Here is a 57,671-nt window from a genome sequence, read left to right on the forward strand (position 1 = left end):
GCTTGTCCTGTAAAGAAAAACGATAAGAATGCTATAAATAACAAAACACCAAGAATGATTAGTAAACTACCAAAAATCAATTTCTGCTGACTTGATAATTTAAAACTTGGTTTTTGTGTTTTGGGCGTGGTCTTAGCTTTACTTTTAGTCTTGGTTTTTTTCTTCGCCATTAAAGGATTCTTAGTATAAAACAAAAATACAAATTACTAACGTTTATCCTAACTTAAAAGTATTTAAACCGATTAGATATTAACGGACTTATGAACCTTAGAAAATTTTTGGAAAATAAATAATCATGGCGGCAATGGTTGCAGAAACCGCAGCAATAAAAACAGCTCCAGCAGCAATGTCTTTAATCCTGCCAATACTATCATGCCTGTCAGGATGTATGAAATCTGAAAGGTACTCGATTGCTGTGTTCATACCTTCTAAACTCATTACCAAACCTATAAATGAAATTTGAACTAGCCATTCGGTTTTAGATATGTTAAAATAAAAACCAGCAATAGTCACTGTTATAGCAATAAAAACTTGAATCTTTATACTTGACTCAGTTTTAACTAAATAAATGGCACCTTTAAAAGCATAGCCTACGCTTTTTAACCGGTTCACTAAAAAAGAATCTTTTTTATGCGTCATGCCAATTGCTTTTAAAGGTGCGTTTTTGAAAATTTACAACGTATTTAACGCTAGTTTGTAATTGAGTTGAGTTTTATTTCAAAGCTTCTAAAGCTGCTTTGTAATTGAGTTGAGTTTTATTTCAAAGCTTCTAAAGCTGCTTTGTAATTCGGCTCATCAGCAATTTCACTAACTTGTTCGGTGTGTATCACTTTACCTTCAGCATCAATAACAATTATACATCTTGATAACAACGTTTCAAAAGCGCCATCAGTAAAGTCAAGGCCATAAGAAGTACCAAAACTCCCATGCTTATAATCTGTTAAACTCACAACATTATCTAAGCCTTCTGCGCCACAAAAGCGAGCCATTGCAAATGGTAAATCTTTCGAGATGCAAAGTACTTTTGTGTTTTTTAGTTCGCTTGCTTCTTTGTTAAATGTTCTAACAGATTGCGCACAAGTTCCTGTGTCAACGCTGGGAAAAACGTTTAATACTAAGTTGTGACCTAAAAAATCACCTAATGATTTTGTGGACAAATCAATTGCTGTTAATTTAAAATCTGGAGCTTGTGATCCAACTTTAGGGAGTGTTCCTGATGTATGTACGGTGTCTCCACCTAATGTAACGGTTGCCATATTTATTTCGTTTTAATGAATGTTAAAATTAAGTATTATTTAAATCTTATGGTCTAAGCGCGTATAATATTTTGCAATAGTTTAACAGAAAGACTTTTCTTTTCTAATAGAATGAATTACTATTTCTTCATTTGTAGAATTATCATAATTATAATTTTAGATATTCATTTTTACGAATCTCATAAATTTTAAAGGTAATCTTAATTTGTTTGGTTATTTATTAAAGTCATTTTATAAATTTGATTCAAATAGACTTTATTTATGGGAAGAAAACTAAATTTTATTGTCCTAGTCGCATTAGTTCTTATTGCGCTATTTTGTGGTACAGAATATCAAATTTTAGATGCCGTAGATACTATCGATTCTGGTGATACTGCATGGATGATTGTAGCTTCTGCTTTGGTATTTTTAATGACACCTGGATTGGCTTTCTTTTATGGAGGAATGGTCAATAAAAGAAATGTGATTTCAACGATGCTTCAAAGTTTTGTCGCTTTGGGTGTGATAAGTGTTTTATGGGTAATTATTGGATTTAGTTTGGCTTTTGGAGAAAGCATTGGTGGTGTTATAGGTAATCCGATGACGTTCTTTTGTTTTAAAAATGTATCCGTATCGCCTAATCCAGATTTTGCCGGAACTATTCCATTTTTGCTTTTTGCACTTTTTCAATTAAAATTTGCCATAATCACACCAGCTTTAATCACAGGAAGTTTTGCAGAACGCATTCGATTTAGAAGTTATATCTTTTTTATGGTCTTGTTTTCTATTTTTATTTATTCGCCTTTAGCACACATGACATGGCATCCAGATGGATTACTAAGAAACTGGGATGTTTTAGATTTTGCTGGTGGAACAGTCGTTCACATGTCTGCTGGTCTTGCCGCTTTAGCAGCTGCTATATATTTAGGGAAGCGTAAGCATGCTATAGAACAACCAGCTAATATTCCGTTTGTAATATTAGGTACCGGTTTGCTTTGGTTTGGCTGGTTCGGATTTAATTCTGGTTCAGCACTTGGAGCAAATACAGATGCTGTGATTGCTTTTGCTAATACTAACATCGCTTCTGCAACGAGTATGATTACATGGTTGTTTTTCGAACGTTTTTACAACAGGAAAATGTCGTCACTGGGAGCATGTATAGGTGCTATAGTAGGTTTGGTGGCTATTACTCCCGCTGCAGGTTTTGTGACTATGGGACAAAGTATTTTTATAGGATTTATCGCTGCAATTGTTAGTAATATCGCAATTCAATTAAATAAAAAATCAAAAATTGATGACACCTTAGAAGTGTTTCCAAGTCATGGAGTGGGTGGTATTGTGGGTATGATATTGACTGGAGTATTAGCTAAAGATGTTGGTTTAGTGTATGGTGAAACAACCACATTTACACATCATATGATTGCTTTAGTTGGTGTTGCTGTTTTTACCTTCTTCGGAAGTTTAGTATTGCTAAAAATTGTAGATCTTGTTTTACCACTTCGCGTCCGATCTGATCAAGAAGAACGAGGACTCGACTTGTCTCAACATGGAGAAAATATCGAATAAATTAATAGCAGATTGATTGATAGTAGTAAACAAGCCTTTTCAAACTGAAAAGGCTTTTTTGATATAATGTGTAAACATGGTGAAAATATAGATAATTCGCTCAAATGTTAAATTACCCGATATCAGGTAGGTAATTACATATAATTAAAAGTAACTTTAAATCTTTAATAACCAACCTTTTAATTATGAAAAATTTTTTAAGATTTTATTTAGTTTTTAGTCTCATTGTAGTATCATTTTCATGTTCTGAAGATGATAATGATGATTCGCAATCGAATGACCCCGTTAATGTTCAATTTATTAGATTTGGAGATAACCTTGTTCCCAGTGCAGTAGTCCCAAGAACAACGTATTGGGATACTAACTCTAATCGGCAGGTCACAACTTATTTTAATACAGATTTAAGTGGAAACATATCGAGCTTGTCTAAACTAGTAGGTGACGATGGAACTGGTTTGTCGACAGTAATATCATTTGATCAAAATGGAATAATTAATCTTTTGTATCATCAAGATCCAATAACTGGTGAAATATCAAATAGAGTTTATGTGTTGGAAGATGAAGAAACAGGTAATGTATATTTTGGTAATGATGAAGGAGTTCAGGAGATTTTAGGTAGTGCATCATTAGACAACTTTGGAAATTTCTTAAGTACTGAAGATGATTTATTGCTTTCAAGTACTCTTAATACTAGCAAGAACATTATTGATAAACTTATTTTTTATACCAATAATGGTAATACAAATCGATCAGGATTAAATTTAGGTGCTATAGTTATTGGAGCTTTTGCTTTATATGCCCTTTTGATGTTAACAGGAAGTGCAGTTATTGTCGATAATGTAGGAGAGTCGATTACCTGTGATTATGATAATTCTTGTAATGATGAAGGACAGCGAAACACTAATGATGGTAACAATTTTTGTGCGTTGCCTCATTCAGATTTTGTGTGTTCGGAAGTAGTAGATCTTAACGATAATCCATGTGAAAATTCTGATTTGGAAGTGATAATTGTTGTTGATCCAGGAAACGTATTGGTAGCAATCGTTAATGGAGATTCTGTTGATTATAATTTTTATTGGTCAACAGGAGAAATAAATACAGGACTAATTAGTGACTCTATTGTAGCTCCAGAAGATGGTAACTACTATGTGATAGTTGAAGATGATAATGGATGTGTCGCTTTTGCTTCAACAAACATAAGTTCTGAAACTGTAGATGCTCAATTTTTACTAGCGAAATGGTATCTTGTTGGTGAAACTGAAAACGATGTAAGCACATTTGATGTTAACGCTTGTAATATTACTGTTCAGTTTACTGAAACACAATTGATAGCTACTGAGTTTTATGGTGATTCTTGTGAGTTTTCTGATGAGATTATTAGCAATTATGAATTGAATGGTAATATAATTACTGAAACTGCAGATGGAGATACTTCTATAATCACAATCTTAGAATTGACACCTTTTAAGATGGTATTACAAGAAATTGATGGTGATTTTACTTATGTGGAAACATATTCAAATATTTTTGGAGATTGGACTATAACCGCAACTGAATGTGGTGGTCCAGATATTGATTACACTGGATCTATAACATTAAATAGTGATTATACAGTTACTCAAGAAGACGACTCGGGTGGTAACTACATCATTAATTATTTTTCTTTCGAAAATTATGAATTATTCATAAAAACTGAATATATGGATCCTGTTTGTGATGGAACAGATTCTAGATTTCAATCGGATACAGTTATACTAAATTATGATAGTATAACCGATTCGTTTTCTGGAACAGGAAATACAGTTAAAGACGAAATTGATGTGACAGGTTGTCAATTACCTCCCTATAATTGTAACTATAATGTAGTTCTGTCTCGATAAAAATAAAAAAAGCCTTTTCAAACTGAAAAGGCTTTTTTTTATTATCTCAACTCAGCACCAAGCTGTTTCTCAAAATTAGTCTGAAGTTTATTCATGATTTTATCAATCTGTTTGTCTGTCAAAGTTTTCTTTTCATCTTGAATCGTAAAACTCACAGCATAACTCTTTTTGCCTTTTGGAAGATTTTTACCTTGATATACATCAAATAAATCGACATCTTTTAGTAATTGCTTTTCAGTTTGCATTGCAATTTTATCAATATCTTCAAAAGAAACATGTTCATCTAACAATAAAGCAAAGTCGCGACGCACTTCTGGGTATTTCGGGATATCCTTAAATTTAATATCCTGATGTTTTGTCACTTCTACAATATTATCCCAGTCGAATTCAGCAAATATTACTTCTTGTGAAATGCCAAAATGCTTCAATACTTTCTTATTAACGATACCAAAATCGACTAGTTTCGTTTTTCCTAAAGACAGGCTAATACCTTCACTAAACACGTCGTTTGCGATTGGAGAAACCTTATGTTTAGAAATACCTAGTCGTTCTAAAGTGCTATTGATAATTCCTTTCAGATAAAAGAAATCGCTTTTTTGAACTGGCGAATTCCAGCGTAGGTTATTCTTATTACCTGTTAAGAAAATGGATAGACGCTTGTATTCTTCACGATTTCCATTGTAATTGTGATAGGTTTTTCCAAACTCATATAACTTCAAGTTATCTCGCTTTCTGTTGATATTATAACTTACGGCTTCCAATCCTGAAAACAGTAAACTTTGACGCATTACGCTTAAATCATTACTTAACGGATTTAGCATTTCTACGTTGTGTTCTGCCTTTAGCTGCTCACTTAAATTAATATATTTTGGTGTGGTCAATGAATTTGATAAGATTTCGAAATAACCTTGAGCAGCCAATTGGTTTCCTATGATATTTTGAAGTTTATAATCTTCAAATTTAGTTGTATTAGAAATTGAAGCGTTTAGCTTTTCGGTCGTTATAATGTTGTTGTAACCATACACACGTAAAATTTCTTCAATGATATCGGCTTCACGCTGCACATCATTTCGATAAGCAGGAACGGTTAATCCTAATCCGGTTTCTGTAACGTTATTTACTTTGATATCAAGTGACGATAAGATTCTTTTTATAGTTTCTTTCGGGATTTCCTGACCAATTAATTTCTTAGCGTTATCAAAACTTAGTCTCACTTGGAAGGCTTCAATTTTCTTCGGATAAAAGTCCATTAAATCACTCGTAATATCTCCTCCTGCGATTTCTTGAATTAATAATGCGGCGCGTTTTAAAGCATAGTCTGTAATATTAGGATCGATGCCTCTCTCAAATCTAAACGATGCATCAGTATTCATTGCGTGGCGTTTGGCTGTTTTTCTGATGCTCACCGGATTAAAATAAGCACTTTCTAAGAAAATACTTGTGGTGGTTTCAGTAACACCAGAATTTAAACCTCCAAAGACACCTGCGATGCACATAGGTTTTTCGGCATCACATATCATAAGGTCTTCTTCGTGTAATTCGCGTTCCACATCATCCAGGGTTGTAAATTTAGTGCCTTTCGGAAGTGTTTTTACAATAACCTTATTCCCAGTGATTTTAGCGGCATCAAACGCATGAAGAGGTTGACCTAATTCGTGCAATACATAATTAGTGATGTCAACCACATTGTTTTTAGGAGTTAAGCCAATAGCTTTCAATCTGTTTTGAAGCCATAGAGGAGATTCTTCGACCTTAAGTCCAGAAATCGTTACACCACAGTAACGTGGTGCTAAGGTTTTATCTTTGACATCTATATCTATTTTAAGCGTTCTGTTTTCAACGTGAAATGAACTCACTGAAGGTGTGATTAATTCAGTGTTGATTTCTTTTTGAAGCAAACCTGCTTTTAAATCGCGAGCAACACCAAAATGACTCATAGCATCAGCACGATTGGGTGTTAAGCCAATTTCAAAAACCTGATCATTTTCAACTTTAAATAGTTCTGAAGCAAGTGTGCCGACTTTGGTGTCAGGATCTAGAACCATAATGCCATCGTGGGATGAGCCTAATCCTAATTCATCTTCAGCACAAATCATCCCATGACTTTCTTCGCCTCTAATTTTTCCTTTTTTAATCGTCCACGCTTCACCTTCTGCAGTATATAAAGTCGTGCCAATTGTTGCAACAGGAACTTTCTGTCCTTTAGCTACATTTGGTGCGCCACATACAATTTGTAATGGAGTCTTATCACCAATATTAACCGTTGTAACTTTTAAGCGATCTGCATTTGGGTGCTGTTCACATGTAAGCACTTCGCCAACCACAATGCCTTGTAATCCACCTTTAACCGATTGAAATGTCTCAATGCCTTCAATCTCTAAACCTAAATCAGTAAGAAGTTCACCAGTTTGTTCAGCTGGCCAGTTAATCTTCAAAAACTGCTGTAACCAATTATAAGAAATCTTCATTTTTGTACTTTAATCAAGCCACAAAGATAATAATACTATGTAGTTATAATAATCGATAATTGTGTTTTATTTGTAAGTATTATAAATTTGTTTAGACTTACAGTCCATGAATCTCCATAATATGAAACATTTGTTTACCTTATTTCTTATTTTTCTTACGTTTTTCTCTTGTAGAACAAATGATGAAAATGAATTAAAACTAGGGATTTGGAGAGCTGAATTACAAGTAAGTCCAAATGAAACTTTACCTTTTATTTTTGAAGTAACCTCTCCACAATCTTTGAAGATTTTTAATGCCGATGAAGTGATTTTGGTAGATGATATTACCTATTCAAACGATACAATTGTATTTAGAACTCCAGTGTTTGAAGGTTATATTGAAGCTATTGCCAATGAAGGGATTTTAAAAGGAAATTTTATAAAAGAGAGTTTAGATCGTGTGGTTCCGTTTTCTGCTGAATTTGGTAAAAAAGAACGATTTACTTCGGAAACAAATAAAGCTCTTCAAGATGTGTCTGGAAACTGGGAAGTTGTATTTAGTCCAGATGCTGAAGAAGATCGTTACATTGCTAAAGGAGTTTTTGAACAATATGGAGACAAACTAACTGGGACGTTCAGAACTACTACAGGTGATTACAGATTTTTAGAAGGCATAATGGATGGTAACATGATGAAGTTATCTACGTTTGATGGAGCACACGCATTTTTATTCACAGCAGAAGTGAAAGATGATGTAATGCATGGTATGTTTTATTCTGGAAACCATTGGAAAGAACCATTCACAGCCAAAAGAAATGAAGCGTTTGAATTGCCAGATGCAAATGATCTCACATTTTTAAAGGATGGTTATGAAACTTTTGAATTTTCGTTTCCTGATGCTGAAGGAGATATGGTGTCATTGAATGATAAGCGATTTGAAAACAAAGTCGTTGTTGTTCAAATTATGGGAACTTGGTGCCCGAACTGTTTAGATGAAAGTAAATACTATTCAGAATACTATAATATCAAGGAAAATAACAATGTAGAGTTTGTGGCTTTGGCATTTGAATATGCTAAAACTGAAGACAAAGCATTCCAAAGCATTAAACGTTTAAAGGAAAGTCTTGGCATTAGTTATCCTGTTTTATTAGCACAATATGGTACTTCAGATAAGGCTAAAGCTCAGGAAAAATTACCAATGTTAAATCATATATTATCGTATCCAACGTCTATATTTATAGATAAACACGGTAAAGTTCGTAAAATTCATACTGGTTTTAACGGACCAGCAACTGGTGAAAAATATACTGAATTTAAGGAAGAGTTTACTGGTTTTGTTGATGAGTTGGTAAATGAAAACTAGTGTTTCATACTTCTTAAAAAACGTTAATTAACAGTCTGTCAGTGCTTTTTAACGAAACCCTAACAACTGCGATTTACATTCCTGTTTAACTTGGTGACTATAAAACTTACAGTCAATCAATAAATGAACAGTTAAGTAATTAAGCTTAGTCGAAAGATTGAGCTTTTTTATATGTTTAATTAATACGATGACCTTGAGTAACAAACGATAAACCTTGTTGTCCCATAGTAGAATTCATAATGCCCTCAAATAAAGGTTCCGGACAATTTTTAGGTGTGTTCCATTCAAAAATAAAATTAGAACCTGTGCCTCCAGATATATCTTTTTCATTAATAATAATCTCAGTAGTTTCTAAAGGTGCTAAATATATAGGTTCATCAAAATAGGTTCTTACAGATTTTCCGTGCGTATCAAAATATTCAGCTTTTAATAAGTATATAGTATCTTTAATACTTGTGTTTCTAAGGCTCACCATTGCAGTAAGGTTATGCGTTTTGTGCTCAGATTGACTGTAAATTTGAGAGTAAACTGAAAGGTAAGTTGTTCCAGAAACTAAACTATCTGATTTGTTGATTTTTATAGCTCGTTTTGCCAGGTTCTCAGGATTAATAGAGCTTATATTTGTTGTTCGTTCTTCGCAACTCAGTGTTAATGCAATTAATGATAAACATAAAATTAAATGTGATTTCATAATATTTGAATTGTGTGGTTCGTTTAGGCGTTTATTTTTTATCAGAAACTATATAATATATAAACATTAATAAATCTATTGCTGTTAATTGGCTTTATTGTTTATCATTATGGTAAAAATAATCAAACTCCTGAGATTTTAAGATGAACAGATTGCTAAATCATGTTAAAATTTAGCAATTGCCTTTAAATAGACTATCTTATCAAATCGTAATTTATAAAACACATAACAACCTGATAAGATAGCTTTTATAAATTAAACTTTATTTTAAAATTTCGCGGATTTTATGTTCCCATTTTCGAACGATTTCTAGTTCTCCGTTTAACTGAAAATCTTCAGTTTGATTATAGATTTCAATCGATTGATTGTCGCTTGAATTTACAGTAGAATTAAAGACCAATTCTATTCGTACAATATCACCACTAGAATTTTTATGATTTGGCTTTCTGGAACTTGAAACACCGCAACTTTTAATGTTATTGAGGTTAATTCGCTGAAAGGTTTCATTAGTCGAATGCGATTTATAAAAGAATAAATAATTGTTTTGGTTATCTAATCCAATAGCAAAATTTTTAAATATGTCATATTCAGTTATTGAAGAATGATGTTGACTTGCTAAAGATTTTAGTGCTTTTAAAAGTTTGCGTTCTTTATTTTTTTGCTGCTGCTGCATAAGTACAACAGGTGCTACAACTAACAGTACTAAAACTGTTGATGTAATAGTTATTCCTAAATTCATTTTTAAATTTTAAGTTAAGGTATAATGATATAAACATTGTGTCATTACAATGTTTGCTGTCTTGTCATAAAAATGACACTTAAAAGTCTAATAAATTACCAGAATGTATGATGTGGAAAAATAATATCAGTACTTAAGAAATTTAGAATTAAATTCCTTGAGTATTGCTGATATTTACTACGCTTAATTAAGGTTTGATGCTTACTGATAACCGATTTTATATCGTCATCAGAATGCTTTTTCAAGTATTGAGGTGAAAACGTATTATGATAATGTGTAATTACTCTTTCCGAATACCCATTGGCATGTAAATTACTGACAGACTTTACAGAAGATTGTTCACTATTAGCCTCAAAAACCTCAAATGATACATTTAAATTTAACTCAATAGTAGTGCTTGGATAGGCTGTAAAAAAACAGAATCCCAAGAGCAGGTATAAAAGTGTAAAAGTTAATTTTTGTTTCACAAAGTAAAACTACTGTTTTTGAATAAGGTTGATGTTTAAAAAATGTTAAAAGGATTAATGATTGAAAAAATAATCGTGTTCATTATCCATGAATACTTTCTGATTTGCCATAGCTTTTAATGAGTTCACCTTCAAACTTTACGAGGTCTTTCCATCTCTGGTCAACGTCAATGTCTTTGCCATATTTTCTGGCAAAAGTTATAAAAGTGGTGTAATGACCAGCTTCACTGACCATTAAATCATAATAAAATTTTGACAGTTTAGGATCTTTGATGCGTTGCGATAATAATTTAAAACGCTCACAGCTTCTAGCTTCTATCATTGCTGAAAATAACAAGCGATCTACCATACTTTGTAAATGGTTTCCGCCTTTATTCATGAATTTATACAACTCGTTAACATAGCTGTCTTTCCGTTCTCTTCCTAATGTGTAGCCACGTTCTTTAATGATATTGTGTACCATTTGAAAGTGTTCAAGCTCTTCTTTTGCAAGTTCTAATAAATCGGTTACTAAATCTTCATATTGCGGATTATGAGTGATGATTGTAATGGCATTCGTAGCGGCTTTTTGTTCACACCAAGCATGGTCTGTAAGGATTTCCTCAATATGTTCTTCGGCAATAGTTGCCCATCGTGGATCTGTTTCTAGTTTGAGGTGAAGCATGCTCATAGGTTGGGTTTAAAATTATGCTGTTATATTAACTTTTGCTCAGTACGCCTTCGTTTAAGCGTTCTGGAACAACATTTTTTAACTTTGCAAACTGAAGCGATAATGTACCTTCGCGAATATCATCTAGAAGCCATTTGCCTTCAGTGTATTCCATAATCCATATCTTTTCTTCATTAGAATAGCCTTTTTTACCTTCAACAGTTTTTCGTGTGTCTCTGTCTATCAAATAATCTTCAATATCAGCACAAATACTGAAAGCAATTTTTGAGCCCTCAAAATTTTCATTTTCAGAAATTTCAAGATATAGAGGTTTGATGTTGGTAATACCTTTCAGGTTACAAATGTTTTTTAGGTTTTCGGCTTTCCATCTATTTAAATGAACCGCTTGCTGATTTTGCCAATACCAGTGGTTTACATATTCTGAAACTTCTTTCATGTCCTCCTTGCTCCAGGCGTGATGAACTCGAGTAAATACATTGGTTACATGCTTTTCAACATTCAACCATGAAAAGTCTTTATTTATCATTCCTATTTTAAACAGTTCTTTTTTAGCATTTCTTACAGCAAAAAACTCAATGGTTTTGATGTAAATGATTAATGGAAGAAATATAATAGTCAATAATGCTAATATCGTTTTTCCCCACCATGTTTTGAAAAAAGCTTTAGCGACTGTGCCTCCAGGACCAGCATAAACTGGGTCTGCGTAGAATAAAATGGCAATAAAAATGATTGTAAATAGTAGTTGTTTTTGTTTTGGTGTCATTCTTATATGTTTGTTTAAGTAGGTCTGAAAGCTTATCTGAAGCTACTAATATAAAAATAATATGTATTTAATAGCTGTTGATTTTTAAATAATTAGCTAATGTAATTCCACATGTTCTTGTATTTACTTAATTGTCTGTAGGTTGATAAAATCACTTTATGATCTGGTGAGCCTAATGAAGGATCACTGTTTAAAATACGTTCGGCATAAAAACGTGCACTTTGCAAAATGTCTTTATCTTTAATGATGTTCGCAATTTTTAAATTTAAAACACCACTTTGTTGTGTTCCCATGATGTCTCCAGGTCCTCGAAGTCTTAAATCGACTTCAGCAATTTCAAAACCATCACTGGTTCTGGTCATGGTTTCTAATCGAACTTTACTGTCCTGACTCAGTTTGTGTCCTGTCATTAAAATACAGAAACTTTGTTCGGCACCACGACCTACGCGACCTCTAAGCTGGTGTAGTTGTGATAAACCAAAACGTTCTGCACTTTCAATAATCATAACTGAAGCATTTGGAACGTTAACACCAACCTCAATAACCGTTGTAGCTACCATTATTTGAGTTTCTCCTTTGACAAAACGCTGCATTTCGTAATCTTTATCTACAGGTTTCATTTTTCCGTGAACTATGGAAATTTGATATTTTGGCTGTGGAAAATCTCTAACAATACTCTCATAACCATCCATTAAATCTTTATAATCTAAGGTTTCGCTTTCCTGAATTAACGGATAAACAATATACACTTGTCTGCCTTTGTCAATTTCATCACGAATAAATCGCAATACTTTAAGTCGGTTTTTATCATATCTGTGTACCGTTTTTATGGCCTGTCTTCCAGGTGGTAATTCGTCTATAATAGAGATGTCTAAATCACCATAAACAGACATGGCTAAAGTTCTCGGAATTGGTGTTGCAGTCATCACCAAAATGTGTGGAGGAGAGGTGTTTTTTTTCCATAATTTTGAACGTTGTGCAACTCCAAATCGGTGTTGTTCGTCAATTATTGCAAGTCCTAAATTCTTGAATTTAACCTTGTCTTCGAGAAGAGCATGAGTTCCAATTAATATCTGTAATTCGCCATTTTCGAGAGATTCATGAATTTTTCGTCTTTCTAAAGTAGTGCTTGAACCAGTAAGTAGTGAAATGCTGATATTCAATTTATTAGATAATTCACTTAAACCTTGATAGTGCTGGACTGACAAAATTTCAGTTGGAGCCATTAAACAGGCCTGAAAACCGTTGTCAAGTGCCATGAGCATTGACATAAAGGCAACTATGGTTTTTCCAGAGCCAACATCGCCTTGTAATAATCGGTTCATTTGTGCATTGCTCCCTAAATCGTGTCTTATTTCTTTTAAAACACGTTTTTGTGCATTGGTTAAATCGAAGGGTAAATGGTCTTTATAAAAGGAATTGAAATAGTTGCCAACCGATTCAAAAGGAAACCCTTTTATTTTAGATTTATGTATGAGATTTTTAAGAATTAATTGCAATTGAATGTAGAATAATTCTTCAAATTTTAATCGAAATTCAGAGCGTGCTAATAGCTCTTGGTTTTTTGGAAAATGGATGTTAAAAAGCGCCTCACTTTTTGATAACAATCCGAGTTCAGAAATTAAACTTTCAGGAAGTGTTTCTTGAAAGCGACCTTTAGTTTCAAGAAATAAACTTTGCATTATTTTTGTCATCACGCGATTTGTGATGCCTTTGTTTGATAGTTTTTCAGTTGAAGGGTAAATAGATTGCATTGATGAACGAAGGTTTTTTTCATGCTCGCTCAGTAATTCTAATTCTGGATGAGGCATACTGAAAACACCATTAAACCAGTTGATTTTTCCGAAAATAACATAGGGCATATTGGTTTTAATGCTATCTCTTATCCATTTTTGACCTCGAAACCAAACCAGCTCCATTCGTCCTGTATCGTCTTCAAAAGTTCCGACAAGGCGTTTGCCACGTTTTTGAGCAACTTCTTTAAAGCCGGTTATTTTTCCTGTAATTTGAACTTCTGCACTATTCCTCTGTAAATCACTTATGTTGTAGTATTTAGTTCGGTCTAAATAACGGTTTGGAAACAAATTAATTAAATCCTGATAGGTATGAATACCTAATTCACTCCGTAGCAATTCTGCACGATTAGGACCAACGTTTTTAAGGTAGTCAATTGGAGTTTGAAGATTTGTGCTCATTCATTCAAAATTATCATTTTTTTCTAAAGTTTTGGTGTGTATTTGATGATTTCAGAAATATTATCATTAATAATTTTTATATTGTGAAAAAACCAATCAATTTATGAAAGCAAGTCATTTAAAAAAGGGAATAGGAATTGTTGTATTTCTTTTAGGTTTACTGTTTATTGTCAATTGTAGTAGTGACGATTCTTCAAATGGAGGTACTCAGCAATCAACGATTACTGTAACTGGTAATATTGTGTCATTTGGTGAGATTAGTGTAGGAAGTAGTTCTGCTTCTCAAAGTGTTACTCTAAGAGGATCTGGATTGACTTCAGATGTGTCAATTTCTGTATCTGAGAATTTTGAAATATCTTTAGACGACATCAACTATTCGAATCAGTTAAGTATCAGTAAAACTGAAGCTAATGGGGAAAATCAAACCTTATATGTGAGATTCTCACCTTCGTTAAGTGCTATCGGGCCTGTTGCTGGAACAGTTACTATTGAAAGTAATTCGGCAGCAACAAGAACCTTGAATTTGAATGGTGTTGGATTGAGCATTGCGCCTTTGATTACGGTGAATACGACAAGTATTATTTTTAATGACACTCAGTTGTCTTCTAATTCAGCTTCTTCAACGCTGTTTGTTAATGGAGATAATTTAACTTCTGTTATAGATGTAACTGTTACTGAAGGTTTTGAAGTGTCTTTAGACGGCACAGTTTTTACTGGTGCCATACAAATTCCTTCTGAATCTGTAAATGACCAAACGACAGTTTTTGTTAGGTTTTCTCCGATAGCTATTGGAAGCGCGACAGGAACCATTAGTATTTCTAATACTGAAGCAGATGATGTAGAAGTTTCATTATCAGGCACTGGTGTGCCAATTGTGTATAATTATACAACGTTTAGTGATGAGCCTTTGGCATTTGGAACAGGTTTTAGTCAATCAGCAGTGCAGACGTTTACACTGCATTCAGATTTATCTAATATTTCACAAATAAAAATGTTTTTACAAATTGATTGTCCTGCAACGGGTTGCGATGATTGGGATAGGTATGCTAATATAATGGTTAAAGATCCTGATTCGGGAGATTGGTACGAAATAGGACGCTATATAACACCTTACTGGGTTGGGACGCAATTGTTGCCAAGAGGTTTGGAATTTGATGTTACAGACTTTAAATCGCTTTTATCTGGTAGTGTAGAGTTAAGAGTTTATATTGAAAACTGGACGACTAAGGCCGATTTAATTTCAATTGATTTTGATTATATTGAAGGAACACCAGATTACGAATACTATGCTGTCACCGAGGTGATGCAGTATAATGCCAATTCCTTGGAAGGCGTTCCTTATGGCGTGACTCATAATTTTGATTTAACACGAAATGTTTCAATTCCTTCAAATGCAGCATCTACGCACCTTAGAACCGTTATTTCGGGTTGGGGACATGCGACTCCTAATGATTCTGATGGAAGGCCATGTGCAGAATGGTGTTATAGAACACATGATGTTAAAATCAATGGAGCAACAATGTTTCAGCATAATATGGGACCGATAGGTTGTGCTTCAAATCCTATAAATAATCAATCTCCTGGGAATTGGACTCCTGATCGCGCTGGTTGGTGCCCAGGAATGGTTGTGCCTCCTAGAATTAATGAGTTTAGTTCTACAATGGCTGGAAATTCTTTTTCTTTTGAATATGATTATGAAGATTGGGTAAGTAATTTAGCTGGTGGAGATGCGTTTTATGCTACATCAACTTTTGTGGTTGTAAAAAGTAATACGCCAATTAACAAACCTGTGGTTACTAATTAGGAGGTTGATATATTAATTAAAAAAGCACGTATAAACGTGCTTTTTGCATTTGTTCAAATATGATTTATAGTGTTGAATATTTGAAATTTGTATTTTAGAGGAGGTTTAATTGTTTTATCTAAGTTTAAACATAAATAAATAATATTAATGAAAGCATTAGTTATATCTGGAGGAGGAAGTAAAGGTGCTTTTGCAGGAGGTGTTGCGCAGTATTTAATTAAAGATTTAGGTCGTAATTACGATTTGTATTTGGGAACTTCCACAGGTAGTCTTCTGGTGCCACATCTGGCTGCAGGTGAGGTGGGCAAATTGTATAATATTTTTACAAACGTGCAGCAGCATGATATATTTAGTGTTAGTCCGTTTGTACAGCGAAAGAAAGGAGATCGTGAATATGTTTCAATTGATTTTGTGAATTCCTTATGGCAGTTCATTAGGATGAAACGAACTTTTGGTGAAAGTAAATCTTTAAAAAGAAACATCAGGCGAAATTTCACAAAAGAGGAGTTTGACAGAGTTAGGAAAACGAAAGAAGATGTAGTTGTAACGGTGTCTAATTTATCTATGAATCGAGTGGAATATAAGTCTATCAAAGCGTTTGATTATGAAGAGTTTTGTAATTGGATTTGGATTTCTTGTAATTATATTCCGTTTATGTCATTAGCTAAAGTTGATGGTTATGAATATGCTGATGGTGGTTTAGGTTGTGTTATTCCTATTCGAGAGGCTATTCAAAGAGGTGCAACTGAGGTGGATGCGATTGTTTTGGAATCTGAAAACATGAGCAAACAAAAAGTATTAGGTAAGAATCCTTTTTCATTGATGTTAAGTTTATTCGGACATCTATTAGATCAGGTTGAGAAAAATGATATTATGATTGGAAAGCTGGCAGCTAAAAACAAAGGTGTAAAGCTCAATCTGTATTACACGCCTACCAGTCTTACTGAGAATTCATTAATATTCAGTAAACGGCTGATGGTTAAATGGTGGGCTCAAGGTTATGACTATGCTAAAACAAAGCATGAGAATTAAAATTCTAAATTGTCCTGAATTACCAAATCTCTGAAACTTCTTCCTTAATGAAGGATAATGCGGCATCGCTGGGAGATCTCTTATCTAACATGTCGCTCAAAATGACTTCTCTTAGTTTATCTGAAGAATCAACTTTGTCTGAAAGCGTCGCCTTTCTGATGATTTGAATTGTTGCATTTTTGGCGGTTGATGTAATGCTCCAGCACTTATCAGTAACATAGATTTGCTGAGCCAAATTATGATCAAATTCTTGTTCAATATTTGCTATAAGTAAAGATTCATAATCCTCTTTATTTGAAGATGTTGGCTTAACTCTTAATATGAGTTTTGAAGGTTTTATTCTTTCAAGAAATAAGGACATACGCTCATAGGCTTGAAGTCGCATTGGTAATGCTTCTTTTTGGAGGTCTTTTTGTATAAGGAAATTTCGGCGGTTATTTTCATTCTCTACATGTTCTCTAAAAAATAAGAATGCAATTCCACCCGTAATTATTGCTGGTACGCAGTATAGTAATAAGCCTAAAATATCTAATTCCATATTGTGTTTTAAGTGTTTTTATTTATTGATTTTGATGAATTCAGTTGACCACCCAAAAATATACAATCTTTTAAATCTTGCATACTTGTGAATGGAACTTTTGTTTTGTTGTAATTATAGGTGCTGCTCAAATCTTTTGAAAGATTGTGATCATCCACATTCATTTCAACATCATTCATATTAAATTGACAAGGATGCTCGTGTCCTGCAGCATGTGTAATTTCTATTAATTCTTTTTTAAAGGATTTGAAGTATTGGGCTAAACGTTCAGATTTTAGTGGCACATTAATCCCGTTCTGTAACCATTTGCTTTGTGTAGCAATACCAGTAGGGCACCGATTTGTATGGCAAATCTGAGCTTGAATACAACCGATACTCATCATGGCTTCACGCGCCACGTTGATACAGTCAGCTCCCATTGCGAATGCCATAGCTGCCTTTGCAGGAAACCCTAATTTTCCACTACCAATGAAAACAATACGCTCTGTTAATTCTTTTTCTTGAAACACTTTATATAGGTCACCAAATCCGTAAACCCAAGGCAAGCTTACATGATCAGCAAAACTTGGAGGAGCAGCACCTGTACCACCTTCGCCACCATCAACAGTTATAAAATCTGGTCCTTTGCCAGTTTTTTTCATGATTTCTGCAAGTTCTTTCCATTGATCTAATTTTCCAATAGCAGCCTTAATTCCGACAGGTAATCCTGTGTGTTCTGCGATATCTTCAATAAAATCGACAAGCTCAGGAACAGTATTAAAAGCCTTGTGGTTTGGAGGTGATAATACATCTTTACCAACTTCAACACCTCTTATTTCTGCAATTTCTTCAGATATTTTTGCACCTGGAAGCACACCGCCTTTTCCAGGTTTTGCGCCTTGAGAAAGTTTAACTTCGATCGCTCTAATAAACGGATTTTCTTCTACAAGTTGAACCATTTTTTCCATTGAAAATCCTCCATCTTTGGCACGAACACCAAAATAACCTGTACCGAAGTGAAATACAACATCACCTCCGTTTTTATGATATGGAGATAAACCACCTTCACCAGTATTATGATAAGCATGAGCTATTTTAACACCTTTATTTAAAGATTCTATTGCTTTAGCCGATAAAGAACCAAAGCTCATTGCTGAAACATTGATGATTGAAGCAGGACGATAAGGTTTACGTCTTTTATGATAGGCTCCCATCACTTTTGCACATGGAATAAAGGATTTATCGAGACTATTAGGATGGTTGTCTTCTATCTTGTAAGGCATCATCGCGTTATTGATGAAGATATGCTGATGAGCATAAATATCACGATCGGTTCCAAAACCTTCATAATTATTTTCTTGCTTCGCCGAAGCATAAATCCAACTTCGCTCAATTCTGTTGAATGGCAGTTCTTCGCGATTGTTGGCTACAAAATACTGACGCATTTCAGGACCAATACTTTCCAGCATATAACGAATATGACCAATGATAGGAAAGTTGTGGCTTATGGTATGCCTTTTCTGAAAAAAAATGTCACGTATAGCAACGATAAGTAGTATAATAACAATCCACATCCACCAAGAGATAGAAGTGATAGCATTAATAAAATTATCCATAACGTCTAGTTAGTTTTTTAAGATGCTTAAATTTATTCGACATAAAAGTAATGAATCTTAATCTTTATGAAATGCGTTTAAAAAGAAAAAATATAAGTCGGTTGTTTATGGCAATATTTGTCATTGTATTAGCTGGATTTTTTATTACTAAATATTTGGTAACCAGTAAAATTGAGAGTTATGTCGAAAATTTACCAAATCATATAGATTTAAAATATAGTGATATAGATCTTCAGATATTTTCTGGAAGTTTAAATCTAGACCAAGTTATGTTGACTATAAAAGGGCAAACTACTGATGATGTTAATGCCCAAATAAAACTGAAATCTATTAAAATAGAGAATTTAAGCTATTTGGATTATCTATTTAAAGATGATATTACAATTGAAACGATAGCGTTATTGCAGCCTAAAATAACCTATTATCATAATGATAAGGTGAAAAATGAGAGTTACAATTCAGTTTTTAAAAATAACTTAGGAAAAACAATCCGTATTAATGCATTTGAAGCACAAAATACAGAAGTAGAAGTTTTAAATATAGAAAACGATTCATTGATGTTTTCAACTGAAAATTTAGATTTTAAATTGAATTCTATTGCCTCTAATTCATTAGAATCTAAAGATTTTCCAATAGAATTTGAAACGCTATCTCTTACTTCTGAAAATTTAATGTATAGCTTGAGTGAGTATGAAAACCTGTCAATATCTTCGTTAGCTATAACTACTCAGAATGCTGGTTTTTCAAACGTAGAACTCAAAACTAAATATTCAAAATCAGAACTTTCAAAACGGATAGAATCAGAACGAGATCATTTTGATTTGCGTATCGCTTCAGTTGATATTAATAATTATCAATTAAAATCCATTCTCAGTTCTAATGCTTCGTTTACATCTGAAAATATTAATATTAATTTTCCTGAGTTTCATATTTATCGCGATAAACTAATTGCTGATGACCTAACGCGTAAGCCTTTATACAGTAAAATGTTAAGAAGCCTTAAATTTGGTTTGAATTTGAAAGAGCTTATGGTAAATAAAGCTAAAATTATTTATGAAGAAAACGTAAAAAGCGATAGTGCACCTGGTAAATTACAATTTTCTGAATTAGATGCAACTATTAAAAACATCACAAATTTAAAGTCTGCATCTGACGTCACATCTATTAGCATTTCATCAAATTTTATGAAAGATACACCTCTAAACGTTAATTGGAATTTTGATGTTAATGATGTGAATGATGAGTTTATTTTTAAAGCAGAAATTGGGATGCTTAAGGCCGAACATTTAAATGCGTTTATGCAACCTAACCTCAATCTTAAGCTTGAAGGCGAACTTATAAAAACATATTTTACTATCGATGGAAATGCGAATACTTCTCAAATAGACTTAAAAACTGAATATGATCAATTTGACATTATCATACTTAAAGAAAATGGCAAAGAAAAGAATAAGTTTCTTTCGGGTTTGATTAATTTATTCATTGCAGAAGACAGCAAAGATGATGATGACCGTTTTAGGCAAAGTGATACCAAAACGGTTGAGCGTGACAAAACTAAGTCGATTTTCAACTTTGTATGGCAAAATGCAAAATCAGGCCTAATATCTGCAATGGCTGGCGATGGTGAAAAAGACAATTAAACTAGGGGTTCAAATAATCTAATGTCATTTGAGTTAATGCCTTAACGCCAAGTAACAAACCACTTTCGTCAATATAAAAACTAGGAGTATGGTGTGGATGAGCTTCAGTATTGCCTTTTGTCATTCCGCCAAGATAGAAGTAAAAACCAGGAATTTCCTCTTGAAAATAAGAAAAATCTTCGCCAATAGTTTCCGCTTTAATCTGAATAACCTTATCATCACCAGCAGCTTTTTTTAAGCTTGGTAGCATATCTCTTACCAAATCATGGTTATTGTACGTGATTGCGGTTTGGTTTCTGAAGGAAATGGTTGCTTCACCACCATAAGCTTTGGCAATGGTTTCGGTCATTTCAGTCATTCGTTTAATAATTAAGGCTTTCATATCAGGATCTAATGTTCTCACAGTTCCAACCAACTCAGCAGTTTCCGGAATGATATTAAATCGAACACCACTCGTTATTTTTCCAACAGTAATAACAGCAGCTTCATTTATAAGTTTAGACTCTCTGCTGATGATGGTCTGTAAACCATCAATAATTTTTGCAGAAATTAAAATGGGATCGACACCTAGCCATGGTGCAGCACCATGAGCTTGTTTACCTTTGACGTTAATGACAAAGCGCTCTACAGCAGCCATTGCACCTCCTGGTTTGTAATGTATTTGTCCGACTTCAACCATAGATCGTAAATGCAAACCGAAAATAACATCTACTTCAGGATTTTGAAGCACACCTTCTTTAATCATTAATTTCGCACCACCTTCTTCACCTGGAGGTGGACCTTCTTCAGCGGGTTGAAAAATAAATTTGACAGTACCTTTTATTTTATCCTTATTCTTTGAAAGAATTTCAGCAACAGCCATCAGTATAGCTGTATGTCCATCGTGACCACAAGCATGAGCTACACCTGTTTTATTTCCTAAGAAATCGGTAGTTACGGTTGATTTAAATGGTAAATCGTTGTCTTCGGTTACAGGAAGCGCATCAATATCTGCTCTTAGTGCAACAACTTTTCCGGGAAGGTTGCCTTTTAAAATCCCAACAACACCTGTGATGGCGACTCCAGTTTGGACTTCTAAGCCAAGTGATTTTAGATGTTTTGCAATTTTTTCAGCAGTTTTGAACTCCTGATTGGATAACTCAGGATTTTGATGAAAATCACGTCGCCATTCAATGAGTTTAGATTCAATAGTTATAAAATCAGATTCTAAATCTCTTTGAGCAAATGTATTGGTAACTCCTAATAAAAGAACTATAAACAGGATTTTCATAATTGGATTATTTGATTAAAACTTAAATATATATCAAAATATAAGAGCTGCAATGATTGTTTATAATTATTGATAAAAGCACTATGTGAAACCTGTTACAAATGGTTATTTTTATCGTTCTAAAAAGATAATGCATTGGAAAAATATTTAAGTCAGCTAAATGATGCGCAATTAGCTCCAACCTTACAGAAGGATGGACCAATGATCATAATTGCAGGAGCTGGTTCTGGTAAAACGCGCGTATTGACGTATCGCATAGCGTATTTAATGAGTCAAGGCGTTGATGCGTTTAATATTCTGGCTTTAACATTTACGAATAAGGCAGCCAAAGAAATGAAAGGAAGAATCGCTGATATAGTTGGCGATAGTGAAGCTAAAAACTTATGGATGGGAACATTTCACTCTGTTTTTGCTAAGATTTTACGTTTTGAAGGTCACCACTTAGGATTTCCAAGTAATTTTACCATTTACGACACACAAGATTCTCAAAAGCTGTTAGGTTCCATCATTAAAGAAATGGGGCTTGATAAAGATATCTACAAAACCAAACAGGTTTATAGTCGGATTTCTTCATATAAAAACAGCTTGATTACGGTTAAAGCCTATTTAAGAAGTCCGGAATTAATTGAAGCAGATGCTGCTGCCAGACGACCTAGAATGGGTGAAATTTATCAGAATTATGTCGATCGCTGTTTTAAAGCAGGCGCTATGGATTTTGATGATTTGCTTTTAAGAACCAATGAGTTACTGACACGTTTTCCTAATGTGTTAGCGCAATATCAAAACAAGTTCAGATATATTTTGGTGGATGAGTACCAAGACACCAATCACTCACAGTATCTAATCGTAAGAGCCTTATCTGATCGTTTTCAAAATATTTGTGTTGTTGGTGATGATGCTCAGAGTATTTATGCGTTTCGTGGCGCAAACATCAATAACATCTTAAATTTTCAGAAGGACTATGATGATGTCAATGTGTATCGCTTAGAACAAAATTATCGTTCTACTAAAAATATTGTAGGTGCAGCAAATTCTGTAATTGAACATAACAAAACCAAACTTGATAAGATTGTTTGGACAGCCAATGTTGAAGGTGAAAAAGTAAAGGTAAATCGGTTAATGACTGATGGTGATGAAGGTCGTTTTGTGGCAAGTTCTATTTTTGAGAATAAGATGCAACACCAATTGCCTAATAGTGATTTTGCTGTTTTGTATAGAACTAACGCACAATCTCGGGCTATTGAAGATGCGTTGAGAAAACGAGATATTCCGTATCGTATTTATGGAGGCTTGTCATTTTATCAGCGAAAAGAGATTAAGGATGTAACGGCATATTTACGCTTGATTTTAAATCCAGCAGACGAGGAGGCATTGAAGCGAATAATCAATTATCCTGCTCGTGGCATCGGACAAACAACATTGGATCGCTTAGTTGTTGCTGCAAATGGCTACGGAAAGACCATTTTTGAAGTGCTTCAGAATATTGATAAAATCGATATTAATATCAATGCAGGAGCAAAAAATAAACTCAAAGATTTCGTAACACTAATTGAAAGTTATCAGATTATGAATCAAACTGCTAATGCTTTTGAACTTACAGAGCATGTAGTGAAATCAAGTGGTTTGATGAGGGAATTCAATAAAGATGGAACTCCTGAAGGAGTCGTTCGAATTGAGAATGTTGAAGAATTATTAAATGGTATCAAAGATTTTGTTGAAGGACAAGTTGAAATTGCAGATGCTGGAGATACCCTAGCAGAATTTTTAGAAGATGTAGCTTTGGCGACCGATTTAGATGCTGATAAAGGCAATCCAGATCATGTGGCATTGATGACCATTCACTTAGCAAAAGGATTGGAGTTTCCGTATGTGTATATTGTTGGAATGGAAGAAGATTTGTTTCCAAGTGCCATGAGTATGAATACCAGAAGTGAACTGGAGGAGGAGCGACGCTTATTTTATGTGGCTTTAACCAGAGCAGAAAAGCAAGCGTATTTAACATATACTTTATCACGTTATCGCTGGGGAAAATTAATTGATGCTGAACCAAGTCGTTTCATTGAAGAAATAGACGATCAGTTTTTGGATGTCATAACACCAATACATGAGCCACGTCAAAATCCGATGCTATCAGCCGATATTTTTGGAGATATCGAACCTAATCGTATTCGGTTTAAAAAACCAATAAAGCGGAAGCAGGAAGCAAAACCACCAAAATTTGTAGCGCCTAAAAATTTAAAACCAGTTTCTAAGTCGGTAAGTACAACTGATAAAACCAATTTGTTTGATGGGAATTTAGCTGTTGGAAATATTGTAGAGCACACGCGTTTTGGTAAAGGAGAAGTGCTCAAGATAGAAGGGAAAGGTGCAGATGTAAAAGCTGAAATTAATTTTGAAGTAGGAGGCGTGAAGAAATTGCTACTCCGTTTTGCAAAGCTTGATGTATTAGGCTAATTACTTAATCATACATACCGAATTGACATTGCCGCTTCCATCATACTCTTTTACCGAGTTATCTGGATCTAGAATCCAGTTACCATCGATAATAAATTTATAGTGGTGTTTTCCGGCAGGAAGCGGTAATCTGTATTTCCAGTAGCCATTATCGGTTTTTTCCATAGTAAAGTTTGTATCATTCCAATCGTTAAAAGATCCTGAAAGCACAACTTTTGAAGCGTCCTGATAACCCTTCAGCAGAAATGTGACATATTTCCCAACGTTAAGGTGAGAATTATATTCATCATACTCATTTCTAACTTTATCGGGATTTGAAGGGTCTTCCATCCAGTGACCATCAACGATATATCGATATTCGTACTCGCCAGGCTTTATGTGAACCTTCAATTCCCAGCCGTTTTCAATTTTATACATTTTAAACAGATGCTCATCCCACTTGTTGAAGGTACCAGCAACAATGACATTTTTGGCATTTTCATGACCTCTTAATCTAAAACGCACATTGCCATTATTATCAGGATAAGCTTTTGGATACATTTTAAGATTGTAAACATTAAGACGTTCGCCAAAAAGGCCTTTTGCGTCAGCAATGTTTGAGGCCTCTGTAGTCGGTTCTGCCCAATACTCATTGTTAATTAGGAATTTAAACTCCCAAGTAAATTCATCTTCAAATTTTCTCAGAGGCTTTCTAAGCTGATACGTATCTTCGTTAATTTTAGTCATTTTCCAGTCATACTTCGACCAGTTGTTGAATTCTCCGGAAACCACAACATTTTCGACAGTTAAGTCATCAAAACTAATTCTGTTTCCAGCTTCATCATGCGATAACGTTTCATAGTCAGATCTGTGAAATGTAAACACAACATCATCACCTTCAATCGTGTAACCTTTTTGATTTTGTGAAAAAGATATGCTTATTGAAGCTAAAAAAAAGAAAATGATTGTATATAAATTCTTTATCGTCATTGCCTGTATAATGGATGCTTTACAAAGTAAAGCTTTTCTTTCTTATAATTTATTATTGTACGTTGTTGTCTGAAAAATTCATAACCAAAAACACCATCTAACTTAGTGCCAAAAGCATCATTCATTGTATTGAGATTTGTTAAAATAGTTTGCATTGGGCCAAAATAAATGGAATCTGTTAGTTTAACACGATACAATTTTCCTGCCAAAACCTCAATTTTCCTTCCGCTTGCACCAACCAATTGCATCTTCCGTTTAGGAAAAAATTGCTTTAAAGCTGTTTTGTCAATTTTTTTGTTGAGTTGGTTGTACTCAGCTGCTGTGTCTAAGCCAAATTTTAGCAATTTACCATCAATGCTGGCTTCAATAGTAATGGTGTGTTTTTTTAATTTGAAACCGACACTATCCATAATTTTTTCAAGATATATCGAATGGTCAAGTTTTTCACCTTTGTCGTTAACTTTAGATAGTGTAATTTGATTAAGGTACATGTCTATAAAAATTTCATAGTCTTTCAAAATATCATAGCCTATGATGCCTAAGAGGTGCATTTTTTTACTGATTTCAATATGTGATAAGTCGATAACATCTGAAAATGCATTCTGAATAACCAAGTCATTAATAACGAATTCTCTTAAGTGCTTTTCAAGAGGATTATCAATGATATTTAAAACACCAGAAGTTTGTTTTGGTAAATCTGCATTTGAATGTCTTCCTTTAAAATGATTTTTGTTTAAGATAAGCGTTTCTGAACCTGTGTCAATTATAAAATTTCCTTTTCTATTAAGTAATTCTGCTTCTATAACTATAAGGTGATCAACAAGTTTAAACGGAATTCTCGTTGTATTTTTACTAATTAATTCAGCTTGAGTAAACGTTAATACTTGATAGGATTGGTTATTAAAACCAAACAAAGGTAATGTACAGAAGAATAATATGTAGATGAAGTTCCGCATATTATATAGACGTTATTAATTTAGAGATGTTACAGCCTTTTATTCCAAATGTGTTTCTGTAAACAGTTTTAATTTTGTCCATGTGTCAATTAATTCTAAACCAACCCAACCATGTCCAGCATTTGGATATAAGGTGAATTCATTTATTACTCCAATATCAGATAGCTTTTCTTCCATATCAACACCTTGACTTGTTGGAATTAAAGGATCCTGTCCACCATAAAATAAAATGGTAGGTGGCGCAGAAGCAGTTACTTGATGATACGGACTTACAAGTTCTAGAAATTCGGTGGTTGGATTTATACCATAAATCTCCATGAGTTCAAGTAGCAAAGGGTCTTGACTTTCTAAATAAGCTGGATCAGTAAAATTCGTCGGACCCACAATACTACAAACCATTTGAGTGTCATTTTCAGTGTCATAAGCATAACTCCAAAGCATAGCTAAATGTGCGCCTGCACTTGTGCCAATAAAACCAATATCACTTGAAATTACATAATCCGATTGATTAGTTTTTAAGAATTCAACTACAGCTGAAATATCATCAATTTGCATGGGAAAAGGAGAATTATTTTCATCAGCTAATCTATAATTAATATTTACTATCGCTATGTTTGGTAAGTCCTGACGAATTAAGTCTTTCAGTAAATTCATGTCTGCCTTATCGCCAGAAGTCCATCCTCCACCATGAACCAAGATCATGACTTTTGTTTCTAAAGTTCTTCCAGCAGGAAGATAAATATCAAAAACCTGATCGTTATCACTGCCATAGGATACATTGAGTTCTTGTCTGAATTCTAAACCTGTTTGGTCCTGAGGATCGTTTGGTATTGATGAATCGTCATCTGAGCAGGAAACTAATCCAATCGAAATAAAAAGGAACAGAAACGTAAATTTCATAGTATTCATGTATTTGCATTATTTTTAAAAATTCACATGCAGTTTGCTATAAAATGCTATCGCGCTGATATTATTTTTTAATTAGCTCGTGTCATAATGAAATAATTAATTACTTTGTAGAGTAGAATAGCAATATACATAATTTATGGCTGAATTAATTCGGATTTATGAGGAAAATCCTAATCCTAAAGCGATTAGAAAAGTAGTAGAAGTACTTAAACGTGGCGGACTAATAATTTATCCAACAGACACAGTTTATGGTCTAGGCTGTGATATTACTAATATCAAAGCTCTTGAAAAAATCGCTAGAATTAAAGGTGTGAAATTAGAGAAATCTAACTTTTCATTTATCTGTCATGACTTAAGTAACCTAAGTGATTATGTTAAGCAAATTGATACGACTACATTTAAAATCTTAAAGCGAGCACTTCCTGGTGCTTACACCTTTATTCTTCCAGGTTCAAAAAGTTTACCACATCCTTTTAAAAAGCGTAAAACTGTGGGTATTCGTGTGCCAGATAATGGTATTGCTTTAGAAATTGTGAAACAACTTGGTCATCCAATTGTATCGACATCTATAAGAGATGAAGATGAAATTATTGAATACACAACAGATCCTGAATTGATTCTTGAAAAATGGGATAATCTTGTTGATCTCGTTATCGATGGTGGTTATGGCGACAATGAAGCTTCAACCGTTATTGATTTATCTGAAGACCAACCTATAGTGGTTAGAGAAGGTAAAGGGAGTTTGGAGATATTTTAGCTGTTAAGCTGTTAAGGTGTTAAGGTGTTAAGGTGTTAAGGTGTTAATGTGTTAAGGTGTTAAGGTGTTTGTTGTGGAGTTGTTAATACAAACATTCAGAATACCACATAAAAAAAGCCCAACCTTTCGATTGAGCTTTTAATTATTATTCTTTTACAATTTTAGTTACCAGCAGCAGATAAGTTTTTCATCTCTTCTTCAACCATTTGATAGAATTGGTCGATTTTTGGTAATACAATAATTCGCGTACGTCTGTTTTTTGCTTTATTCTCAGCAGTGTCGTTTTCTACTAAAGGCACATAGTAACTACGTCCAGCAGCAATTAACTGTTGCGGATTAACTTTTAAGTCTTCAAGAACACGAACCACAGATGTTGCACGTTTAACACTTAAATCCCAGTTGTCAACTAACACACCTTTAGAATATGGTACGTTATCAGTATGCGACTCAACCATAGCTTCAAAGTTTGGCTTACTATTGATTACAGCTGCAACTTTTCCTAAGATTTCTTTTGCTCTGTCTGTCACATTGTAACTTCCAGATTGAAATAACAGTTTATCAGCAATAGAAATAAACACGACACCTTTTTCTACATTAACTTCAATGTCAGGATCATTAATACCTACAGCTTTTTTCAAGCTGGTTACAATTGCTAAAGTAACACTGTCCTTTTTTGTTAAGGCATCTTGTAAACGTGTAATTTTAAGATCTCTCTCCTTTAAGCTTTCTAGTGATTTTTCAAGGTTTTCAGCACCTTTTTGAGTTAAAGTTGTTAAGTTTCCTTTCGTGTCAATCAAATCTTGATTTGACTTACGTAAGTCTGCAAGCTGATCTTTCATGGTTTCTACACGAGCTTGAGCAGCAGCTTTTTCAGACAAACAACTGTTTAGTTTAACAGTTGCAGAATTCAATAAATCTTGAGTTTCTTTTTGTTTATTTTCAAGTGCCATAAATTCTTTCTTAGACACACATGAAGTCATAATAAACATCCCAGCAACACTTAATAGCATTAATTTTTTCATAATAAAGTTTAATAATTAGTTGTTATTTAACATACCAAAATTAGATAAAACTATAGTTGATACTATCTTATTTAACTAAAATTTTAACACATTTACTAACAATTAGAAATGTCGCCTATTTTTGATGAAGTATGACCAAACAATTGATTGGGTTTCGAAGTAGTTTTTTTTCTTTGGAAGCTGTTTTCGTTGCTTCAAAAGACGATTTAGGTGATGATAAAAACTAAAATGTGCTTTTAAGATAGCGCTAAAGTGTAAGAATTTGAAACCCAACAGAAATTTTAGTCCAGCAATACCATCGAAAATCAGTCTGGTTACAATAATTCTGAAGAGGAAGCCCTCAGCATTTTTTGTGATGGTAAATAAGCTGTTTCTGAAATTAAGGTAGGTTTTTTTCGGGTTTAAAGCGTTTAGTGTTGCGCCTCCAACATGATACACAGTAGATGTGCCAACAAATTTTGAAAAATATCCAGCGTTAAAAGCACGCCAGCACAAATCAATTTCTTCAAAATGTGCAAAATAACTTTCATCAAATCCGTTTAAGGATTCAAATACAGATTTACGTATAAATAAACAAGCACCAGAAGCCCAGAAAATAGATGTGGTATCGTCGTATTGACCATGATCTTTTTCAATAGTATCAAAAATTCGTCCTCTACAATAAGGATAGCCATACTTGTCAATAAAGCCACCAGCTGCTCCTGCATATTCAAAATGCGTTTTCTTCTTAAAATCCAATATTTTTGGCTGAATGATTGCCGTATTAGGGTTTGATTTAAATTCTGAAATAATAGGAGAGAGCCAGTTTGGAGTCACTTCGATATCGCTATTGAGTAAGCAAAACACGTCAGCCTCAATATGTTTTAAAGCATCATTATAGCCTTTAGCGTAGCCACCATTAATTGTATTCTGAATGATTTGAACCTGCGGAAAATTTGTTTTTAAAAATTCAACGGAATCATCAGAGGAAGCATTATCTGCCACATAAATATCTGCTTCCTTAGAATATGCAATAACCGAAGGTATGAACTGCTCAAGCAATTCTTTTCCATTCCAGTTTAATATGACGACAGCTAGTTTCAATATAATGACTTATATATTTAAATGTATCAGTTTGATATTAGATTTCATAAGATGGAATATCTCTTAAAAACTCATAGCGTTCATTTTCAAAATCCATCCTGCAATAATAATGGTTTATTCCGTTGGTTACCATTAAATAGTTTGCGTTCAAAGTTAGGTTATATCTTGCAATCTGGTCAAAAGTCGTTTGATCTATTTTAACATGATGCGATTTACATTCCACTATAATATGGATGCTTCCGTCAGGATTAAAAACAACGATGTCATAGCGTTTTGACAAGCCATTAACTTTGAGTTCTTTTTCAACATTAATTAATGATTTCGGATAATTTTTATGTTGAATTAAATACTGAACACTATGTTGACGTACCCATTCTTCAGGTTGTAAAATGATGAATTTTTTACGAATCTCATCGAAAATAGAAACTTTATTTTCGTTACTTTTGAAACGGAATTCGAACTTCGGAAAATTTAATTCTTGCATACAAGCATACTGGAATTTTTCCAAAGTTAAGGCACTAAAACCAAATACCAAATCTGAAACTTCATTTTTAGATTTTAAAATTTAGAACGCTCACAATTGGAAGACGTAAAGCAAATTGTTGCAGACATAAAAAAAGGACAAATCAAACCCATTTATTTTTTAATGGGAGAAGAACCTTATTATATTGATGCTATTTCAGATTTTATAGAAAACAACATTCTTTCTGAAGAAGAAAAGGGTTTCAATCAAATGGTATTGTATGGTCGTGATGTTGCCATTGATGATATTGTGAGTAATGCTAAGCGTTATCCTATGATGGCAGAGCGTCAGGTAGTAATTGTAAAGGAAGCTCAAGACTTATCCCGAACGATTGAAAATTTAGCTAGTTATGCTTCCAATCCACAACCAACAACAGTTTTGGTGCTCAATTATAAATATAAAAAAATAGATAAACGCAAGGCACTTTATAAGGCGATTAAGAAACAAGGTAGTGTTGTTTTTGAAAGTAAGAAGCTCTACGAAAATCAAGTTGCCGACTGGATTCGACGTGTACTTTCAGGACAGAACTACACGATTTCGCCGAAAGCTTCTCAAATGCTTGTTGAGTTTTTAGGAACCGATTTAAGTAAAATTAATAATGAACTGGAAAAGTTAAAAATAATTCTACCCGAAGGCACTCAAATAACACCAGAGCATATTGAAGTGAATATTGGAATCAGCAAAGATTATAATAATTTTGAATTACGAAAAGCTATTGGTGAACGCAATAGTGTAAAAGCCTTCAAGATTGTCAATTATTTTGCCGATAATCCTAAAGACAATCCAATGGTAGTGACTATTTCATTACTGTTTAACTTTTTTTCTCAGCTATTGCATTTTCATGGTTTAAATGACAAAAATCCAAGAAATGTCGCTTCAGCCTTAAAAATCAATCCCTATTTTGTGAATGAATATATTTCTGCAGCGCGAAATTTTCCTATGCGAAAAGTAAGTGCTGTTATATCAACACTCCGTGAATTTGACGTTAAAGGTAAAGGTGTAAATTCTAATGCTGTCCCACAAGGTGACTTATTAAAAGAGCTTTTGGTGAAAATCTTATCTTAACTTTAAGACCTGTTAACATTTTTTGCTAAATCTTCGTTAAACCCTTATGTTTATTGGGTTTATTGGTTTTGATTCCTTATACTAGAGTAATCGAATATTAACAATTAAAACCAAAAAATAAAAATGGAAAATTTAGAAAGAAAGACCGTTGCAATCTTAGCAACTAATGGATTTGAAGAAAGTGAATTAAAAGAACCAATGAACGCTTTAAAAGAAGCTGGAGCAGATGTACACATCATATCTGAAAACTCTGGAAAAATTAAAGCTTGGGCTGATGGAAACTGGAGTAATGAATATCAAGTTGATAAAACCTTAGATGAAGTATCACAGAATGATTATAATGCTTTAGTACTTCCAGGAGGTGTAATCAATCCGGATGTGTTGAGAAGAAATGAAAAAGCAGTAAAGTTTACGAAATCCTTTTTTGAGAATCATAAGCCCGTAGCTGCAATCTGTCATGCGCCATGGTTATTAGCAGAAGCCGATGTTTTAAAAGGACGTAAAGTCACATCGTTTAATTCGATTAAAAAAGATATTATTAACGCAGGCGCTAATTGGGTCGATGAAGAAGTTGTTGTTGATGAAGGATTGGTAACAAGTAGAAATCCTAAAGATTTACCCGCATTTTGTTCCAAATTAGTAGAGGAAGTATATGAAGGTAAACACAAGATGCAGACTGCATAATGTGATCTTATAGAATTTAAAGACAGAATCAATCTTGATTCTGTTTTTTTTTTTTTTTTACAAATAACCCAATTCTTCAATTTCTAAACCAAAATCATATTGTAGATCTTCATGCAAGCCAGATACAAGTTTTTCGACTAAAGTTAATTGTCTATTGTAGATATTGATTAAGGTTGTATTGTTTCTTATTGAAGGTTTGAACGCTTTGAGTTGTTTACAAAAATAAAGGAGTAGTTCTGCTTCAGTTTCTTTTTTTAAGGAATAGCGAGCATATTTTTTAATATTACGTAAAATCTTGCGAACACTCTTTTTAATATAAAAATAGCTATTCGTATTTATCATTTCAAATTGTGCATCTATTTCAGCCTTTACGGTGTCAATATAACCAGACTCATCGTGTGCTTCAAACAATAAATAGGTGAGGAGTTCTTTGTTTTCTTTCTTAAATTTTGAAAGTCGCAAACACAGTTGCATGAGTTCGTCTGAAGTACGATGCTGCAATTCTTTTTTTATGGTAACTACTGAAACTGCTTTCAAATTTTATAGTTTTTTCTTGTGGTTTTTATTTCTTGATATTAATGTCCCTTTAAAAGGTTGACACTTACCGTTGCTAAATTATTATCTGGAAATCTGGAAAAATAATTCGGATCAGGATGCAAGCCAGCTTCTTTAGCAATTTTATTAAAAACATCAACTTCTAGTATATATTGATCACTATAACCATGCGTTGCGTCATATGCCGTTGCAGCCGTTTGTCCGATATGTTGCGCGACTAAATTAGGATTCACCGTATGTAATTCAATCATAAGTAAACCAAAGCGTTCCACATAAGGTTTCCATTTGCTTAAATGTTCAAACAATGAATCTTCAACCAAATTATTATTTAATCGTTTTCCAAAACTTGCATAAGCTCCAGTTGACTCACTTATTCTATTTGTTTCAGTTTTTGGAGCTTCCCAAATACGATTATGATCTAGAAAGGTACGAACATTAAGTAAATCTCTAAGTTCAATATTATAATCTTCTTTTAAATCTTTCGCTAAAACATCAGGTCTTCCAATATCTCCCCAAATCACTTTTGCCCAAATATCGGCTTTTATCAAATTGGCTCTGGTCACTTTTAAAGCAGCCTGATTAAAATCGGCTCCAACAAGAAGTAGAGGATGTTCATCGAGAATTTTACCACGTTCGGTCTGGTATTCTATAACATCAAAAATATGCTGAATAAAAGCACCATTTCCACAGCCCATATCTAAGATACCCTTTGGTTGCTCATCAATAGGTTTGTTAAATAGTTTAATAATGACTTGATCAATCACCTTAAAGTAGGTAGAATGTGCGCCACCGCTTCCCCAAACATTCATTTCACGATGGACATGCTTTTCGGTTTCATCAGGCGAGTCTGTTTTCAAGATATGTGCATTTCCGAAGATTAAATCATCTAAATGAATAAAGGTTGGCAAGTAAGAAACTGTTACACCATAAGCACTCGCACGTTTAGCAAAGAATAGACCTTCGTTGGTAAATTGATAGGTGTTTTTCTTCTTATTAAACCATCCTAAGTGTGCGAAGAAATCTAATATTTTCTTGAAACTCTCTGGGTTTTTGTGATATTCTTCTGCAGTAAAAGAGGCTTCCATAAAGTATTTATGGAATAAACCGTTCATTCCTAATCTCACAATTATCGGAGCAATGATGACGCCTTCAATGTGTTTTAAAATTTGATATTCTATTGAAGATTCATCCGAAATGGTCATACCATACTGAGATTCAAAAGAAACGAATACCTTTTCTAATATATGAAATGCATCTATACCTATCGGCTCACTTGATAATTTAACTGTATAATTTAACAAATTTACAGCCTCTTCGTAATGAGGTACTAATTGAAACGCATGAGCACTTTGGGCGTTAATTTCATAAGACACCTCATTGCTTTTGTTGTCTAAATGCTGAATTAACCAACCTTGGGATGCTAAAATTCGTAAGGCTACATTGAGATAGCCTTCATTGGCATCAAAGGTTGAAGTCAACGTTTTTAGGGCGACCTTTTTTTCTTTTAATAAATACGCTAACACACCTTTTTTATAGAGTGAGAAAGCAGAAGTTGCTGTTGCTATTCCATCAAGATGCCTAAAGATGGATCCTCTTAATTTTTGTTTGTCTTGTTTTGAAAGCATAGTTGGTCTGTTTCGTATAAATATAAAAAATCCAACACAAGTGTGATGGATTTTAAGCTTATAATGATAAAAAAATAAGTTAGAGAAAAATAAATAAGGTCTTTTTATCCACTGAAAGGGTAACAATCAAAAATAATGCTCCAAGCTTTTGAATAGCATGACAACAGTTAATCATTTAAAATTGAACGCAATGTTTTATGCTTTATCGTTTCAATATCTTTGATTTCGTAAGGGATTTCTTTTAAAATATATTCAAAAGCAGCAATTCGAGCACTTGTTTTTCTATTCGCTTTTATGATTTTCCATGGTGCGTGCTTCTGTGTATGTTCAAACATAGCTTCTTTAAATCGTGTATAGTCATCCCAAAGTGATAAGGCTTTTTTGTCGACATCACTATATTTCCATTTCTTAATTGTTGAACTAATAATGTCTTTAAAACGGCGTTCTTGTTCTTTTTTTGTAATTGAGAAATACAGTTTTAATAAATAGATACCAGAATCTTGTATCATTTTTTCGAATTCATTGACTTGTCCCATGAAAATATCATAATCTTTTTTTGTGCAAAAGCCATTAACAGGTTCTACAACAGCTCTGTTATACCAGCTTCGATCAAAAAACACAATTTCTCCATTATTTGGTAAGCGATTTATATAACGCTGAAAATACCATTGGCCTATTTCAGTTTCGTTTGGTTTTGGTAAAGCGACAACACGAATAGCTCTAGGAGGTAAGTGTTGAATGATTCGACGGATTGCTCCACCTTTTCCGGCGGCATCACGACCTTCAAAAAGAATTACAATTTTTTTATTGTTTTTAGCTACCCATTGTTGAAGTATGAGCATTTCTTCTTGAAGCTTCTCAAGACGTTTTTCATATTTTACACTTTGGACTGCTTTGCTAGTATCAATGCGATTTTGACGTAATAATGCTTCAATGCCTTTTTTTGAGTTTAATGTATTTAAATCTTTTTCTGTCATAATAATTAAAATCTATTGATCAAGTTGAATGGTATTTCTAAAATAGCGTTGAACGACATTAGGATCAGGTAAAAGAGCTTTGCAATTAGTTCCTTTATTATCGTAGTCAAACAAACTTAATACGTATTTAATACTTTCTAATCTAGCTTGTTTTTTATCGTTTGATTTGATTACGACCCAAGGCGAAAAGGAGTTGTGAGTTCGCGAGAACATTTGGTTTTTATGTACTGTAAAATCATCCCATAATTCTTGACCTTTTTCATCAACTGGACTAAATTTCCATTTTTTGAGTGAGTTTTTCAATCGTTTTTCAAAACGACGCTGCTGTTCTTCTTTAGAGACTGAAAACCAGAATTTAATAATAGTGGTTCCTGATTCATACAGCATATTTTCAAATTCAGGGACCTGAATCATAAATCGGTTATACTGTTGTTTTGTGCAAAAACCCATAACAGGCTCTACAACGGCTCGATTATACCAGCTTCTATCGAAAAAGACAATCTCACCAGCGTTAGGCAATTCTTTGATATACCTGTTAAAATACCATTGGTTTTTTTCAACTTCTGTGGGTTTATTTAAGGCTACAATTCGCATTGCTCTCGGATTAAGATGTTCTTTAAAACGCTTAATCGTTCCACCTTTACCAGAGGCATCTCGACCTTCAAATATGATTCCTATTTTTTTGTTTTCTTTTTGAACCCATCGCTGAAAATCTACAAGTTCAGCTTGAAGAGGAAGTAATTGCTGTTCATACTCGTATTTTTCTAAAGCAGACACGTAATCGGGATGATCGTTTTTGTGCTTTTTTAAATATGAAATTACATCTAAATTGGTTTTGAATGATTTGATAAGTTCTTCTGTGAGCATTTATTATTAATTTACATATAGCTTCTAAAATATGAAATATTCACAGCTTATTTTATGACTTATATCATTTATAAATTTTTAGAACAAAAAAACCTTCCATAGTAATGAAAGGTTTTAAGTATTTATCTATTAAATTTTTAACATTATCTCAATTTTGGATAATCACTAGGACTTACTTCATGCATCACGTTATATACTGCTTCAAAAATATCTTCAGCAGAAGGTTTTGAGAAATAATCACCATCAGTTCCATAGGCTGGACGATGTGGTTGCGCAGCTAAAGTTTTAGGTTGTGAATCTAAATATTGAAATGCATTTTGAGTGTTTATAATTTCATTTAAAATATAAGCCGAAGCTCCTCCAGGGACATCTTCATCAATCACCATTAACCTGTTGGTTTTTGAAATACTTTTTACAATATCATGATGAATATCAAAAGGTAATAAGGATTGAATGTCTATGACTTCCGCATCAATTCCGACTTCAAGAAGTTCTTTAGCTGTTTGTTCAACAATTCGAAGTGTCGAACCATAGGATACAAGTGTTATGTCGGTACCTTCTTTTACAGTTTCAACAACTCCAATAGGTGTTTTGAATTCGCCTATATTGTTTGGTAGCTTTTCTTTTAAACGATAACCATTTAAACATTCAATAATTAAAGCAGGTTCATCACTTTCTAGAAGTGTGTTATAAAAACCTGCAGCTTTTGTCATATTTCTTGGGACTAAAACGTGAATGCCTCTTATGAGATTGATAATACCTCCTAGTTGTGAACCAGAATGCCAGATGCCTTCAAGTCTGTGACCACGTGTTCTTACAATTAAAGGCGCTTTCTGCTTACCTCTGGTTCTGTATTGCAATGTTGCCAAATCATCACTCATGATTTGCAAAGCGTATAAAATATAATCTAAATATTGAATTTCAGCAATAGGTCTTAAACCACGCATTGCCATCCCAATTCCTTGTCCGAGAATGGTAGCCTCTCTAATACCTGCATCAGCAACTCTAAGTTCTCCATATTTTTCCTGAAGACCTTCTAAGCCCTGATTAACATCACCAATATTACCAGCATCTTCTCCAAAAACTAAAGCTTGCGGGTAGTTATTAAAAATGGCGTCAAAGTTTTCTCTTAAAACGAGTCTGCCATCAACGTGTTCGGCATTGTTATCATAAGTAGGAACTACTTCTTTGATATTTGTTGCTGCATATTTTGAATTGCTGTATAAATGCGAACTGTATTTAGGTTGAACCGATTCCATATAAGAGTTGATCCATGTTTGAGCATTATTTTTTTCAATAGATTTTTCAGAAACTACATATCGTAATGCTTTTCGGACAGCAGAAGCAATATCTCTTCTTACAGGTTCATCTATGCGTTTAAGGTCATTGATAATTTTATTGATAAATACTTTGTTAGAACTTGACTCTGAAAGTGAGATTAATAACGCTAAAGCTTCGTTTTGTTCCTTTTTAATAGGCTCTAAATAGGAATTCCAAGCTGCCTTTTTTCCATCACGAACATTCTTTTTAATGGTTTTAGACAAAGCATCAAGCTCATCTTGATTAGCGATATTATTGCTAATCATCCATTTCTCCATTTGAGCAACACAATCATATTCTTGTTCCCATTCCAGACGCTCTTTACTTTTATAGCGTTCATGAGATCCAGAGGTAGAATGCCCTTGAGGTTGTGTTAATTCTAAGACATGTATCATTACCGGAACATGCTCTTCTCGTGCCATGTACTCGGCTTTCTGATACGTTTCAATTAATGCAGGATAGTCCCAGCCGTTAACTCTTAATATTTCGTAACCCTTATTGTTTTCATCTCTTTGGAAACCTTTTAAGATTTCTGAAATGTTTTCTTTTGTTGTTTGATGCTTAGCATGCACAGAAATGCCATATTCATCATCCCAAATATTGATAACCATAGGAACCTGTAAAACTCCAGCAGCATTGATGGTTTCAAAAAACAGGCCTTCACTTGTACTGGCATTACCAATTGTTCCCCAAGCAATTTCGTTTCCATTTTTAGAGAAGTTAGCAGCATCGATGCCTTTAACTTGTCTGTAAATTTTAGAAGCTTGCGCTAATCCTAAAAGCCTTGGCATTTGACCCGCTGTAGGAGAGATATCTGCACTCGAATTTTTTTGTTCTGTTAAGTTTTTCCATTCTCCATTCTCGTCAAGACTATGAGTTCCAAAATGACCTCCCATTTGTCTTCCAGCAGACATTGGCTCTTCAGTAATATCGGTATTGGCATATAAACCAGCAAAAAATTGTTCTATAGTGAGTTCACCGATGGCCATCATGAAGGTTTGATCTCTGTAATAACCAGATCTAAAATCTCCATTCTTAAAAACTTTTGCCCAAGCGAGTTGTGGGATTTCTTTTCCATCACCAAAAATTCCAAATTTAGCCTTTCCGGTTAAGACTTCACGTCGTCCTAGTAAACTACATTCTCTGCTAGTAAGAGCAATTTTATAGTCGTTTAAAACTTCAGATTTAAAGTCCTCAAAAGTTAAATCAGTTTTTATATTAGAATCGGTTTGCATAGCCTTGAATTATATGTTACAAATTTAACTAAAGTTTCTATGTTTTACAACGTTGTGTTTTGTTATAAATTTAAGAAATTATCATAAAAACATAATATTTTTTACGAAATTCTTATTTTGGGTTAATAAATATGGATTTGGTTAAGAATTTTCTAAAACCATTTACGTCTAAACAATCCTAAAAGTCTGCCAGGATCTAAGGTAAATAAAATACGAATACGTTCTTCATAATTTCGCTGACCAACTTCCCATCCTAAATTGGAGTAAATTGGAAAGTAAATTTCAAAATAATCTGTTATTAAATTCAAGCGAATACCAGAGTCGTATACAACATTTGGATTTTCACTACGGTTTTTTACTAAACCTAAATCTCCATAAGCTTCAATATATTTCCATAACGTGGTACTTGCATTTACAGTGGTCATCCAACGGTTGGCAAATGGTGTTTCTAACATAGATTTAAATCCGCCTTCGGCAATGATAATTTGCTGACTAAAAATACCTGATGATTCTGAACGACCTAAGTAGTTGTAATCAAAAAGGTAGTCTGTTGGTCGGTCTAAAGCAAAACTAAAGTAGTCTGATTCAGAATCTGTTCTATTATATAAAAATGTTCCAGCGAAAAAGCGAATATTGAATTGTCTATTTCGTTCTGATAATTTTCGATACTCATAATTGACTGAAAATTTACCAAAGCGTTCTGCAAACTGAAGATCGTAAAACCAGCGTTTAAAATTAATAATTCCAGGTTTTCCTGTGACGTATCTTAGATTAAACACACTGTAATCTGGGACTTCAATAATATCATTGTCAACTTCAAAAATTGTATCATCACCAACATCTCTTCTAATGGACAGAAATCTAAAATTTAACTCTTTAAAGATATCAGAACGAAGGTCGTCGTTATCTCTGAAACTAAATAACAGACTTGGAGAAATTCTGGTCACAAAAGCATCTTCAGCAAATGAAGCATAACTAGCTTTCATACCATAAGATATACCATATAAATCTCTGTCTTCAATATTGTGAGTATAATTAATGGCAGCACCTCCAGTTAGAGATTTTGAGTTGGTTCCATACTGTGGTGAAATTCTATAACTAAGACGTTTTCTTAGAAGAGTTTTGTTGTAAAATTTACCACCAAGTGTTAATCCATCATAAATATTATTAAACTCAATTAAAGGCATCATGAACACCTGATTGTAATAAGGATCTTCTATATCTTGTATAAGTCTAAATTGAAGTGGTTTATTATTTAAAAAATTACTGTTAAGGGATTTGTAATTATCTCTTAAGTTAAATTCAGGAATGGTATTATCATAATTTAAAGCAAATTTTGCGTTTTCATTTTTTGGAATGGTGAGTGTTTTGCTTTTATTAATATTTTCAATCCATGTTTTAGATAAAATAGAATCTTTATCAAGAGTGAACAATGATACAGGGACAGAATTATCTCTCTTGTTTATGATTGTTAATGTAATTGAATCCTCTGTCGCTTCAACATTTTTTATTTTGAAATCAATCTTTTTTCGTGAATTAACATAATCAGTAAAAAACCAACTCACATCTTTACCTGTGTTTTTCTTCAGAAGATTTTCAAAAGCTGTTGACGATGTGATTTTAAGTTTCTCATGAGTTAGATATTGCTTAATAGTAGATTCGACGGTATTGTTGTTTACAAAATCGTCTAAATATCTTAAACCAACACCAGCTTTATATTTGCTGGCAATATTTGAATTGAATTTTAAAAGGGAATCTTTAGACGTTGTTAAGGCCTGATCTCTGTTAGTTCTTGCCATTTGCATATAAAACAATACAAATTGATCGTTGTAAGTTAAATCGGCAGCATGAAAAGATCTAATTCCCCAAACATTTGCAAGCGTTCCAATCATTTTCGTTTCTGGATAAAAGTCTTCAATATACTTCATCAGATAATAAATCTGAATACCTTCCTTAAGCCAGTAATCTTTTCTCGAATTTACTAATAGTGTATTGTCCAGATAATTCTTTAGAGCAGTTTTAAGCAGTTTTAATTCATATTGAAAGCTATCTGGAAACGGTCTGATAAAATCAGGTAACTGATTCAAGCCATATAATGGGTCTTTTTTGTAATCGCTTTTTGTAATTAGAAGTCGCTCGTGTGGATAATCCCCTAGATTTTGCGTAATATAACGAGTTATTTTATCTGTAATCAGTGCTTTTTCTTCAGCAGTAATACTTTTACTATTGATATCTGAAACAATACTGAAATCATCTGTTTGTACAAATTTAAATTCGGAAAACCTTACCAGTACAAAGGTTGTATTAACCCTGTCTTTACCATATAGCTTAATAATTTGTTCATTTTTAGTTTGCTGAATGTCAACGGTATTCAATTCAGAAATAAACGTATAGCCAAGCGGAAATGTAATTTCAAAATTCAAGTTCGCTTTTGGTGTGTACAGATCATCTAAATTTTTGTTACTGTATATTTGCCAGTTTCCATCATAAACGGCAGGAGTTAGGTACCAATATTTTAAATTAAATTCTTTGTTTTCAGTAATACCATAGCCTGTAAACGTATGATCAGGTAAGACTAAATTATAGGTTAGATTAAGTTCATAGTTTTGATTGGGTAATAGAGGAGCATCTAATTGAATTTTTACAATATCTGGTTGCCCGATGGGATTGTTAAAATTGAGGACATCACCCGTTTTATTTTTTAAATCAGTGATTGTTGTATAACCACGTTGATTACTTTTAGCCAAATGGAATTTTAAGCTAAATTCTTCTTCAAATCGTTTCGCTAAAGGTGTTTTTTTTGTAGAGTAAGCGTTGTTCCAATCGTTAAGGTAAATCACTTTTAAAGTATCGCTACTTGAATTATGATAAACGATGCGTTGTTTTATATAAATGGTTTTATTTTCAATGTCAAAATCGGCTTTTAGGTCCATAGTATTTTGACCAAAACCAACGGCATATAAGCACAAACTAATTGCAATACAAAGGGATCGTTTTAATTTCAATGTGCTATAATGAATTTTAAAGGTTTAATCTGTACCTCTGGAGAGGTTATATAATATATACCATTTGCCATAGAAGAGATGTTCTCTTCAATATATAACGAATTTTGAACAGAAATAGTTTTGATAATTTGTCCTAAACTATTGTTAATTATTACTGTGTTCAATTGAGCTGAAGGATTTAACTTGAGCATAAGAACATCGCTAACTATATTTGATCCAGCAAATTGTAAAGCTTTAATTACCGAAAATGTTTCTAGAGATAAGGTTTGGTTGGTTTGTAACTCTAAAGTGACTGGAAGATGATCACTAAAATCATGTAAAGCATCTCTTATGAATGCTGAATAATCTGTTCCTGCACAATCGGAAGAATTAATAGCTTGGTTGTAGCATTGAATATTTCCATTGTTTCCATAGACTTTATATGTGTCTTCAACAAACTTAATTTCCTGATTCGTTTGCATATTTTCAGAAGTCAGGATAAAGTCAAACCGATCATCAAATCCACCAGTAGAACCACCAAAACCAGTTTGAGTTCTTGTCGATTGCGTCATCACATCAATATAATTGGTGTTGTTATGCCAGCTTCCAACCTGGTTTGCTGGATCAATAAAATCTATAGTATTGGTGTCGTCTAAATCTAAGAGTTCTTCAAAAGCCGGTTCAGAATTTGTATATACATTTAAATCGCCAGCTAAAACCACATTACTATCTGAAGGTAATGTTTCCAAATAAGCGATTAAATCTTCAATCATTTGAAAACGTAATGCTTGATTTTCAATACCACTAGAGGCTTTTAAATGGCACACTATGATATCAATGTAAACAGGATTCGTATTAGATTCTACCGAATTGATTTTCATTCGGTAATGATTAAAATCTCTAAAAATACTAGTGATAATCGTTTGGCTTTCTAGAACAAATTTAGAACTGTCGTAATAGATTAAATTTTGAAGATCATTCTGATCACTAATGTTATCATCAGACGTATTAAATTCAAAAATAGCGCTTTGGTAATCGGGATTTATAAACTGAAGACTACTCAAGATATTGTTTGCTCCAGTTTCATTATTAAGTTCACATACCATAAATAGGTCTGGTCTGTAATCGTTTAAAATTAATTCTAAATATTGCAAACGATTAGGTACAGCGTCCTCTAAAGGAAAGTTTAATAAATTGTAAAACATCAATTTAAAATTCTCCTGAGCATGCAATCCATGAAATGCAAAGATGCAAAGCATCCACACCAAACATATTTTCTTTTTCATAGCCTTCGTAAAGAGCAAATGTTGGTTTTAGAAATTTGGACTCAATCCATATTCTTTATAGAAACTGTCTAAAATATCGATTACCTGATCTGCTGTATCTACAACATGTATCAGGTCTAAGTCTTTCGGACTAATATTATTATTTGCGTTTAACAACGTAGTTTTAACCCAATCCATCAAACCTCCCCAAAAATCGGTTCCTACTAAGATGATTGGAAATTTTTCGATTTTGTTGGTTTGTATTAAGGTCATCGCTTCAAAAAGCTCATCCAAAGTACCAAAACCTCCTGGCATCACAACAAATCCTTGCGAATATTTAACAAACATTACTTTTCTAACAAAGAAATAATCGAAGTCTAAGCTTTTGTCTGAATCGATGTACGGATTGTCATGCTGTTCAAAAGGCAAGTCGATGTTTAATCCAACAGAAGTGCCTCCAGCAATGTGAGCACCTTTATTTCCTGCTTCCATGATTCCTGGTCCACCACCAGTAATAACACCATAACCGTGTTCAACGATTCTCGTGGCAATTTCCTCAGTTAGTTTATAATATTTATGATCTGGTTTTGTTCTTGCTGATCCAAAAATAGAAACGCATGGTCCAATTTTACTTAGTTTTTCGTAACCACTTACGAATTCACCCATAATTTTAAAAATGGCCCAAGAGTCGTTGGTTTTAATTTCATTCCAACCTTTAGCATTTAGTTCTTTTCTCATGTATAATATAATAGTTAAGCACTTGTCAAAGTCACAAAAATAAGAGAAATAGAGATAAAAATGATAATTTATACATTAATAGTTAGCTGACTTATAAACAAAAAAGGCAACCCAAATTGGATTGCCTTAATATATCATGTATTATAATCTATAATGGTTTACGACCCGTTATAATGTTATACAAAATCACAATAATCGCAATTACCAATAAAACATGGATTAAACTACTTGTTCCAATTCCAGGTATAATACCTAATAAACCTAGTAACCAACCGATTATACAAATTACTGCTACTAGCCAAAGAATACTTTTCATAATATTAGTTTTAATGTTATTAATTCTAAGATAGCTAAATTTGTTTATGAATAGTCCTGATACTAGTGATTGGACAAACAAATTATTGTATACAGCACATATTCCTTTTTTTAGCCCAATTTAGGAGTGTAATAATTCTTTCTTCAAGAATTTGGCTGTATAACTCTTTTTGTCTTTAATGATTTCTTCGGGAGTGCCTTTGGCAACAACTTTTCCTCCACCTTGTCCACCTTCATAACCTATATCAATAATATGGTCTGCCATTTTAATCACATCTAAATTATGTTCAATAATCAAAACGGTATTTCCTTTATCTACAAGTTTGTTAAGAACCAACATTAACACTCTGATATCCTCAAAATGCAAACCAGTTGTAGGCTCATCAAGAATGTAAAAGGTGTTTCCTGTATCTCTTTTACTCAGTTCAGTTGCCAATTTAATACGTTGTGCTTCACCACCAGAAAGTGTTGTACTTTGTTGACCGAGTGTGATGTAACCTAAGCCAACATCAACGATAGTTTTTAGTTTTTTGTGAATTTTAGGAATGTGCTCAAAAAAATCTACTGCTTCATTCATGGTCATATCCAAAACATCACTTATTGACTTGCCCTTATAGCGAATTTCTAAGGTTTCTCTGTTAAAACGCTTGCCCTGACACGTTTCACATTCTACATAAACGTCTGGAAGGAAATTCATTTCAATAACACGTAAACCGCCACCTTGACAAGTTTCACATCGACCACCTTTTACATTAAAGCTAAAACGACCAGGTTTATATCCTCGAATCATTGCCTCAGGAATCTTGGCAAATAAACTACGAATTTCGCTAAAGGTTCCTGTGTATGTGGCAGGATTGCTTCTTGGTGTTCGGCCAATAGGCGACTGGTTAATGTCAATGACTTTATCAATATGCTCTAAACCTTCAATGCTCTTATATGGCATCGGTTTTTTAACACCATTAAAATAGTGCGCGTTCATTATAGGATAAAGCGTTTCATTAATTAGTGTCGATTTTCCGCTTCCAGAAACACCAGTAACACCGATCATTTTTCCTAACGGAATACTTATCGATATATTTTTTAAATTATTGCCTGTACAACCTTTAAGCTCAATGGTTTTTCCATTGCCTTTGCGACGCTTCTCAGGAACAGGAATTTCTTTTTTTCCATTGAGATAATCTGCCGTTAGCGTATCGTGCGTTAATAACTCAGAAGGCGTACCAATACTAATAATTTCACCACCATATTTTCCGGCTTTCGGACCAATATCAATTACATAATCGGCACGTTCAATCATGTCTTTATCATGTTCAACTACTATTACCGAATTTCCAATATCTCGAAGCGCTACTAATGAATTGATTAATTTTTCATTGTCACGTTGATGCAAACCAATACTAGGTTCATCTAAAATATAAAGGACGCCAACCAATTGAGAACCAATTTGAGTCGCTAATCTGATACGTTGTGCTTCTCCACCTGATAGCGATTTTGAACTTCGATTTAGGGATAAATAATCTAAACCAACATCTAATAAAAACTTTGATCTGGCTTTGATTTCTTTTATAATTTCTTCAGCAATCTTAAATTGTGTATCGCTAAGGTGTTGTTTCAAATCTTCAAACCAAGCAGCAAAATCTACAATGTCTTTATGAGCTAATTCGGCAATGTTGAGTCCGTTGACTTTAAAATACAGGGATTCTTTTCTTAGTCGAGAGCCTTCGCAGGTCGGACAAGTAACTTTATCCATATAGTCTTTGGCCCAACGTTTAAGCGATGTAGTTTCAGCATTTTTGTACTGACTGTCAATGAAATTTGCAACACCTTCAAATTCTATTTTATACTCACGAGTAACACCTAAGGTTTTACTTTCTACTGAAAACTTATCGTTTCCACCATACATGATCATTTGTTTAGCTTCAGCAGGAATATCTTTAAAAGCATCAGTCAAACTAAAATTGAAACGTTGTGCAATAGTTTCAAATTGTTTGAAAATCCAGCTGTTTTTTTGTGGACCATGAGGCGCCAATGCACCAGCTTTTATAGATAAACTATCATCTGGAACAATTTTATTTTCGTTAACCTGATACAAAGTTCCAATACCATTACAAGTCTGGCAAGCACCCTTTGGTGAGTTGAATGAAAAGTTATTCGGTTCAGGATTTGGATAGGAAATTCCAGAAGATGGACACATCAAGTTTCGGCTAAAATAACGAACTTCTTCAGTGTCGTGATCTAAAACCATTAACACATCCTCACCATGATACATGGCTGTGTTTATGGTTTCCGAAAGACGTTTGTCGTTATCTGCAGTATCATCAATTTTGAGTCGGTCAATGACAATTTCAATATCATGTGTTTTATAACGATCCAGTTTCATGCCTTTAACCAGATCACGAACTTCGCCATCTGTTCTTACTTTTACAAAACCTTGTTTAGCGATTTGCTCAAAAAGTTCACGATAATGACCTTTTCTGGAACGAATAATAGGCGAGAGAATGTTAATACGTTTACCATTATAACTCTCTTTGATAAGATCTTTAATTTGTTCATCACTATAACTTACCATTTTCTCACCAGTATTAAAACTGTACGCATCACTGGCACGAGCATAAAGAAGTCTTAAGAAATCATAAATTTCAGTAATGGTTCCAACAGTAGATCGAGGCGATTTGCTCGTTGTTTTTTGTTCAATAGCAATTACAGGAGACAAACCATCAATTTTGTCAACATCAGGACGTTCTAAGCCACCTAAAAATTGTCGTGCATAGGCAGAAAATGTTTCAATGTAACGACGCTGACCTTCAGCATAAATGGTGTCGAATGCCAATGATGATTTACCACTTCCTGATAAACCAGTAATGACCACCAATTGTTCACGCGGAATGGAGACATCAATATTTTTTAAGTTGTGCACTCTGGCACCTTTTACCTCGATAGTTTCGTGGAATTTGCTCATAAATAGACCTGAAAATGTAAGTTTTGCTCACAAAGTTGCAAAGGTACTTAATTTAGCACTAAAACCGAAGTGTGGTTTATTTAGAGTTTTGTTAAATTATGTTTGATTTAATTATTTAGGTCTATTGAAATTAATAATTTAATTTAGGCTTGAATTTGATATCATTTCGTCTATATAAACTCTCTGTTTTATGAAAGTCAACTTACCAATTGTACTAATATTACTCATAGGCTTATTATTCTTTAGTTATAATTTAAAGTCTGAAGAGCGTACAAAGGTTGAAATGACCACCAATTATGGTACGATGGTTTTTGAACTCTACAATGAAACACCTTTACATCGTGATAATTTTATAAAATTAATCAATGACAAAGCCTATGATAGTTTATTGTTTCATCGTGTGATAGAGCATTTTATGATACAAGGGGGAGATCCTGACAGTCGAAATGCTCAATCTGGTAAAGTTCTAGGAGAAGGCGATTTAGAGTATTCGATTGCAGCTGAATTTAGAGCTGATTTATTCCATAGAAAAGGCGCTTTGTCTACGGCCAGAGAAGAAACACTGGATAGAGTTTCAAGTGCGATGCAGTTTTTTGTCGTTCAGGGAAAAGTCTTTAATGATAGTCTTCTTGATGTCGCAGAATCGCGAATAAATAACATGATGGCAAGACATTATGTTTTAAATTTACCTGAAAATGCTCTACTGTGGAAGGCTTTAAAAAAGGCTGAAGAGGATGAAAAACGATACAATATTTTAAATGATAGTATCAATGTATTAACTGAAAAATTTACCGACTTTGAAGCGTATAAAATTCCGTTAGCACATCGTGAAGTATATAAAACAATAGGAGGAACGCCTCACTTGGATCAAAACTATACGGTTTTCGGACAAGTTATAGAAGGCTTGGATGTTATCGATTCCATCGCCAAAGTAAAAACTGATAAATGGAACCGGCCAATTGTAGATGTTAGACTATTATCGGTTAGACTAAAATAGAATTAAGAGAACAGCTTAGATTGTAATTCCATATTAATTTTTATTTTAGAAGCGAAATTATAAAAATGCACACATGAAATTATTAGGAATAGGATCAAGAATTAATCATCCAGAATTCGGTAAAGGAGTCGTTACTAATGTGACTTCAAAACATTACTGGGTGACGTTTATTGAAAATGGATTAGAAACCATTGAACTTGATAGTGACTTTGAAGTGATTGAAGCTGCCGAAGACGAAGTAGATACGGTAAGTTTTTTTGAGGTGGAAAGTAGTCTCGTTCAAATTTTAAAAAAATGGAGCGACGTTACAGAAGTGGTTTCCATTGCTGATAAATGGAAAGGTGGAAAACTTATTCTTGAACCAGCAGATACAAGTTTACAAAGCAAAGAAATACCAATTGATAGTTTTTTCCATAAGATAACGATGGTAAGAGATCGACTTCGCGTTATGGAGCAAAAAATCAATTCAAGTAAAAATCTTGATGAACAGGAAAAGATAGATCTTCAGCAGTACATTACACGTAGCTATGGTAGTTTAACTACATTTAATGTGCTATTTAAACTGAAAACTCAGCAGTTTGTGGGACAGAAGAGTTCTTAAATACTGAGATTCATAATTATAGTGTTAACTCTGTTTTTAAATAACAGAGTTTTTTTTGGAATATTTAAAAATGTAAAGTATATTTGTCATATAGTAAAAATAATTTTACTTAATATAAAACAAACTTGTCAGTTATGGGAAAACAGAATTATATAGAATGTGAACGAAAAGGACTTGAAAGACTTATAAATTTTAGGTTGCCAGCCTATTTTAATAAAGTTGGTTTATTAATTGCAGGCTTATCAATAGCTGCCATGTTTTATCGAGCCTTTGCTTTAGAAGGCGATACAGAATGGTTGAAGCTTGTTTTACAAAAGACACTATTAATTGGAATGTTGCTCATGTCTGTTGCCAGAGATAAAGATGAAGATGAATTGGTTGTGAAATTGAGAATGCAATCTTATACCTATGCTTTTATAGCAGGTGTTATTTATGCTTTGGTTATGCCTTTGGTTGATTATGGTGTTTCTAATGCTTTAAAACCAGAAGGCGAAGCATTTCATGATTTAGGCGATTTTCAGGTTTTGTTATTTATTCTTATGGTGCAGTTGTTATGTTTTAATGCTTTAAAACGTATGAGATAATGGAAAACACAATAAAAGTAGAGCGCGCTATTTTGAGTCTGACTCAAGATGATCTTGCAAAAAAAATTGGCGTTTCCAGACAAACTATAAACTCGATTGAAGCAAACAGATATGTACCCTCTACGGTTTTAGCTTTAAAGCTTTCAGATGTATTCGATAAGCCTGTTAACGACTTTTTTAAACTTTCAGAAGATGATTAAAGTTGTTTTATTGCTAGTGATAATTATAATAGAAGTAATTACAGTAGTGTTTTAAGGATTTTCAATCCTTGTGTAGCCGTTTCAGGGATTACTTTGAAATGACCTTGACTTTCCATGGCAGGATTAGGGTCAATAAAATAAGTTACAGTATTTTCAGGAACATAATGTATTAAACTAGCTGCAGGATAGACTTGCATGGAAGTTCCAATTATGACCAACGTGTCAGCTGTTGCACATATGGCCATAGCTTCTTCAATCATAGGTACTGCTTCACCAAACCATACTATATGAGGTCGCAACTGATAGCCTTTCGGGCAAACATCACCAAGAACAAGATCATTACTCCAGGATTGAATGTCAATTTCATTTCCTGTACTTCTTACTTTTAAGAGTTCACCATGTAAATGAATAACGTTACTGCTGCCAGCACGTTCATGTAAATCATCAACATTTTGAGTAATGATAGTAACATTAAAATCAGTTTCTAATTGTGCTAAATCAAAATGTGCTGCATTAGGTTCGACGTCTAATAATTGTTTACGACGCTGATTGTAGAATTCTAAAACTAATTCTGGATTTCGACGAAAACCTTCAGGTGTTGCAACTTCCATAACATCATGTCCTTCCCATAATCCGTTGGCATCTCTAAAGGTTTTTAATCCACTTTCGGCACTCATACCAGCACCAGTTAATACAACAATGTGTTTTTTCATAGTTCATTTAAAATATTAAAATTAAACATTTCAGTGAATTGCGTCAACATAATTCGGGATTGCATCAATTAAAAATTAAAGATAAGCCTAGATTGAAAACGAATCAATAAAACAAAAAATATTATGAAAACATTAGTAAAACTTCTATTAATTATTCCTGTAGCATTCTTTACCAGTTGCAGTAGTGATGATGACGCTATACAGGTAGGTGACCCTTTTATGGGAGATACCAAAACATATCAATTAGTGTCAGTTGCTGATCCTGCAATTTCAGGAGAAGCAAAATTTATTGAAAATCTAGATGGCTCGACCACAATAGAACTTCAATTGGTTGGAACACCAACAGGTGGTATTCATCCAGCACATATTCATTTTAATACAGCAGCAGAGTCAGGTGACATTGCTATAACCTTAGAATCTGTAAATGGAGATACCGGATTTAGTACCACTACTGTGTCTGCTCTAAACGATGACCAAGGAGGAACAGCAATTTCTTATGACCAACTGTTAGATTTTGATGGCTATATTAACGTGCATTTTAGTGCTACGGACTTAGGTACTATAGTGGCTCAAGGCGATATCGGACAAAATGGTTTAACAGGCAACACTGTGGTTTATGATTTAGCAACTGCAGATGTTCCCAACATTAGTGGAACAGCAACTTTTTCTGAACGTGAAAACGGGGAGGCTTTAGCTGTGATAGCGTTAGATGGAACTTTTGATACAGACATTCATCCTGGGCATATTCATATGAATACAGCTGCTGAAGGCGGAGCCATAGCGTTTACCTTTAATCCTGTGATTGGATTTACAGGTATTAGCCAAACAAATGTTTCTGCACTTGACGATAACTCAAGTTTTGGATACACAGATATATTAGATTTTGATGGCTATATCAATATTCATTTAGCTGCCGATGATTTAGGAACTATAGTAGCTCAAGGTGATATTGGTCAAAATGATTTAACAGGAAACTCGGTAACATATAATCTAGCAACAGTTGACGTTCCAGGAATTAATGGTTTTGCTGTGTTTTTCGAAAGAAATAATGGCGAAGCGCTGGCCTTGTTGTCTTTGGTAGGAACACCAAATGATGGAACGCATCCTGCACATATTCATATGGGAAGCGTGGCTACTGCGCCTGGAAGCATTTTATACACCTTTACTCCAGTTGATGGTTTAACAGGTATGAGTGTGTCAAATGTTGCTGCACTTGACGATGATACCGCATTTGGATATGACGATGTGTTATCTGTAGATGGTTATATCAATGTGCATTTAAGTGTGAATGAATTAGCAACATTAGTTGCTCAAGGAGATATTGGAATAAATTAATAAGAATTAGATAAAAATAACTTGAATCCCAGCCTTTTGGTTGGGTTTTTTTATTTTTACATCTATGATAGATTTAAAGCTTCTGGAACATTTAGAATCATACCTGACAGAATCTCGTAAAGAGCGTTTTATAAAAGTATTGTCGCAACGTACAAAACATTTTACAGTAGCTACTGAAGACGTCTATCAATTACATAATACAAGTGCAGTAATTAGAAGTTGTGATGTATTTGGCATTCAGGAAGTTCATATTGTAGAAGAATTAAACAGTAAGCGTATAGATCGTGAAATTGCTATGGGAGCACAAAAATGGGTGGATTTAAATCGGTATAATTCTGTTAAGGATGCCATTTCATCATTAAAACATAAAGGTTATCAAATTGTAGCGACAACTCCTCATGAAAACGATGCTATGCTTCATGATTTTGATGTGACCAAGAAGTCTTGTTTTTTCTTCGGAAGAGAGACCGAAGGCTTATCTCAGGAGGTTATCGATCACGCAGATTGTTTTTTAAAAATTCCCATGTCTGGATTTACAGAGAGTTTGAATATTTCAGTTTCAGCAGCTATCATTTTACAGCATGTCACTACAAAATTAAAGCAATCAAATTTAAATTGGCAACTCACTGAAGCCGAACAGCAAGAGAAACGTTTAGATTGGTGTAAAAAGACGATTAAAAGTTATGACGATATTATTGAGCGTTTTTACCAAGAATAATTGAAATAGTAAAACTTATTAATTTTTTAATATGAAACAAAATGTGGTAGGCTGGTTTGAAATTCCAGTAAATGATATGGATAGAGCAAAGCGATTCTATGAAACTGTTTTTGAAATAGAAGTATCAATTCATGACTTTGGAGGCATGTTAATGGGTTGGTTTCCTTTTGACGAATCTAAACCTGGAGCAACAGGAACTTTAATTAAGCAAGAATCGTATATACCCAGTCAGGAAGGTACATTAGTGTATTTCAATTCAGTTGATGTTCAACTTGAATTAGACAGAGTCGTTTCAGCTGGAGGAAATATTTATCAACCTAAAACTCAAATTTCTCCCGAACATGGTTTTATGGGAGCTTTTATTGATTCAGAAGGGAATAGAATCGCCTTACATTCGCGACAATAATATGTTAATTAATGCTAATAGTCTGATATTTTGGCATTTAAAGTGATATAGTTTGTTATCCGATTTTAGATTGATAGATTCGTTTTAATTAGCTATTAAATTAAAATAAGATGAGTGTTTTGGTCCATCAATTTAAAACGCTGCTCTTCCCATTTTTGATAATTTCTATTGTCGGACTCGTCATGTTAGGGACATTATTGAGCATTCATTTTTATGAAAATGTACCATTAGAAATTCTTACAAATGATTTAGCAGTAATTGGAGAGCTTCCTATTTATGCAGGAATTCTATCCCAAACAGGTATTTTGTTATGGTCTGCGACTGCAGCAATTTGTGTGTATAGTATTCAGTTTATTGAAACTATCGAGCATAAGAGTTTTATAAAAGCTTCAATTTATATCACATTGCTTCTTGGTTTAGACGATGCTTTTATGTTTCATGAAACCTTATTTCCGTCTTTGGGAATACATCAAAAAGTAGTGTTTCTGGCCTATGGTATCATGATGTTGGTATATCTATATAAATATTATAAACTTATTCTTACTACAGACTTTATACTGTTTGTACTTGCTTTGGGATGGTTTGGAATTTCGATGCTTATCGATAATTTTATTCGAGATGTAACGCCTTACATTACTAAACTCTTAGAAGATGGTACTAAATTTATTGGAATCGTGACGTGGTTAGTATATTTTGCAAGAACTACAAAACAATTTCAACTACAGAAATCTTTAAAATCTGCCTGATTTCGTACTGCTTCGACTTAGAACTTTGTATTCTTCGTAGCATTCACTAATCGCATCAAGGACTTGAAGATCGTTAGCCGTTTCAATAAAATCTTTAGAGTAATTACACTGATTTATAATTTCGTCTAAGTCATATTTATCGACTTGTAGCAAGACCAAAAGCATTTCTCGATCAAAGCGCGATGCTAGATTATTCCTAATCTCATCATCTTGCTTCATTTTTTTGAGCTTACGCAATTCGTTGGGTTTTTTTCCAAAGATGTTGTGTAAGAAATCTGCTGGATTAAAAATAGCACCTAGCACTTTATTAACTGCATTAGGTCTTCGGTCTCCAGCTTCATAACCTTTGTTTGACAGGCCTGAAATACTATATCTGTAATTCGATTTTATAGGAACTTGTTTAATATCTACAGCTAAATAACCCGTTAATTTTAATTGATTCACGACAACTTCCTCTAAAGCCAAAGCCAATTCAGTCATGCCTATTTTGGTTTTCCCAAATTTAAGCCAATCGTTAGTCACTCTTACTTTTATCGATTTATAACCTAAATACGAGAAATGTAGCGTATCATTGACATTCGCCTTAATTTCAAATTCACCATCGTCGTTAGATGAGGTACCTATGACTTGATTCAAATTCACAATATTTACACGATCTATGGGTAAATCTGTTGAGACATCAATAACGGTTCCCATTACAGATGTTGGATCTTGAGCATAACAAATTACAGTTGTAAAAAAAAGGAAAGCAAATGCTTGTAGGTGTCTCATGTATTAAAATTACGATATAAAAGTAGTAAACAATATTAAAAAACGGTATTTATGCCTCATAATTTGACTTAATATTAACAAGAAGGTTTAAAAAAACCTCGCAACACAATTGTTACGAGGTTTATATATTTAATCTCTACGTCTTGAACGTCTTGGTCTGTCAGAGACCGAACTACTTTCTGATCGTCTAGGAGGTCTTGAGTCTCCTCCAGAACTTCGTCGGTCACTTCTGTTTCCAGAACCAGAATCACTTCGTCTTCCTGATGAACGTCTATCACTTCTGTTTCCAGAACCAGAATCACTTCGTCTTCCCGATGAGCGTCTTTCACCTCTTGGTTTACTATCATTGCGTTTTCGGTTTCCACCATCTCGACGTCCACCACGACTTCTTCCACCTTTATCTTCACTAACTTCAACATTAACAAATCGTCCGTCATGCTTGTAATCTGTAAAAAAGGCAAGTACCTTTTCCTGTAACTCTTTTTCAGTATTAAAAAATGAAAAACTATCTTTAACATCGACTTTAAACACATCGTCACGACCTAACTCTAAAACTTCTTTTAAGAAATCTTTCAGTTTCATCCAGTCATAACCATCTTTTCGTCCTACATTAATAAAGTATCGTGTTTCGTTTTTGCTTCCACCATAATCTCGTCCGCTTTCGCGTTCGCTTCCACGAGAGGAATCACTAACGTTAAGGTCTTTCGATTTTTGATAGTAATTAAAGAAACGTGTAAATTCAACAGAAAAGAATTTTTTTATCAATTCATCCTTATCAGTATCAGCAAATAAGTTGTTAATACTATCAAGATATTTATCAATTTCATGATTTACCTCAGTATTATGGATTTTATTTGCGAGTGACATTAGCTGCACTTCGCAGATTTCCATACCATCAGGAATTTCTTTTTTCTCAAATTCTTTCTTAATGATGCGTTCGATACTTTTAATTTTACGAACCTCACTTTTAGAAACAATTACCATCGAAACACCTGTTTTTCCTGCACGACCAGTACGACCAGAACGATGCGTATAGGTTTCAATTTCATCTGGTAACTGGTAATTAATAACGTGTGTAATATCGTCAACATCAATACCACGAGCCGCAACATCTGTCGCAACTAGCATTTGTATTTGTTTGTTTCTAAACGATTTCATCACCAAATCACGTTGGTTCTGACTTAAATCACCATGTAAAGCGCCTGCACTATAACCATCTTCGATTAAGTTTTCAGCAACTTTTTGAGTGTCGCGTTTGGTTCGACAGAAAATCACAGAAAAGATATCTGGATTAGCATCGGATAAACGTTTTAAAGCCTGGTAACGATCTCTAGCATTTACCAGATAGTATTCGTGAGAAACTTGATTTGTACTTTCATTTTTATTTCCTACTGTAATTTCAATAGGACTATGCATGAATTTTTTTGCAATATTAGAGACCTCTTTTGGCATCGTTGCAGAAAACAACCATGTGTTTTTATCTTTTGGTGTATGCGATAAGATATCTGTAATATCTTCATAAAAACCCATGTTTAACATTTCATCGGCTTCATCTAAAACAGAAAATTCAATTTTAGAAATATCAACCATATTTCTGCTAATCATATCTTTCATACGACCAGGAGTAGCCACAATAATTTGTGCGCCACGTTTTACAGATCTAGCTTGGTCTGTGATACTTGCTCCACCATAAATGGCAGTCACATTAAGTCCTTTGCAATACTTTCCATAGAGTTTTAGTTCGTTGGTAATTTGCAAACACAACTCACGAGTAGGAGAGAGAATCAATCCTTGTGTGGTGCGACTATCAATATTTATTTTTTGTAGCATTGGAAACCCAAATGCTGCAGTTTTACCTGTTCCTGTTTGCGCCAAGGCAACCAAATCGGTATCTTTTTCTAATAAAATTGGAATTGCTTTTGCTTGTACATCACTAGGCGTTTCAAATCCTAAATCGTTAATAGCAGCTAATAGGTCTTCATTGAGACCGAGTTCTTTGAATGTGTTCATTCGTTTGTTTTGTATTCGATTATGTTCTTTGGTGTTACAAAAGAAGCGAATCGACATACTAAACACTTAAACTTCTAGGTAACACATCCTCACTCTGAGGAATTTACAAAATCCTAACTACGGATTTTTTCAAGGTGCAAAGATAGACTATTATTTGGATATTCAATATTCTGGTGTACTTACATTTGTCATCACCTTCAAACGACATTTCTTTAAGTAGTTTATTCAACATTACCATGTACTGTTTTTTTTACTAATTCTCTCGTGAAAATATGATGTAAAATGATCAATATCATTGTAAGATTTTGGCTTTTCCCTTAACTTTTCAATAGTTAAAAGGTGAGAAAAATTTACTCAATGTTGAGTATTTACTAATATATAAAACTTAATAATTATGAAAACTACTAAATTTATTACAAGCGTTTTTTCTATTCTCATTATGTTTTGTTTTGCCCTAATGTTTACAGGGTGTAATAATGATGACGATGGAAATATTGATAATCCTGCAACCATAACGTATCGAGTTGCAGAAAAAGTTAGCACTGAAATTTCAGGTTCAAATATGTATGAAGATAAATCTCTTTATAATTATCTTGATAAACGTCTCATAGAAATTATTGAACTTGATAAGGAAAACGGTACTTGGGTAGAAGACAGAAAAACAGAATTTGATTATGAAGGTGACTGGGTGTATTCTACGCGCTTTTACAAAGATGGAGATGATTGGGTTGAGCAAGAAATGCAGTCATCACAGGAAATAAAAATTGTAAACGGGAAAGTTGTAGAAATCAAATATACCTACATGAATTTTGTTTCCAGACAAGTTTTTACCTATAGTGGCTCTAAATTAATCAAAGTTGAGAGTTATGATAATGGAGAATTACATTATAAATATGTCTGTACCTATAATGGCGAAAACCTACAGGAAATTATTGAATACAGTTATTATGAAGGTGTCGAAGAGTTAGATTATAAATATGAATTTTCATATACCAATGGTAATTTAACAGAGTTATTGGAGTTCTACTACAACAATGATATTTGGGAAATTTCTGATAAAACTGTTTATCATTATTCTGGAAATAAAGTCATTCAAATTGACGATTATGACTACTATAATAATAGTTGGCAATTGGACGATAGCATATATTACAGCTATAATACACAAGGACTTTTAGAATCTATTTCGGAGAGTGGTGATGGTTGGACTTGGGAAGAAATTTACACCTATGAAGTTGGTGTAGGAAACTATAAGTTAATTGATGAAGATGGAAGTTATTACGAGATCTTTAATTATCCAACAACCCAAAGAATGAGTGAAACTCCTGTAAGTACAGATGACAGAAAGTTCAAATTGAAACAGTTTCTATTGCGTTAGAATGCAACACACAGCATACAGTGTTTTTCTCAAATGTTACTAATTCGTGAACTTT

Annotated in this window: 51 protein-coding genes (1 of these 51 only partly in view); 19 read left to right on the forward strand and 32 right to left on the reverse strand. The window is 33.6% G+C overall.

The window, feature by feature from the left end; translation table 11 throughout:
- The 3 genes from TD18_RS06665 to tpx form a co-directional block, all read right to left on the reverse strand.
- On the reverse strand, positions 1-170 hold the beginning of the coding sequence (locus TD18_RS06665; protein ID WP_040250261.1) for an FtsK/SpoIIIE family DNA translocase. It extends 2,245 nt beyond the left edge of the window; the window shows 170 of its 2,415 coding nt (coding positions 1-170); it begins with the start codon at positions 168-170; its stop codon lies beyond the left edge, outside the window.
- A gap of 97 nt (positions 171-267) precedes the next feature.
- Positions 268-639: a diacylglycerol kinase gene (locus tag TD18_RS06670; protein ID WP_040250265.1), complete on the reverse strand. Its 372-nt coding sequence runs from the start codon at positions 637-639 to the stop codon at positions 268-270.
- A gap of 116 nt (positions 640-755) precedes the next feature.
- Complete coding sequence (tpx, locus tag TD18_RS06675) at positions 756-1,256, reverse strand: thiol peroxidase (RefSeq protein WP_040250270.1); 501 nt, start codon at positions 1,254-1,256, stop codon at positions 756-758.
- A 261-nt stretch (positions 1,257-1,517) separates the two neighbouring features.
- Between tpx and TD18_RS06680 the strand changes: the two genes are divergently transcribed.
- Together TD18_RS06680 and TD18_RS06685 are read left to right on the forward strand one after the other, a co-directional pair.
- Positions 1,518-2,801, forward strand: coding sequence for an ammonium transporter (locus TD18_RS06680; protein ID WP_040250274.1), 1,284 nt, complete (start codon positions 1,518-1,520; stop codon positions 2,799-2,801).
- Between the two features lie 185 nt (positions 2,802-2,986).
- Positions 2,987-4,681: a hypothetical protein gene (locus TD18_RS06685; protein WP_040250277.1), complete on the forward strand. Its 1,695-nt coding sequence runs from the start codon at positions 2,987-2,989 to the stop codon at positions 4,679-4,681.
- A gap of 41 nt (positions 4,682-4,722) precedes the next feature.
- Here TD18_RS06685 and pheT read toward each other — a convergent pair whose 3' ends face one another.
- Positions 4,723-7,149, reverse strand: coding sequence for a phenylalanine--tRNA ligase subunit beta (gene pheT, locus TD18_RS06690; RefSeq protein WP_040250280.1), 2,427 nt, complete (start codon positions 7,147-7,149; stop codon positions 4,723-4,725).
- A 121-nt stretch (positions 7,150-7,270) separates the two neighbouring features.
- On the opposite strand from pheT, the gene TD18_RS06695 reads away from it, so the two are divergent.
- Positions 7,271-8,491, forward strand: a complete 1,221-nt coding sequence (locus tag TD18_RS06695; RefSeq protein WP_040250284.1) for a TlpA disulfide reductase family protein — start codon at positions 7,271-7,273, stop codon at positions 8,489-8,491.
- Between the two features lie 175 nt (positions 8,492-8,666).
- Here the strand turns inward: TD18_RS06695 and TD18_RS06700 are convergent, their stop codons facing one another.
- The 6 genes from TD18_RS06700 to recG form a co-directional block, all read right to left on the reverse strand.
- Entirely contained in the window at positions 8,667-9,182 is a 516-nt protein-coding gene (locus tag TD18_RS06700; RefSeq protein WP_040250288.1) for a DUF3124 domain-containing protein, read from the reverse strand.
- A gap of 262 nt (positions 9,183-9,444) precedes the next feature.
- Positions 9,445-9,921 carry a hypothetical protein gene (locus TD18_RS06705; protein WP_040250291.1) on the reverse strand — a complete coding sequence of 159 codons (477 nt, stop codon included), beginning with the start codon at positions 9,919-9,921 and terminating at the stop codon, positions 9,445-9,447.
- 95 nt (positions 9,922-10,016) lie between these two features.
- Positions 10,017-10,388 (reverse strand): hypothetical protein, encoded by a 372-nt coding sequence (locus tag TD18_RS06710; protein ID WP_152611324.1) that lies wholly within the window; start codon positions 10,386-10,388, stop codon positions 10,017-10,019.
- Between the two features lie 82 nt (positions 10,389-10,470).
- Positions 10,471-11,052, reverse strand: a complete 582-nt coding sequence (miaE, locus tag TD18_RS06715; protein WP_040250297.1) for a tRNA-(ms[2]io[6]A)-hydroxylase — start codon at positions 11,050-11,052, stop codon at positions 10,471-10,473.
- 34 nt (positions 11,053-11,086) lie between these two features.
- Positions 11,087-11,821 carry a hypothetical protein gene (locus TD18_RS06720; protein ID WP_040250299.1) on the reverse strand — a complete coding sequence of 245 codons (735 nt, stop codon included), beginning with the start codon at positions 11,819-11,821 and terminating at the stop codon, positions 11,087-11,089.
- Between the two features lie 92 nt (positions 11,822-11,913).
- Complete coding sequence (recG, locus tag TD18_RS06725; RefSeq protein WP_040250303.1) at positions 11,914-14,016, reverse strand: ATP-dependent DNA helicase RecG; 2,103 nt, start codon at positions 14,014-14,016, stop codon at positions 11,914-11,916.
- 103 nt (positions 14,017-14,119) lie between these two features.
- On the opposite strand from recG, the gene TD18_RS16980 reads away from it, so the two are divergent.
- Both TD18_RS16980 and TD18_RS06735 read left to right on the forward strand, forming a co-directional pair.
- Entirely contained in the window at positions 14,120-15,820 is a 1,701-nt protein-coding gene (locus TD18_RS16980; protein ID WP_084205869.1) for a choice-of-anchor D domain-containing protein, read from the forward strand.
- Positions 15,821-15,967: 147 nt separating this feature from the next.
- A complete protein-coding gene (locus tag TD18_RS06735) occupies positions 15,968-16,852 on the forward strand; it encodes a patatin-like phospholipase family protein (protein ID WP_040250306.1) in 885 nt (294 codons plus the stop codon).
- Between the two features lie 19 nt (positions 16,853-16,871).
- On the opposite strand, the gene TD18_RS06740 is transcribed toward TD18_RS06735, so the two are convergent.
- Together TD18_RS06740 and TD18_RS06745 are read right to left on the reverse strand one after the other, a co-directional pair.
- Complete coding sequence (locus TD18_RS06740; protein WP_040250310.1) at positions 16,872-17,390, reverse strand: DUF7935 family protein; 519 nt, start codon at positions 17,388-17,390, stop codon at positions 16,872-16,874.
- An 8-nt stretch (positions 17,391-17,398) separates the two neighbouring features.
- Positions 17,399-18,985 carry an FMN-binding glutamate synthase family protein gene (locus TD18_RS06745; protein WP_040250313.1) on the reverse strand — a complete coding sequence of 529 codons (1,587 nt, stop codon included), beginning with the start codon at positions 18,983-18,985 and terminating at the stop codon, positions 17,399-17,401.
- Positions 18,986-19,092: 107 nt separating this feature from the next.
- Here TD18_RS06745 and TD18_RS06750 point away from each other — a divergent pair, with 107 nt between their 5' ends.
- A complete protein-coding gene (locus TD18_RS06750; RefSeq protein WP_040250316.1) occupies positions 19,093-20,625 on the forward strand; it encodes a hypothetical protein in 1,533 nt (510 codons plus the stop codon).
- A 1-nt stretch (position 20,626) separates the two neighbouring features.
- On the opposite strand, the gene TD18_RS06755 is transcribed toward TD18_RS06750, so the two are convergent.
- A complete protein-coding gene (locus TD18_RS06755; RefSeq protein ID WP_040250319.1) occupies positions 20,627-21,895 on the reverse strand; it encodes an amidohydrolase in 1,269 nt (422 codons plus the stop codon).
- A gap of 135 nt (positions 21,896-22,030) precedes the next feature.
- Here TD18_RS06755 and TD18_RS06760 point away from each other — a divergent pair, with 135 nt between their 5' ends.
- On the forward strand, positions 22,031-24,349 hold the full coding sequence (locus tag TD18_RS06760) for an ATP-dependent helicase (protein WP_040250322.1): 2,319 nt from the start codon (positions 22,031-22,033) through the stop codon (positions 24,347-24,349).
- Here TD18_RS06760 and TD18_RS16650 read toward each other — a convergent pair whose 3' ends face one another.
- Genes TD18_RS16650 through TD18_RS06775 form a run of 3 tightly spaced genes read right to left on the reverse strand, consistent with a single transcriptional unit; the run spans position 24,350 to position 27,174 of the window.
- Entirely contained in the window at positions 24,350-25,318 is a 969-nt protein-coding gene (locus TD18_RS16650; RefSeq protein WP_052461073.1) for a hypothetical protein, read from the reverse strand.
- Positions 25,315-26,274, reverse strand: a complete 960-nt coding sequence (locus TD18_RS06770; RefSeq protein WP_152611325.1) for a hypothetical protein — start codon at positions 26,272-26,274, stop codon at positions 25,315-25,317. Before TD18_RS06770 ends, TD18_RS16650 begins: the two co-directional genes overlap by 4 nt.
- Positions 26,275-26,313: 39 nt before the next feature.
- The gene (locus TD18_RS06775; RefSeq protein WP_241480653.1) at positions 26,314-27,174 is read right to left on the reverse strand and encodes an alpha/beta hydrolase; all 861 of its coding nucleotides are present in this window, start codon (positions 27,172-27,174) and stop codon (positions 26,314-26,316) included.
- Positions 27,175-27,319: 145 nt separating this feature from the next.
- Between TD18_RS06775 and TD18_RS06780 the strand changes: the two genes are divergently transcribed.
- Complete coding sequence (locus tag TD18_RS06780; protein WP_040250331.1) at positions 27,320-27,940, forward strand: L-threonylcarbamoyladenylate synthase; 621 nt, start codon at positions 27,320-27,322, stop codon at positions 27,938-27,940.
- 161 nt (positions 27,941-28,101) lie between these two features.
- On the opposite strand, the gene TD18_RS06785 is transcribed toward TD18_RS06780, so the two are convergent.
- From TD18_RS06785 to TD18_RS06795, 3 genes are all read right to left on the reverse strand, one after another.
- Positions 28,102-28,962 carry an OmpA/MotB family protein gene (locus TD18_RS06785; protein WP_040250333.1) on the reverse strand — a complete coding sequence of 287 codons (861 nt, stop codon included), beginning with the start codon at positions 28,960-28,962 and terminating at the stop codon, positions 28,102-28,104.
- A gap of 102 nt (positions 28,963-29,064) precedes the next feature.
- On the reverse strand, positions 29,065-30,045 hold the full coding sequence (locus TD18_RS06790) for a glycosyltransferase family 2 protein (protein WP_040250335.1): 981 nt from the start codon (positions 30,043-30,045) through the stop codon (positions 29,065-29,067).
- A 37-nt stretch (positions 30,046-30,082) separates the two neighbouring features.
- Complete coding sequence (locus TD18_RS06795; protein WP_040250341.1) at positions 30,083-30,529, reverse strand: type I restriction enzyme HsdR N-terminal domain-containing protein; 447 nt, start codon at positions 30,527-30,529, stop codon at positions 30,083-30,085.
- Between the two features lie 96 nt (positions 30,530-30,625).
- Between TD18_RS06795 and holA the strand changes: the two genes are divergently transcribed.
- A complete protein-coding gene (gene holA, locus TD18_RS06800) occupies positions 30,626-31,633 on the forward strand; it encodes a DNA polymerase III subunit delta (RefSeq protein ID WP_040250342.1) in 1,008 nt (335 codons plus the stop codon).
- A gap of 123 nt (positions 31,634-31,756) precedes the next feature.
- Entirely contained in the window at positions 31,757-32,317 is a 561-nt protein-coding gene (locus TD18_RS06805; RefSeq protein ID WP_040250343.1) for a type 1 glutamine amidotransferase domain-containing protein, read from the forward strand.
- A gap of 57 nt (positions 32,318-32,374) precedes the next feature.
- Here TD18_RS06805 and TD18_RS06810 read toward each other — a convergent pair whose 3' ends face one another.
- From TD18_RS06810 to uvrA, 10 genes are all read right to left on the reverse strand, one after another.
- Positions 32,375-32,854 carry a hypothetical protein gene (locus tag TD18_RS06810; RefSeq protein WP_040250344.1) on the reverse strand — a complete coding sequence of 160 codons (480 nt, stop codon included), beginning with the start codon at positions 32,852-32,854 and terminating at the stop codon, positions 32,375-32,377.
- 38 nt (positions 32,855-32,892) lie between these two features.
- Positions 32,893-34,497 (reverse strand): class I SAM-dependent methyltransferase, encoded by a 1,605-nt coding sequence (locus tag TD18_RS06815; protein ID WP_040250348.1) that lies wholly within the window; start codon positions 34,495-34,497, stop codon positions 32,893-32,895.
- Between the two features lie 167 nt (positions 34,498-34,664).
- Entirely contained in the window at positions 34,665-35,480 is an 816-nt protein-coding gene (gene ppk2, locus TD18_RS06820) for a polyphosphate kinase 2 (RefSeq protein WP_040250351.1), read from the reverse strand.
- Between the two features lie 6 nt (positions 35,481-35,486).
- Positions 35,487-36,341, reverse strand: coding sequence for a polyphosphate kinase 2 (ppk2, locus tag TD18_RS06825; protein WP_040250355.1), 855 nt, complete (start codon positions 36,339-36,341; stop codon positions 35,487-35,489).
- Positions 36,342-36,484: 143 nt separating this feature from the next.
- On the reverse strand, positions 36,485-38,896 hold the full coding sequence (locus TD18_RS06830; protein ID WP_040250358.1) for an alpha-ketoacid dehydrogenase subunit alpha/beta: 2,412 nt from the start codon (positions 38,894-38,896) through the stop codon (positions 36,485-36,487).
- 152 nt (positions 38,897-39,048) lie between these two features.
- The gene (locus tag TD18_RS06835) at positions 39,049-41,901 is read right to left on the reverse strand and encodes a gluzincin family metallopeptidase (RefSeq protein ID WP_040250361.1); all 2,853 of its coding nucleotides are present in this window, start codon (positions 41,899-41,901) and stop codon (positions 39,049-39,051) included.
- Positions 41,898-43,166, reverse strand: a complete 1,269-nt coding sequence (locus tag TD18_RS06840; protein ID WP_152611327.1) for an endonuclease/exonuclease/phosphatase family protein — start codon at positions 43,164-43,166, stop codon at positions 41,898-41,900. The genes TD18_RS06835 and TD18_RS06840 overlap by 4 nt, the downstream gene beginning before the upstream one ends.
- A gap of 27 nt (positions 43,167-43,193) precedes the next feature.
- Positions 43,194-43,883 carry an LOG family protein gene (locus tag TD18_RS06845; RefSeq protein ID WP_040250365.1) on the reverse strand — a complete coding sequence of 230 codons (690 nt, stop codon included), beginning with the start codon at positions 43,881-43,883 and terminating at the stop codon, positions 43,194-43,196.
- Between the two features lie 148 nt (positions 43,884-44,031).
- Complete coding sequence (locus TD18_RS17110) at positions 44,032-44,199, reverse strand: lmo0937 family membrane protein (protein WP_040250367.1); 168 nt, start codon at positions 44,197-44,199, stop codon at positions 44,032-44,034.
- A 120-nt stretch (positions 44,200-44,319) separates the two neighbouring features.
- Entirely contained in the window at positions 44,320-47,157 is a 2,838-nt protein-coding gene (uvrA, locus tag TD18_RS06855; protein WP_040250372.1) for an excinuclease ABC subunit UvrA, read from the reverse strand.
- 190 nt (positions 47,158-47,347) lie between these two features.
- Between uvrA and TD18_RS06860 the strand changes: the two genes are divergently transcribed.
- From TD18_RS06860 to TD18_RS06875, 4 genes are all read left to right on the forward strand, one after another.
- Positions 47,348-48,154 (forward strand): peptidylprolyl isomerase, encoded by an 807-nt coding sequence (locus tag TD18_RS06860; RefSeq protein WP_040250375.1) that lies wholly within the window; start codon positions 47,348-47,350, stop codon positions 48,152-48,154.
- 73 nt (positions 48,155-48,227) lie between these two features.
- Entirely contained in the window at positions 48,228-48,755 is a 528-nt protein-coding gene (locus TD18_RS06865; protein ID WP_040250378.1) for a hypothetical protein, read from the forward strand.
- 134 nt (positions 48,756-48,889) lie between these two features.
- Positions 48,890-49,339 (forward strand): hypothetical protein, encoded by a 450-nt coding sequence (locus TD18_RS06870; protein ID WP_040250380.1) that lies wholly within the window; start codon positions 48,890-48,892, stop codon positions 49,337-49,339.
- Positions 49,339-49,539 (forward strand): helix-turn-helix transcriptional regulator, encoded by a 201-nt coding sequence (locus TD18_RS06875; protein WP_040250382.1) that lies wholly within the window; start codon positions 49,339-49,341, stop codon positions 49,537-49,539. Before TD18_RS06870 ends, TD18_RS06875 begins: the two co-directional genes overlap by 1 nt.
- A 38-nt stretch (positions 49,540-49,577) precedes the next feature.
- Here the strand turns inward: TD18_RS06875 and TD18_RS06880 are convergent, their stop codons facing one another.
- Positions 49,578-50,252 carry an SIR2 family NAD-dependent protein deacylase gene (locus TD18_RS06880; protein ID WP_040250386.1) on the reverse strand — a complete coding sequence of 225 codons (675 nt, stop codon included), beginning with the start codon at positions 50,250-50,252 and terminating at the stop codon, positions 49,578-49,580.
- Positions 50,253-50,375: 123 nt separating this feature from the next.
- Here TD18_RS06880 and TD18_RS06885 point away from each other — a divergent pair, with 123 nt between their 5' ends.
- The 4 genes from TD18_RS06885 to TD18_RS06900 all read left to right on the forward strand — a co-directional run bounded on the left by TD18_RS06885 (position 50,376) and on the right by TD18_RS06900 (position 53,457).
- Positions 50,376-51,587: a CHRD domain-containing protein gene (locus tag TD18_RS06885; RefSeq protein WP_040250389.1), complete on the forward strand. Its 1,212-nt coding sequence runs from the start codon at positions 50,376-50,378 to the stop codon at positions 51,585-51,587.
- 64 nt (positions 51,588-51,651) lie between these two features.
- A complete protein-coding gene (locus TD18_RS06890) occupies positions 51,652-52,305 on the forward strand; it encodes a TrmH family RNA methyltransferase (RefSeq protein ID WP_040250392.1) in 654 nt (217 codons plus the stop codon).
- Between the two features lie 31 nt (positions 52,306-52,336).
- A complete protein-coding gene (locus TD18_RS06895; RefSeq protein WP_040250394.1) occupies positions 52,337-52,711 on the forward strand; it encodes a VOC family protein in 375 nt (124 codons plus the stop codon).
- A gap of 110 nt (positions 52,712-52,821) precedes the next feature.
- Positions 52,822-53,457 carry a hypothetical protein gene (locus TD18_RS06900; RefSeq protein WP_152611328.1) on the forward strand — a complete coding sequence of 212 codons (636 nt, stop codon included), beginning with the start codon at positions 52,822-52,824 and terminating at the stop codon, positions 53,455-53,457.
- Here the strand turns inward: TD18_RS06900 and TD18_RS06905 are convergent.
- Both TD18_RS06905 and TD18_RS06910 read right to left on the reverse strand, forming a co-directional pair.
- Entirely contained in the window at positions 53,443-54,228 is a 786-nt protein-coding gene (locus TD18_RS06905; protein WP_040250397.1) for a carboxypeptidase-like regulatory domain-containing protein, read from the reverse strand. The genes TD18_RS06900 and TD18_RS06905 overlap by 15 nt on opposite strands.
- A 129-nt stretch (positions 54,229-54,357) precedes the next feature.
- Positions 54,358-56,238: a DEAD/DEAH box helicase gene (locus TD18_RS06910; RefSeq protein ID WP_040250623.1), complete on the reverse strand. Its 1,881-nt coding sequence runs from the start codon at positions 56,236-56,238 to the stop codon at positions 54,358-54,360.
- 394 nt (positions 56,239-56,632) lie between these two features.
- On the opposite strand from TD18_RS06910, the gene TD18_RS06915 reads away from it, so the two are divergent.
- Positions 56,633-57,616, forward strand: coding sequence for a hypothetical protein (locus TD18_RS06915; RefSeq protein WP_040250400.1), 984 nt, complete (start codon positions 56,633-56,635; stop codon positions 57,614-57,616).
- The last annotated feature ends 55 nt before the right edge of the window (positions 57,617-57,671 follow it).

The sequence above is a fragment of the Psychroserpens mesophilus genome, from assembly GCF_000826645.1.
GTDB lineage: Bacteria > Bacteroidota > Bacteroidia > Flavobacteriales > Flavobacteriaceae > Psychroserpens > Psychroserpens mesophilus.

Excerpts from the sequence above, each read along its gene's own strand:
- TD18_RS16980 (WP_084205869.1), top strand. The coding sequence starts at position 14,120 with ATGAAAGCAAGTCATTTAAAAAAGGGAATAGGAATTGTTGTATTTCTT.
- TD18_RS06865 (WP_040250378.1), top strand. The coding sequence starts at position 48,228 with ATGAAATTATTAGGAATAGGATCAAGAATTAATCATCCAGAATTCGGT.
- TD18_RS06880 (WP_040250386.1), bottom strand. The coding sequence starts at position 50,252 with ATGAAAAAACACATTGTTGTATTAACTGGTGCTGGTATGAGTGCCGAA.
- ppk2 (WP_040250355.1), bottom strand. The coding sequence starts at position 36,341 with ATGCTCACAGAAGAACTTATCAAATCATTCAAAACCAATTTAGATGTA.
- TD18_RS06775 (WP_241480653.1), bottom strand. The coding sequence starts at position 27,174 with ATGAAATTTACGTTTCTGTTCCTTTTTATTTCGATTGGATTAGTTTCC.
- TD18_RS06840 (WP_152611327.1), bottom strand. The coding sequence starts at position 43,166 with ATGAAAAAGAAAATATGTTTGGTGTGGATGCTTTGCATCTTTGCATTT.
- TD18_RS06815 (WP_040250348.1), bottom strand. The coding sequence starts at position 34,497 with ATGCTTTCAAAACAAGACAAACAAAAATTAAGAGGATCCATCTTTAGG.
- recG (WP_040250303.1), bottom strand. The coding sequence starts at position 14,016 with ATGAGCACAAATCTTCAAACTCCAATTGACTACCTTAAAAACGTTGGT.
- TD18_RS06905 (WP_040250397.1), bottom strand. The coding sequence starts at position 54,228 with ATGAGACACCTACAAGCATTTGCTTTCCTTTTTTTTACAACTGTAATT.
- TD18_RS06895 (WP_040250394.1), top strand. The coding sequence starts at position 52,337 with ATGAAACAAAATGTGGTAGGCTGGTTTGAAATTCCAGTAAATGATATG.
- TD18_RS06750 (WP_040250316.1), top strand. The coding sequence starts at position 19,093 with ATGGCAATATTTGTCATTGTATTAGCTGGATTTTTTATTACTAAATAT.
- TD18_RS06700 (WP_040250288.1), bottom strand. The coding sequence starts at position 9,182 with ATGAAATCACATTTAATTTTATGTTTATCATTAATTGCATTAACACTG.
- TD18_RS06720 (WP_040250299.1), bottom strand. The coding sequence starts at position 11,821 with ATGACACCAAAACAAAAACAACTACTATTTACAATCATTTTTATTGCC.
- TD18_RS06795 (WP_040250341.1), bottom strand. The coding sequence starts at position 30,529 with ATGCAAGAATTAAATTTTCCGAAGTTCGAATTCCGTTTCAAAAGTAAC.
- TD18_RS06735 (WP_040250306.1), top strand. The coding sequence starts at position 15,968 with ATGAAAGCATTAGTTATATCTGGAGGAGGAAGTAAAGGTGCTTTTGCA.
- TD18_RS06785 (WP_040250333.1), bottom strand. The coding sequence starts at position 28,962 with ATGAAAAAATTAATGCTATTAAGTGTTGCTGGGATGTTTATTATGACT.
- TD18_RS06745 (WP_040250313.1), bottom strand. The coding sequence starts at position 18,985 with ATGGATAATTTTATTAATGCTATCACTTCTATCTCTTGGTGGATGTGG.
- TD18_RS06670 (WP_040250265.1), bottom strand. The coding sequence starts at position 639 with ATGACGCATAAAAAAGATTCTTTTTTAGTGAACCGGTTAAAAAGCGTA.
- TD18_RS06885 (WP_040250389.1), top strand. The coding sequence starts at position 50,376 with ATGAAAACATTAGTAAAACTTCTATTAATTATTCCTGTAGCATTCTTT.
- TD18_RS06680 (WP_040250274.1), top strand. The coding sequence starts at position 1,518 with ATGGGAAGAAAACTAAATTTTATTGTCCTAGTCGCATTAGTTCTTATT.
- TD18_RS06910 (WP_040250623.1), bottom strand. The coding sequence starts at position 56,238 with ATGAACACATTCAAAGAACTCGGTCTCAATGAAGACCTATTAGCTGCT.
- TD18_RS06870 (WP_040250380.1), top strand. The coding sequence starts at position 48,890 with ATGGGAAAACAGAATTATATAGAATGTGAACGAAAAGGACTTGAAAGA.
- TD18_RS17110 (WP_040250367.1), bottom strand. The coding sequence starts at position 44,199 with ATGAAAAGTATTCTTTGGCTAGTAGCAGTAATTTGTATAATCGGTTGG.
- miaE (WP_040250297.1), bottom strand. The coding sequence starts at position 11,052 with ATGCTTCACCTCAAACTAGAAACAGATCCACGATGGGCAACTATTGCC.
- TD18_RS06780 (WP_040250331.1), top strand. The coding sequence starts at position 27,320 with ATGGCTGAATTAATTCGGATTTATGAGGAAAATCCTAATCCTAAAGCG.
- TD18_RS06755 (WP_040250319.1), bottom strand. The coding sequence starts at position 21,895 with ATGAAAATCCTGTTTATAGTTCTTTTATTAGGAGTTACCAATACATTT.
- TD18_RS06900 (WP_152611328.1), top strand. The coding sequence starts at position 52,822 with ATGAGTGTTTTGGTCCATCAATTTAAAACGCTGCTCTTCCCATTTTTG.
- TD18_RS06740 (WP_040250310.1), bottom strand. The coding sequence starts at position 17,390 with ATGGAATTAGATATTTTAGGCTTATTACTATACTGCGTACCAGCAATA.
- uvrA (WP_040250372.1), bottom strand. The coding sequence starts at position 47,157 with ATGAGCAAATTCCACGAAACTATCGAGGTAAAAGGTGCCAGAGTGCAC.
- TD18_RS06860 (WP_040250375.1), top strand. The coding sequence starts at position 47,348 with ATGAAAGTCAACTTACCAATTGTACTAATATTACTCATAGGCTTATTA.
- TD18_RS06830 (WP_040250358.1), bottom strand. The coding sequence starts at position 38,896 with ATGCAAACCGATTCTAATATAAAAACTGATTTAACTTTTGAGGACTTT.
- TD18_RS06685 (WP_040250277.1), top strand. The coding sequence starts at position 2,987 with ATGAAAAATTTTTTAAGATTTTATTTAGTTTTTAGTCTCATTGTAGTA.
- TD18_RS16650 (WP_052461073.1), bottom strand. The coding sequence starts at position 25,318 with ATGACGATAAAGAATTTATATACAATCATTTTCTTTTTTTTAGCTTCA.
- pheT (WP_040250280.1), bottom strand. The coding sequence starts at position 7,149 with ATGAAGATTTCTTATAATTGGTTACAGCAGTTTTTGAAGATTAACTGG.
- TD18_RS06915 (WP_040250400.1), top strand. The coding sequence starts at position 56,633 with ATGAAAACTACTAAATTTATTACAAGCGTTTTTTCTATTCTCATTATG.
- TD18_RS06875 (WP_040250382.1), top strand. The coding sequence starts at position 49,339 with ATGGAAAACACAATAAAAGTAGAGCGCGCTATTTTGAGTCTGACTCAA.
- TD18_RS06845 (WP_040250365.1), bottom strand. The coding sequence starts at position 43,883 with ATGAGAAAAGAACTAAATGCTAAAGGTTGGAATGAAATTAAAACCAAC.
- TD18_RS06705 (WP_040250291.1), bottom strand. The coding sequence starts at position 9,921 with ATGAATTTAGGAATAACTATTACATCAACAGTTTTAGTACTGTTAGTT.
- TD18_RS06890 (WP_040250392.1), top strand. The coding sequence starts at position 51,652 with ATGATAGATTTAAAGCTTCTGGAACATTTAGAATCATACCTGACAGAA.
- TD18_RS06695 (WP_040250284.1), top strand. The coding sequence starts at position 7,271 with ATGAAACATTTGTTTACCTTATTTCTTATTTTTCTTACGTTTTTCTCT.
- tpx (WP_040250270.1), bottom strand. The coding sequence starts at position 1,256 with ATGGCAACCGTTACATTAGGTGGAGACACCGTACATACATCAGGAACA.
- TD18_RS06805 (WP_040250343.1), top strand. The coding sequence starts at position 31,757 with ATGGAAAATTTAGAAAGAAAGACCGTTGCAATCTTAGCAACTAATGGA.
- TD18_RS06770 (WP_152611325.1), bottom strand. The coding sequence starts at position 26,274 with ATGCGGAACTTCATCTACATATTATTCTTCTGTACATTACCTTTGTTT.